Here is a 57,671-nt window from a genome sequence, read left to right on the forward strand (position 1 = left end):
CGGCCGACCGCCAACCAGATCCGCACCTGGCTCGGAACCGGGATCATGAAACGCCCAGCGCCTTCACCATCGCTGCCGCCAGTGTTGGCGGCGTGGTCAGCGGAATCCGCAGCCGCACCTTGCCGGCGACCTCCAGCTCGATCACCGCTGGGGATGCCGCCGGCCGCGAAACGGCGACAGGCTCATCGGGAGCCACGACAACTTCGGCAAAGCCCGTCTCGCGGGCTCTCACCGTGCGGCGCCACTTATAGATCAGGCTGGTCGCGACATCGTACTGACGCGCTACCGCCGCCACTGTGGCCCCGGGCGCGAATGCCGCGGCCAGTATCCGGCACTGATCCTCTTCACGCCAACGACGACGACGCTCAGGCCCGGTCAATAACGTCACATGGCTCATGCTGTGCTGCTAACTTCGCTCGTAAGGGCGACCTTAAGAGCGCAGCCTCGCTACCGTGCCGTCCTCTCGCAAGGCGGCCTTCGCCGGAGGGTATCCCAACAGCTTACGCGAAGCTGCGATTACACGGCGGGTTTCGTCGATGGTCTGCCGAAGGTCTTCGATGTCTGCGCGCGCGCGGCGCTCATTCAATCGAGCAGCTACTATCTCAAACTTGTCCCAGGCGGAAACCATTTTGAAGACGTCTAGCGCTCCCGCAGCTCAAACTTGAGCATTGCCTCTGCGAACCTGTGGCCGCTTTCGTCGCGTACCTTCATCACAAACTCTCGATAGAGACCATCCGGCAGCTTATCTTTGGTGATTTCGACCAAGGCTCTTACCGCCTCTTGTTTTGCAGCTTGGAGGTCGGGCAGATCGGTGCCTTCCATGTCCTGGAAGACTTGGCCGGTGTCGGTGAAATCGAAGAAAAAGCGAGGCATTCCTACAAACACACCATGGCCGGGAATGGTTCACGCTTCCAATGATGTCCGCGACATTTGGTTAAAAACGTACGCGGCCAGACACATCGCCGCGATCCGCCTAGAGTTACTTAAGGAACGCTCTCATGCTGCCATTGCCCCACGCCGTCGATCCAAAGGTAGTTGCTGAGATCAATACTCTGCTAGCCCATCACGCCGGGGCGGTACCGGTCCCCGTTCACAAACTGGCGGCGGTTGTCCGGCTGCGCCTCAAAAGCCATCTTTCCATCGCGACTATCGAGGAGCTGATCGTGGACGAAGCCGAGTGTCGCCACCTGCCCATGCTGTTCGAACTGCCGGGAACGGAAGCGGCTGTAGTTTCATCTGCTCTGAGTCGCGCGACTTGAAGGTTAAGAGGCTCGGGCATTCGGCTCTGGCACGAGAGCCCACCGCGCGTCCGCCCCAATGGTGACAGCCTATGACCAGCAGCAGCTCAACTAGTGGTACTGCCTATCCTGGCGATCTGGTTCTGTTGAAGCAGGTCTTTGATCGTGTATGCGCCGAGCAAGGCATTCCAGTAGGAAGCGAACAGGCGGAGCGCCTGAGCGTGAGCGCAATGGCACTCTTCTCGGACGGCGAGTTCGACGAGGCCGTTCTCTATGAACGCCTTCGGTTTGTTGCCCGCTCCTGCCGAGAAGGGACCGAGCATGACCCACCATGATTCGGATGGTCGGCGGGTTCGTGCCGCCCTACTTACCCCCCATGGCAACCCATTGGTTCGTCCCTCCGGTGTTCGTGAAGACTGAAACCGGCGACAGGCATGGCTGCGACAATGCGAGGGCAGCCCTTGAGCAGCTCAAGACGTGGACCCGCAGAGGACCTCGCTGGCACAAGGCGGTGACCCTCTGCTTGTCAGACCTGGAGGGCGATCCGATTGACCCTCAGGTGGTACGAAGGGCCTTTGAGGCTGCCGCCAAGGAAGCCAAGATGTATCTTTCCCCGTAGGACGAGGGGAAAATTTCTCCCAAAGATTCAGTCCTTTATTCAGTACGATTCGAACATTGATTTTTCCGTGGAGTGATCCATAAATTCCCACTTGGGTTCTCGCTGAGGTGGGAGGCCTCGTATGAACGTTTGCGCGGACTGTCGACCCGACAAGGTGACGGCCAAACACCTTGTTCACGAGCTGATTCTACAAGCCCGTCGCGGCCAAATCATCTCCATAAAAGACACTATCGCAGCAGTGCGCCGAGATGGGCCACATCTGGCGGAAACTGACTGCGAGCTGGTGGAGCTTATTGTCAATGTTGCCCCAGCCTTTGGCCTGTTTGTGGCGTTCGACGTTCGCGAATAGCCGCTGGCTCTCCACTGGTTCAACCCATTATAGTATCGAGAGCGCCTAGTCTTCGCGCGAGCCAGTTATCCGATCATCCGGCCGAATTTTCCACCAAACATTCCGCCCATCTTTCAAAGGAACAAATCCGCTCGCGGTGCAGTTCGGTCCTTTCAAACATGCAGGCCCGAACATGGCTGAAATCGATGAAGCCAAACGGAAGGCTATTGCCGAACTTGTGCGGCGGTGGATCACCTCAGAGGTAATCCGCAATTACCTTCGCAACCTGCTAAATCTGCCTGTAGAAGGGGAATTGCCGGCCGAGCAAAGGTATTTGCTGGAGGAACTTGATAGGGCCGACAAAGAGTGACTGTATGGCACTCCATTGGTTCTCTCCTCCGGTCCTCGTCCAGACCGAGCGGCCCGGGATCATCCGCAACGTCAACAACGCCGAGACAGCCGGCGAGGAGCTGATGAAGTGGACTAAGCTCGGCCCTTGCTGGGACCTCGCGGTGCGCGTTTGCATGGCCGTGATATTCGACGAGATGGAACCTGAGGAGGCTCGCAAGGCGTTTCTGGCTGCCGCCAAGGAGGAGGGGATGTTACGGTCCTCTGATTAGGGCTGGTGGTTGACGCCCGGAAATTTCAACCCAATACTCCCGACCGGAAGCTGGCGCAGAGTAACTCCTTCTGTAAATTCCGCAAATGGTAATCCTTTGGTTCGCACCTCCAGTGTACGTCAGGACGGAGCATGACGGCTTCCGCTACGGGTCCACCACGTCCAGGCTGCGGCCGAGGAACTCGTCTTGTGGACCAAGCGTGGCCCTAAGTGGCAAAAGGCGGAGCGCGCCTGATGGATGCGATGAGCGGCAAGGTGTCCCCCCAGCAGGCCCGTGACGCGTTCGAGGAGGCAGCCAAGGAGGAGGGTATGCTCTTTGCTGATTAGGAGTTCTATGTCTCGCCATTGGTTCTCCCCTCCGGTCTACGTCAGGACCGACCACCCAGGTGTCCGCGTCGCGATCAGCCACGTCGAGGGTGCGGCCGAGGAACTCATGAAGTGGACTAACCGGGAACATCGGTGGGACCTCGCGGTACGTATCTGCACGGCCGCACTGGCCGATAAGGTGTCACCTCAAGTGGCTGGTAAGGCATTCCTGGCTGCTGCCAAAAGAGGAGGGGAGTTACTCCCCCCCAATCGCAACTGGCGCTCACGAACCAGGAGGCCCGCCGCCCTGTGAGAGAAAGGCGGCAGAGCCCCCACAGCGGCTGCACATCCAAGAGAAGAACCGACCGCTGCGAGTTCTAAACCCGCGAGGGCCTACATCGTTCCCTATAACCTACGTTGGTCGGCAGGCCTGTGCCGCTCTAAGTTCCCCCCATGGCAACCCATTGGTTCTCCCCTCCGGTCCCTGTGAGGACCGAGCGCGCTGGTCTGACCCGGAACGTGAACAACGTCGAGGCAGCCGGCCAGGAGCTGATGAAGTGGACCAAGCGTGGCCCCAAATGGAACCAAGCGGTGCGCGTCTGCATCGCCTGCATTGCCGACCAGATGGAACCTGAGGAGGCTCGTAAGGCATTCCTGGCCGCTGCCGAGGAGGAGGGGATGCTAGGTTCCGCTGATTAGGTCTGCATTCCGCTTGCCACCACGTCCCGCGTCTGATTACTACCTTTGATTGTTTTCAAACACTGGGAGGGGAAGACATGGCGCCTGAAGAAGTCGCCTACAAATTGCTGACTCACATTGGGGCCGTGGAAGGCTACTGGTTGCGCGGGGGGCCTACGAACGATGCAAAGTCGCCAAACAGGGAATGGATCCTCAGGACGTTTGGTGAGTGCATGAGTACAGTTAGAGACGGTAAATACAGGCCGGCGTCCTGACATGCTGCCAGAAATGAAGATTCCAAAGGACCCGTCGGTCAAGACAAATGACCTGCTGCGGGAGATACTGGAAGAGCTCAAAGAGATCAGTGCCACCCTCAAGACCAGAAGAAGTAGGTAGGGGGTCTTCTGTGTCCCTGTGCCCCCCTCGGCTACACCCCGAGGAGAACGTCAGGGGAGCCTAAGGGTACCGCGGCCCGTCATTCCATGTCGGGCACGTCGCCCCTAAGAAGAGCGTCGTTGGCTCACCGTATTCGCCCAGCGCCGGGTTAGCATCACGGGACCACGCAATGACACCGGCATGTTTCGTCGCCAGGGCTTTGGCGGTCCTTATCGCCCGCTCTTCGGTCTGCTGCTCGTGGCCCGAAGACGGGCTGAAGGTCGCCGGTCTCATCGCGGTCGAAGGCGGTGACGACGATAAGCTTGGGGGCCTTCTGCTGAGGAAGGATGCTGTCCGGCATGCGGGCTGCCTTTCTGTAGCGCGAACTTATTCGGTGTCGCTGGCGTACCATCTTCGGCGGTGCCATCCCCTGCTAAACCCATGGCTCAGAGCAGGGGCCGCTAGGGCCAGCTCACGCTCGAGGGCAGCGTTGGCGATAAGTAGCACCTTGACTGCTTCTCTGGCACTACCATGGGCAGCTATGGCTTCGTCGGTCACAAGCTCCCAGTCGGCAGGATCAAGTTGCTGTTCCTGCGATCTCTCGGTTTGTTCTCCCATGGCTATTAGTCTCTCTGCCGGCTGTCTAGGGACCCATGTCATCCCACATGAGCGTCTCCTAATGGCTCGTCCCCAGTAGTGAACAAAATGGGAACGAAATTGTCAATGGCGAATTGACCGAGAGAGGAATGTGTTCCTAGTTTGGGTCATGCCTGACACTGGTGGAAGACGAAAGCGCGGAGGCGAATGGAAGCTCAGCAACGCCCATGACGCAGGGCAGCTCGTGCTGGTCCGCTGCGGGCTATGCAACGTCAAGCGATGGTACCTACCGAGTGACCTCAAGGAAATCTTCGGGGACATCGAGGCTGAGTTGGTCGGGAGCAAAATGAGTTGCAAACGGTGCGGCAAGAACGAGTACATGCATGCGGAGACGGAAAACCCGTCTGCAAGGGAACGGCAGGGCATCCAGGTGAGGCGGCTTGCCGGGATCAGGACGGTGCGGCGGGTTATCTGGAGCGATGAGAAGTGAGATCGGCTGAAGGCGGAACTTTGCGAGGTGGGAACCGTCGCGTTTGATCCGAAGCGAAATGGCTTGGAAACTTGGACTCTGCTATAGCGTCGGGACTCGGAACATGCACTGAGTGCCGCCAGTCTTCCTTGAACATCGATTGCGGAGGAGCGCTGATGTCGACAAAGCAATTCATTGCACTTCTCAGCTCACACGTGGCTGGCGATGAAGATCAATTCATGTCTATTGCCCTTCAGGTGGCTGCTCAAGAAGCGCGGGGTGGCAACACAGCCGACGCAGAGAAGCTGAAGAGATTGGTCCAACGGATGCGTGAGCGGGGAACTACCCCGCCTAAGGGGCAATCTGTGATCCCCCTTGCGCGCCCTCGGGGAGAACTCCAAGATCTTGTTCAAAGCTCTTATCCGAAGGCGAGCCTCGATAGCATGGTACTGGCCGACAGCGTTCGGGCTAGGCTTGATCGTGTCGTGAGGGAGCAGTCGGAACGCGCCCTGTTGCGCAACCACGGACAGGTGCCTGCAACCCATCTCTTACTTGTTGGCCCGCCTGGCACTGGCAAAACGATGACGGCTTCCGCGCTTGCTGGCGACCTGCGCCTCCCCCTTTTCACGGTTCGGCTCGACTCACTCTTCAGCCGCTTTTTCGGCGAAACAGCCGGCAAGCTTCGGCTCCTCTTCGACCAAGTTGCAAAGACGCGGGGGGTGTATTTGCTTGATGAATTTGACGCTATGGGCTCCAGTCGAGGCGATACCAATGACGTCGGCGAAATTCGACGAGTGCTCAATTCGGTTCTAACCTTCATGGAGGAGCCGAATGCGACAGACAGCCTTGTTGTGGCCGCAACCAATCACCCGGAAATCCTCGACAAGGCGCTGGCGAGGCGATTCGATGAGATCGTCGAGTATGACGTGCCCGACAGACTAGCGGCGCGGGCAATTCTGACTCGCCGACTTGGACGGCTTAAAATGACAGGGAAGGCTTGGACGGAAGTGGCAAGCGCAACTGAGGGCCTCAGCCAAGGCGAATTGGTCCGTGCAGCTGATACCGTTGTTAAGGATGCGATCCTGGGAGGCGTCGGAACTCTTTCATTGTCCGCTCTTCGTGCGGCACTTGCTGACCGTGTTGCATTTAAAGGGCGACTAAACGCACATCGCTAGCGGTTCTGGGGGAGCAGTTTCAATGGCCGGAGAAGGTGATAATTTCTCGGCGCACGAGTTGCCGCACGTACGAGTTGACCCTTTCCGAGTGCTTGCACAATACGAGTTTCCCAATCGGCCTCAAAATCGCGACCCACGCCGCGAGGACTACCACGCTCACGCGCAATTCTTAATTCAGCACCTTACTGCCGCGCTTGGCCCTATTCCTGCTCCCGGTGAGGACACACGATTGGCCATCGTCGGGCAGAGGCGGGGTGCGATTGTCGAACTCGATACGATGGTTCCCGCTAGCGGTCTCCGTGGGCCATCCAAAACACCTGCGCTCGACTACCCAGCTCAAGACATTGTGGTGTTGCGCTCCACACGTCGGGAGGACAGGACTGAAAGGGCTGTCCTTTTTGTCCCCGACGATGCGCGCAACTTTCTTCTTGGTCGCATAAATGCCTATGGCGCGGAGAACTTGGGTAACAAAAAACGCCCTGATGTACCGAAGTTCGAGCCGATCGACGTTGTGCGGGCTGCCGACCCACGAACGCTCTTTGGCGGCGAAGTCGATTTCCAAGCGCCGGAGGCGGGCTGGTGGGAGTTGTGGGTAAGGGAGCCGTCGACGGCGAAGCCCGGCCCTCGCACTATTAGCGTAATTGTCGCTGCTCAAAATGCTGGCCTTGTGGTTCATAACGAAAGGCTGAAGTTCCCTGACTCCGAGGTCGTATTCGTTCACGGTTCGGCCGCAACTCTGGCGCCGTTTGTCGCGCGCATTCCCGGTGCTGTTTGGGAGGTGCGTAGGGCCGAGGGGAGTATCGAGCCGTTTCTAGAACTGAGCGGTGATGGCTTCGGGCAGCACGATTGGGTCGACGAGCTTCTGGGCCGCATCCAAGCTCCCCCTGACGATGCTCCCGCCGTGTGCGTCATTGACACAGGTGTCGCTGCTGCCCATCCGCTCATCGCCCCCGGCGTTGTTGGAGCTTGGACTATCGACGACCGATGGGGCACGGATGACCATCACCCACATGGGGGACACGGAACGCCAATGGCCGGCATGGTTCTCTATGGGGACCTAGTTTGGCGTTTAAATGACAATCAACCAGTAATCCTGAGCCACAATGTCGAGTCGGTAAAATTTCTGCCGCCACACGGCTTTCCAGCCAACCGACCGTCGGCCTATGGAATCGTAACTCAATCCGCGATTGCTATTGCAGAACTCGAGCGCCCGAATGTACCGCGAAGCTTCTGCATCGCATCGTCCACCGGTCTATTCGCTCCCGACGCCCCTTCATCATGGAGCGGAGCGCTAGATCAAATCAGTGCGGGCTCGATGCCAGTCGAAGTCGACAATGACATTGCTGCCAAGGATCGTTCGAAGCGCCTCTTGTTGGTGGCAGGCGGCAACGTAATCGGGGGACCTCGGCTTCAAGTCGAGGAACACCACACCATCGAAGACCCAGCGCAGAGTTGGAATGCGCTAACAGTCGGGGGATTCACAACGAAAGGCGAACTGCTGGCGAATCTAAGACCCCTTGCGGCGGTAAACGACAAAAGTCCGTTTAGCACCGGCTCTCAGAACCTCGTGGGAGACCTCACACCGATCAAGCCTGAGGTACTCTTTGAAGCCGGGAACATGATGGTCAACGAAGCCGATGACTGTGATTGGCATCCGGCGGTTTCTCTTCTCGCAACAGGTTCCAACGTAGGCGAAGAACCTTTGGTGCCCTTCTGGGCTACCAGTGCCGCAACCGCAATGGCCGGCAATTTCGTTGGGCAACTCAAGGCCGCGGTGCCCGGCTTGTGGCCCGAAACATACCGCGCCTTGGTCGTCCAATCGGCTGAGTGGCCAACCCCGATTCGGCGAAAGCTCATCGGAAGTGGCTCCCATTGGAAGGGCATTAGCAAAGGGGCAGTGCAACTCCTTCTCCGAGACGTGGGGTTCGGCGTGCCCAACCTTGGACGTGCTATCGCCTCAGCGCGGAACGACGTCACTCTGCTCGCTCAGGCGGAAATCCAGCCGTTCAAGATTGGGAACGCCGGCAGCGCGGTGTTCAACGAGATGCATTTCTATGGGTTGCCGTGGCCACGTAAAGCGTTGCAAGCGCTTGAGAACGCTATCGTTGTGATGAAGGTCACGCTCTCTTACTTCGTAGAGCCGAACCTGTCAGGACGAGCCGCAACTCGGCCAGAGACCTATCGGTCCTACGGGCTTCGGTTCGAATTGAAAAAGCGGCTTGAGACTCACGAAGAGTTCCGGGAGCGGCTTAGCCGCCCTGAGGAGGAGCCGGGCGATGGTGCTAAGGAGAAGCTAATCGGTGCCGATAAAACCCCCCTCGAGCCAAGTCGTTGGCTGCTAGGACCAAAGGCCGTTCAAGCCGGTTCGCTGCATTGCGACCTGTGGCGCGGCTATGCAGTCGATCTAGCCAGCCATGATCAAATCGCAATCACACCAGTTGGCGGATGGTGGAAATCCCACCTTGGGCAGAAGCGAGGCGCAGAGAAGGCTCGATACTCCCTCGCGGTTTCCATCACTACAGAGGGGAAGGAGATTGACCTCTATGCGGAGATTGACGCCGAAGTGCAGGCGCACGTCGACGCGGGTCAAATTGCCGTCGCAGCGATGGCATAGTTAGACCTCAGCTGCAGCGCGTTGCCGCACCTACAGCAGAGCTAGTTGGTCGCCCATTCTTCTCGATCAGTTTGGCGATGCGCTGGGCTGCAGGTCAAGGGGCTTCAGCATGGCCTCAGTCGTCACCTTAAGCCGAGCCTCTTCGCCCCCGTAGTTGTCCCCAGCGCCGCAATGACCAGCAAGTCCTCTATGCGGTGGCGCAATGAGTGAGTGGTGCCGGGGGCGGCAGGGGGTGAGATCGTCCGCTACTTTGCCTCGGCCAGCGCCTTCTCAAGTGCACGTCTCGCCACCTCAAGTCGCACCTCGTCGCCCCCGTAGTCCTCCCCAACGCTGCCCGAGGAGTGTCCCAGAACAATGTCTTGGTCCGACTTTATGACGTCGGCCAAGCGCAGGCGGTCTTTCATAAGGTGACGAAGCGAGTGAGTGGTGGCCTTCGGGTCGACCACACAGGCTCGCACATGCTTCCCGAGGGCGGCAGACGCTGAGGCCGGACCCCGGGGCCGACCATAAGCCGGGAACAACATCGTTGCGTTGCCGGCGGCTTTGACGGCTTCCTTTGCCGCCTCCAGAGCGGCCCCTAACAGCGGGACGTCGCGCCGGGACACCTTGTTTTTAATGCGCCGGTCGTCGTGCCATTCGACAGTGATGTGGGGAATGATGTGGTCGAGGTGTACATCCGCGGCACGGAGGCCCGAGACCTCAGCGAGGCGGCACCCGGTTCCATTTAGGATTGCCCAGATGTGCTGAAGGTCTGACTTTGCATGGTACGCGATGCGGGCGGTTATGGCGGTGACCTCGGCCTGAGTGAAGGGACGGCGCTTGTCTTTATCGGGCTCGGCCTTGTCCTTCGGCGCCGCTTCCAAATACATGAATGGGTTGATGACGCCGGCTAGGTCAAACTCTCGGATGGCATGGTTGATCACGGCGCGGACCACGTTCAGGTAACGATCCACCGATGATGCTTTGCGTCCATCGAGCATGTGGTCGCGGACTTCCTTGGCGTCCTCTCTCTTGAGGCTGCCTAGTCTGCGGTCCTTGCCCAAGGCGTCTCTGACGAGCTTGAAGACCCTGTCAAGCTCCATCCGCTTCGTTTCGTCTTCTCCGACGCGCTCCTTGAGATAGAGCCGCTTGGCATCCTCAAGGGTCGGGTCCGGTCGCTGCTGGCGCTCACCGAGAACCAGCGCGTGAATAAGAGCTCGGTCTTCAGTCCCAATGCCGACAGGGTGGCCGCGCTCATCTACCGGGTATTTATTTGCGATGTGTTCCGCGATCAGCTCTCTAGCCAGCGCCTCGGGGTCTTCGGCGTCCTCTGCGCCGCTCCATTCAGGATCGAGGCTAAGCGCCTTGAGGCGAGCGCGGCTCTGCCTGAACTGCTCAAACTCGGTCGGGGAGGGAGTGCTGGAGCTGCCGTGGCTTTGGACTGCATTCTTGGGCCGCGACCATAGGCGCAACTGCTGCTCCGCCTGGGCATGCGCCTTTGGGTACGCCCTTAGGGCTTCCTGTTCGGTGCTCCCAAGAGGGATTAAGATTTCCAACTTGCCCGCAGCGGCGCGCATTTCCTTCGGGATTTTGCGCCGATAACGCCAGCCAGCAATGCCACGTTTCTGTATATGCTTCACGTCAATCTTCATGCTCAGGGTACCCCGCAGTGTATCGCGCGGTGTATCTCTGGGGAAGCAGAAACCCTTGCAATCCTTGGGTTTCAAGACTTTTCTGGATTAAGTGGCTCCCCGGGCGGATTCGAACCAGCGACCAACCGGTTAACAGAGGTTTTCCCTCGATACCTCACGCGTCGGCATAAGACGCCAGGCGACTGACAACGCGCTGATATCTCCACTTAATTTGGTTTCAAGCTCATTCAGCTTGTCGCATACCGTATCGACACAGCGCGGGTATTAGCGTACATCATTCCGTACATCACCGAAGCCGGTTGGTCGGAGGACGCCTTGCCAAAGCTCGAATTGACAGATCGTTTTTGTCAGACGGCCAAGCCGAGGACAGGTCGGCAGACAGACTATTTCGACGCAATTGTGAAGGGTCTTTGTGTCACCGCGTCTTCGGGCGGAACGCGCACCTTTTATCTGCACTACACCAGGCCATCCGACGGCAAGCGTCAGCGAATGAAGCTCGGAACGTTTCCGGAATTGAAGCTCGGGGCGGCGCGAGAGAAAGCACGCGCCAGCCGCGGCGATGTCGGGAAAGGGATGGACCCCATCGCCGAGGAAAAAGCGGCGGCTGCCTCACAGACCGTGACTGATCTCGTTGAGAACTACGTCAAGCGTCACGCGTCGACGAAGCGCTCGGGTGAAGAGATTGCTAGGCGGTTGCGAAAGAATGTTTCCGGCCGCGATGGGGAGGGCAAGAAGCTCGAAGAGGCTTCGCCGGGTTGCATTGGTGACGTCAGGCTTGCCGACCTTCATCGACGTGACATTACCAAAAGCATCGACGCGATCAAGGATCGAGGCAAGCACACCGAAGCCAATCGCGTTTTCGAGGATCTGCGCAGCATGGTCCGCTGGGCTCGCGCCCGTGGCGATCTCGACGAGAACCTAACGGAAGGCATGAAAAAACCATCGGAGACCGTCGAGCGAGACCGCGTTCTTAATGCCGATGAAATCAAGACAATGTGGTATGCCCTGGCGGAAGCTGACATGCGAGAGTCGACGCGCCGCGTCATAAGGTTGTGCCTTGTGACCGGCCAACGAGTGGGCGAAGTTTCGGGTATGTCGCGCGCCGAAATCGATCTGGAAAAAGGCTTGTGGACGATTCCGGCCGCGCGTTCGAAGAACAAACGCGAGCACCTCGTGCCGCTGTCGGAGATGGCCCTCGCCATCATTCGAAACCAAATCGCCGAAGTCGATGCATTGTCAAAGCGGAAGAATAGGGAGGTTCCGACCTTTGCGTTTCCAGGTCCAGGCGCTCGCGGCGCTGTCACCGGTGCGGCGATAGCGAAGGCGATCAAGCGGGAGGAGGTCACAAAGGCCGCAGTAACGTCTATCATCGGCGTTGCGCCTTGGACCGCACACGACCTTCGTCGCACGGCCGCGACCCATATGGAGGAAATGGGAATATCGCCCTTTGTCGTGGGACACGTGTTGAATCACGTGAGCGCAACAAAAAGCACGATCACCAGCCGCGTTTATGCCAGGTACGATTATCTGAAAGAAAAGACCGAAGCTCTGAACCGTTGGGCAGAACGTCTCGCCGGTATCACCAACGGTGGCGCTGAGATAGTGCCAATTGCGGGGAGGGCGGCTTGACCGGCATATCTCGGCAGGGGAAATCCGATCGGGACCACTTTCAGTACTCAACTGGGGAAATTGAAGAAATCGCCAGTGCGGCGGCGGCTGCAACGTCGCGACCGTCACGAGATAATGTGGACCGATATATTGCGCCTTTGCAATATGAGGCGAACTGCTATCTCGGAATGATACGGTTTTCCCTGAAGCTACCAGATCGCAAGTTCACAGCCGTGAACCGCATCGAACTTCGAAAGAAAGCTCAGGCTGTATATGAGAGCATGGACATCGGCGAGCTACCGCCGGCTCCAGATGGTTCGTTCCCAGTACATCCTTCTGAGGCCGGGTCTCTCCAACGTTTGATTGGGCTGTTGCTTCAGGGGCAAGTTTCCGAATCCGATTTCCTTCGCGAGTGCGCAAGACGCGCGTTGCGCTCGGAACTCGAGCGGTTGGGCGTCGAATCTTTTGAAGAGGGATCAAAACGGAGCAAACGTGACACGGATTATCGGGACAATTTCCTTCACGAAATTTCGCTGATATGGGCAGAATTGGAAGGCAAGTGCCTGCGTGATTGCTCGGTATCTCCGGCACCGGGCAGTCCGATGATGAATTTCATTGCTGCTGTAGCTGGTCCGGTATTGGAAAGGGCCGGTCAATCTGTCGATAGGGAAAGGATGGTCGGCATCATTCGACGTCTTAAAAAGGCAAAGATACAAACGAACTGACCGAGAATTTTTGCGTTCGTTTGCTATGAGAAATGCCGATCAAATTTGATGCTTCTCGCGTCAACTGGAAACGCGAGGCATCAATATGCATGAATCCTTCTCCACAGATCTTGTCGACGAAGCGGGAGCCTGCCGCTTGATCGGTGGCGAGAACGCCCCGATCCATCGGTCGTCGCTCTGGCGCGGCATCAATTCGGGACGCTTTCCCGAGCCGCTCAAAATCGGTCCCGCAACTAATCGCTGGCGTGTCTCCGAATTGATCGCCGTCCTTGAAAAAGCGTCTGCTGAACGAGCCGGTCCGGCAAGGCAGGGGACCTGATGGCTCGGCGAAAACGTGTTCCGATACCGGCAAAGTTGGGCATCGCCTTAGGCTACTGCTGGCACGAGGATTTAGCAGCGCCGCCGTGGTCAAGTGACCGTTTCCGGGCGACAGAGCGCATCATCGAATTCTGCGCCCGCGAAGCCGCGCTCGAGCACCCGGCGGGTAAACGGCCCGAAGTGCGACAGGTAATCTCCCATTGGGCGCGGCGGTCGTTCCTGGAATACATCGCCACCGGCGGAGCCTGCTGATGGCTGAAGTCTTTCGCCTGCCGTGCCTTCGCGCGAGCAATGCGGCGGCGGCTCGTACCGTTCCGGCGCCAGTTATCAACATCGGTCGACGCGACAGTTTCGATCTAGCCGCCGTTCGCGACCAGGCGACTGTCTATGCCGCGCTGCCCAACGTCCGGGATGTTGAGGCGGCAGTGAGGTTCTTCATGCGCGACTATCGCAAATGGGTCCGTCGGCTCCATGACATCGCCGGCGAGGAATTGAAAGGCGCTGAGATCGCGGTTGAAGCGACGCTGCGCAAAGAGATCAATCGAATTCGAAAGGACCGAAAATGGCCGCGGCTATGAAAGCTGCCCGACCGAAAAAAGAGATGCCCGACACAGGGCGCCGGGCACCAGAAAACAAATCACAACTGATAAAAGATAAGTTCGCAGGCGCGGAAAAGGAAGTCCTCGCCATCATCGGTGTTCCGATTGCGTTTGCGGATGAGGATCGAAAGTCAAGGACTGCACTCAAAGCTCGCTGGTTCTCCAGAACGAAGCGCGCGTTGGTAGGCCGCGCATTGAAGGCCGCCTGCATCATTGATGATCAGTTCATGGTGAAGACGCTTTCCATGCACCGTACCGACGAGTGGTTAGCGAGCCACTACGGGTGCAGCGAGCGCACGATCCAGAGATGTTTCGCCGATTTGCGTGATGCCGGCTTCTGCACTATCGATGCCGTGGTTGTGAAGTTCGGACCTGTCTTTCGTGTAGTCGGGCGCCGTATCGCTTTGTGCCTTCCTCCGGGTCTAGTTGAGGCTGACGCTCCCACAAATGCGGTCCATGCTGCGACAAATGCGGGCCACGCTCCGACAAAAACAGTCAACGCTCCGACAGACGTTGGCGCTCCTAACCTTGGAAAAGAGACCTTGGAAAGGAGACCATTTGAAAGAAAACAACAAGGACCCATGCCCGCTCTCTCTGAGAATGAGATTCTACAAATAGAGGATAGCCCGATCACGGAAGGCGCAATCGACGAACTAATGGAATCTGGAAAAACAGAGAAGCATGCATTCAACATCCTTCGCAGTGGTCTCGCAAAAGAGCTGGGCATTGAAAAGGATTCGCCGAAATGGGAGCCGCTCTGCAAGGCAGTGGAAATCCGCCGCGCCCGTGCGAGTCAAGAGCATGCCGATTACCGCGGTCGGATCGAAGAAGAACGGAAGACAGTCCCTCCAGGTGCCGCGGAGATATTCGCCGAGATCAAGGCTGACATCAGCACCAATCCCGATTTTGACCAAAGCCGCAGGTCGATGGCCATTAGTGTTGCTGGAACCTTGGAGGAGCTTGCCTTATCAGCCCGGATGACGATCCGGCGTAGGTTCGACGCCATCATCGACCGATGGGGTCGTGACAATCCTCGAGCCCGCAGGCCCGAACCTTATAGAGAGCGCTATGCTGAATTCATCGAGCCGATCGTCACAGTCTATCTGGAGCGGAACAAACACGATCTACCGCGTGTGGCCAAATGGCGCGATACGCATCCTAATTGGCAGCATATGAAACCGGAGGATACCATGATCCCAGTTGATCCTCCCGAGTCCCTAAAAGACGACGGTTGGGGCCACTGAACAGAGAAGGATATAATCGATGGGCGGAAAACCGGCGTCATTATAGAGGAGCTTGTAGGCGGACTGGCTAAGCCTCAGGGATGTGCCTCAGAAGCCGGTTATTCCCCGCGGGCCCAGAGCTGAAATCAGCGACGGTCCTCGTCGATCCGATTAATGCGTAGCCCGTGCCGCATGCGCAGAGGATCGCCGCGGCGCAGCTGATGCTTGTGGTCCTCCCCTTCGCGCCAAGGTGCTGGCATGCTCACGCCCCAAGTCTCGGGCACTATCTGGTAAGGGGGCAGCTTCGAACGCGTGCGCCAATCAACGATCGCGGCAACGGCAAAAAGGAGCACGATAGAGACGGCGACCACGGCGCCAACGTACAAAAGGAGCTCGCCTGGTCCTATAGTCAACCAGATGCATACAACCATGAATAAAAATCCACCTAGAAGGATTCCGAAAAAACCCCCTACCGCCGTGCCACCAACCATCAAGATTGCAATGATGACGGGAGCGCGCCATGCTCGCGTGTGCGACGGTTCTTTCCTTCTGATGATGTCCGGTTTGGACGGCCGGTTCTTTCCTCCAGAGATGGCGTCCTATTAGCCTGCTCGCACGATCCTGAGCGCGGCAATCTGGTCTTGCGTGGGCTGGGTAGAATTGGCTGCGGCAGCGACCAGTCGATCCACAGCTCTTGCCTCCGCTGGATATAACAAGTCCCCATAACTGAGCTCGCCAGCCGCCTGCGCAAACCGGACTGCTAGATCAGGGCGCATAGACGCAAGGTCGTCAGACACTCGGCGCCTTGCTACCTGCAGGCTGTGATACCATTCGGCGGGATTAGCCGAGACTCCGTCGCTGGCAGTTCGGCGAAGGCTGGCAAGACACTCACGCAGCAGCAGCTCGTCGTCTCGCTGTTTGTAACTCAGCCCCCTGGCCCTGCCGTCGTCGTGGAATGCAGCCCATCGGCGTGCGTGGCCGCCGTCACCATTGAGCAGATCTGTTGCTGCGTCACAGATGTGAGGCAGGATCAATAGGAACAAACAACCTCCTACCAACACGAGCAGCATATGCGCCACCATCTCAGCCTCCTTACCAAAGTCGGTTTTATCCAACGGATCGCATTATGCTGTCCTGGATGAGCCAGGCACAAATAGCATCTCAATCGGAAATAACCGACAAAGTCAACGGCCAGTATATATGCGTCGGTTTAACCCGATAACACTCGGGAAAGATGAATCGAATGATGCCAAAGAGACGTAAACTCCACTGGCTACACTGCCTTAAAGAATGATTTTGTTGCTGCGGGACCGACCGGTGCCCATTTTTTTAGCGTTATAACGGATTCACGTTATCGGTTATTTCCGACACAAGGAGGCAGGCGCTTTGGTCTGTCCTCATCGGCTGTCTGAACCATCATCAGAAGAGCCGACTTTCGCACCGCAGGCGATGATCGGCTAGATGTCTCCTGGCACGACCCCCAAGGATGACCGGAGCAGTGCGGCCGCGGTTCTCGCCAGATGGATACGGTGATCGCTTTGCTGATGGTGCCGTGATTGAATGGCAGCTTTGCGCCGCATGTCGGCCGCTCACTGAGCTTGCGCGGAATTGCAGAAGCGGTCGTTCGTCCAGGCAAAGCGGGCCGGTGGCTTCCGGATGTTGCATGCGCCTCAACGTCGAATAAAGCGCGCACTCAAGAGTGAAGCGCGGCAAGTGGCCGTTAGAGGTCTTCGTGCAATCTGTTATGGATTCCGGGTCGGAGAAATCCAAGTGCAGCGTGACAGATGGCGAAGAACGGCAACAGAGACGACTTCTCTCACGCGACAAGGAGCCGGCTTGCGAGGCAAGCGCGGTATCATTGCAGCAATCCTAGTTGCAGGCACTTAACGTCAGCGCCGACGAGTGATGGCGCGAAAGACGTGGACATTGGGGTCGCCGCTCATATCTGCGCCGCCGCGTCCGGAACCGGCGCGCGTCGCTATCGCGATGACATGACGACCGAACAGCGGAAATCGCATGAGAACGGCATTTGGCTCTGCCAGGACTGCGCCAAAGCCATCGATTCGGATGATCCCGAATTCTCTGAGACTCTTTTGCACGGCTGGAAGCGCAAGCACGCTGAGGACATGTGGCGTAGCATTGTCCACAAAGTCCCCTTCCGCCCCACCATGCTGCCGACCGTTGGAGAAATTGGTTCGCGTCTGCAGAAGGCGGCGACGGCCGACCTTGAAATTTTCAAGCGCTCGCACAAATGGCCGCCGACGAACGTCAGCCTAATGCTCGAAGTGAAAGGCCAACCGGAGCCTGTTCTTGCGAGCGCACTCGGTCAAACGCTGGGCGCTATGGACGATCTGGTTATCGTTGCGGCTCCGGGCACAGGTAAGACATCGGCGCTGTTTCAGTTGGCGGAAGCCTCTGTCAGCGCCGAGAGCGGCACGCCCCTTGTGGTCTCCCTTTCGGACTGGTCGACCGGAACTCTTACACTCATTGAGGCGATCCTGCGTAGGCCCGCGTTTAGCGGGTTCACGGAGACCGACCTTCGCACCGTTGCCGAGCAGCCGGGCGTCGTATTCATGTTCGATAGCTGGAATGAGCTTGGGAATGAGGCGCGTCGCAGAGCTCGCACCGAAATACAGAGTCTTCGCGCGGAATTGCCTGCAGCGACCTTCGTCGCCACAACTCGTCCCGAAATCTCTGACGTGCCGTTTGACGGCCAACTGCTGACTGTCCTTGAACTCAGCGAACAGCAGCAGGTGGACATTGCGCGCGAGATCAAGGGCGACCACGGCGTTCGTCTTGTCGATGAGGCGTGGCGAACCCCTGGCGTGCGCGAACTCATTACTACGCCGCTCTACCTGACAGCGCTGCTCTCGCTACCGGACGGGCAGCCGTTCCCGAGAACCAAGGAAGAAGTACTGCGCCGCTTCATTGAGGCCCATGAGCGGCAAGCCCAGCATACGGAGCCGCTGAAGGCAGTTACGCATGGCCTCCAAGGCGTGTTTTTGAGCGACTTGGCTGTCACCGCGACGCGCGCTGCCAACACATCGATCACGGACACCAACGCACGACGTTCGATTTCGCAGACGGATGAGTTTTTGGTCGCCGACGGTCAGCTCACGATCAAGCCGCAGCCGAGCGACGTGCTTGATGCGCTTGTGAGCCACCATTTACTGGTGCGGACGGGCGAACCTGTTCGCTATCGCTTCCAGCACCAGCAGTTTCAGGAATGGTACGCGTCAAGGGATGTCGAGCGCGCGATGCTGGAAAGCGTGGTCGATGCGAAAGCGCTTCAAAACCTGAAAGCCCACACTCTGAACTCGACGCCGTGGGAAGAATCGATCCTTTTCGCCGTGGAGCGCATGGCGCGCGGCGACGAGCAACAGCAGAAGGCATGCGGCGTCGCGATCCTCGCCGCCTTCGACGTCGATCCGATCTTGGCAGCGGATATGATTTTCCGCTCGACCGACGCAGTGTGGGCGCAGATTTCCGAGGAAATTCAGAAATGGGTGCGGCGGTGGCACACCCCTGGAAAAATCGATCGTGCCGTGCGATTCATGGTCACGTCGGGCCGCTCCGAATTTCGCGATCTGGTGTGGCCGCTAATCTCGAACGAAAACGACCAGAAAGTCCTTTCAGCCTTACGCGGAGCGCGCCGGTTCCGCCCTTCGGTGCTCGGACCGAATGCGATGAAAGACATCCTCGCCCTGCCTCTGAAGATTCGGACAACGGTTGTTTCCGAGATCGCCTATAGAAGCGGGATGGACGGGCTCGAACTTGCGGCACAAATCGCGAAGAGCGATCCTGACGCCGAACTGAAAGCCGAAGCCATCAGCGGAATGTCCTTCCGTCGCGCGGATCGCCATGTTGCGGAAGTGTTGAGCACGGCCGGAGACGACACCTTCGACCTCGTTTACCGAAGGGGCCATCTCGGAGAGATTGACGACAAGGCTGTACAGGACCGGCTCGCGGCGGCGCGTGCGCGTGCCCAAAATGAAGTTTCCAATTATGAGCGGTTGCACTCGATCGTGTACGCGCGCGATGGCAAAGACCATAGCGCGGAGCTGACCGCGCTCGTCGCGACCATCGAAATTGAACGCAAGCGAGAGGCCGATGTCGGGCTGATCTACGAGGCCCGCGAGCAATATGAGCAAGCTGTCGCGTTGGGATTGCTCAAGCGCCTGCGCGAGGGGCGCGAGCTTTTCTACGGCGCGGACGACATCTTGGCCGCGTCCGGGATCGTGGTCGAAGACGACGCCCTTGTTGATATGGTGCTATCCTCACAAGAGCGTATTGATCGCCGCGCCGAGGGCGCCGCGTCCGTCCTCGGTCCTGTCAACGTCGGTAAACTGATCGACTCCAATCTCTCCGTGCTCGCTGAGATCAGGCAGCTTGGCAAATACGAGAAAGGCTTGAGCGACCGTCACTCCGGCCTTCGGGATCGCATCTCGCACGCGCCCGGCGCGAGCCTTATCGCCGCCGTCCAGGAGCGCGCAGCGACAACCAGCAATGAAGAAATCCGTGAACTTGCCGTACTGCTGTGCCGCCGTGATGAGGAAGGCGAGAGAGGGCGCCCGTTTCCGACGGAAGCGGAGGCAGCTGTGGTGCAGTTGGTTGAGCAATGGGGCGAGCGGCTGATCGCGAGCGGCGATAACACCACTCGGGGCCAACTGTCCACGATGGCCGACCTCATCGGCCATTTCCCATCAGTCGCGCTGCTCCCGATGCTCAAGCGGCTGCTCGACGACGAACTGCGCCGCTACCGCGACTTCCGCGAGCAGGCTGAAGCCGAACGCTGGCAAGGCAAGGCGACGAACCAAGCGCGCATGAGCTATGTGAACAGGTATCAGCAAGCGTTCACGGCGATCAACGCGCCAGAGACGACGGCGCTAATGGTCAGCTATTTGCCCGACGAGCATTTCGGCGAGACCGCCGCGCTCGTGCTCAAGGTGCAATGGATTCTCGCGAACGAACCCAAGGACGATGGCGGTGGAAGCGTGGACTTTTCCCGCGTGGAAGAAATGCGCACGTTGCGCGCCCGTTACACCACGCTGACCTGCAACGAAGCCGAGGCCATATTCGAGGTGATTGCGCCGCTAATCGCCAAGGGTGCAACCGAGGCGCAGAACAAGCACGCGGTTACGCTGGCGATTCAGGCCGTGCGCCTGCCGCACGGCGAGCGTGCTGACACGATAAACGCGCTCTTGTCGATCGCGCCGCAAGCGGCGCGTGCGAAGCTGGTGCTGAATTTGACCCTCTCTGGCGAAACGATACCTTTCGGCGTCGTGCAAGACGGAATCGCTGACGTCTTGGAAGATGCCAAGAAGCACACTTGGATTCTGGATGAAGGTTGGCAGTTGAAGGCGTGGCTCCTTCTGCTGCCATTTACCGACCTTCCAGCGCAGCTGGCTGGCACGATTGTGGCATTGCCGCCCCGGCAGCGCGAGCCGCCCTTCATCGAAGAGATGATCCGCGCCACCGAGTGGGTGCAGACGCCGCAGATCGAGGGAGCACTTTTCAAGCTCGCTGAGAATGATGGCGCCTTCTACACTAATCACGCATGGCGTGATGCTGTGAGGCGTAGAGGCACGACCACATCGGCGCGCCGCTATCTCGATCTGATCATTGAGGGCAAAATCGGCCGGCGCGATAGCCGGGACACGTCGCAGGAAATCGCTGGGTTGCTGAGGACCCATTCAGAACTGCGCGACTACGCATACGGCCTTTTGAAAGACGGCAATTCGCCAAAGGCCGCGCTGCTAGCGAACGCCGTGGCTGAGGGTAATGACCCTGACGGTTTGCTGTTGCTCGTGGAGCTGGAAAACAGGTTTCAACGCCCGTTCATCTCATGGCAAACCCTTCAGGGAGCTCTCACCAAGCACGTTCCCTCTGAACACTGGCGCGGCGCATTCGATGTGCGTCCTATTGCAGCAACTGAGCTACGGCGGAAGCTCTTGGCGATGACGACGGATGGCGGGCCTCATGATTCCGCCGCGCGCGTGCTCCGTGAAATCGAACGCATTCGCGATGAAAACGGTGCACCCGAAGACGAGCCGCGCCATCCTGATCTGGCGTCCGGCAAGCCGTGGCCGATCTTAGTGCCCGATCCCGACGCCGAAGACGGCGGCTGATCCGAACAACTTTGACCTGTTGCGCTGTCGCGGCGGGTTGTCAGGCGCGGAGTCGATCGCCTCGATACCTCGCCTTCAAGGCCGTGCGCGTTTCCGTCGCGAGCAATCCACACTGGCGTCGAATTGCGTCCCTACTGGATCGTCAGTTCGGCTCGCTCGCCGGCCTTGACCGTCACCGTGCCCTCCTTCGAGCTGTTGTCCGACTTCTCCGAGACGACCGCGTAGTCGCCGGCCGGCAGCGCCGCCTTGACGTCAGCGAAGTTTCTAGCCGAAGGGGCGAAACTAGGAATGCCGGCCTAGAAATGTTAAATCCACCTTAACTCGCTATTCACCATTATAGGTAAGCTGCAAATGGACGAGAAATATGTTTGATGCCCGAATTATCGCGAATGAGGTTCTCATTCGAGCATGGGAAGAGAATCTCCAACTGACACAGATTGACGTGCAGAAAATACTGTATTTTTTGCACGGGCACCATCTCGTCGAACACGGGAAACCCTTAATCAAAACAGAGTTTGAGGCATGGGATTTCGGACCAGTTCAGCGGATCGTGTACGACGAGTATAAGAGGTTTGGAGATCACCCCATTGACGAAATAGCACAAAAATTCGATCCGGTGGCGCGGACATCAACGGCCTTCCCGAGACTAACTGACAATGCCGCGGTTTCGACGATCGAACGGCACCTCTACAATTACCTCGAAATCCCAAGCTTTGCTCTGGTAGACCTTACGCATAGGCCTGGAACACCATGGTCTCGAACTGTCGAATCAGCGAAAACCCGTGTTAACGTCGGTATGCGAATCAAGGATGACCTCATTAAGTCGTTTTTTGAAGGTTTGCAGACCGCGTAGGGGCTTTCATTGGGACAGATGAAGCGTAAGGCCATCGGCCTTCTCAATCGAATACAGTTTATCGACCTTGCGCAAGCGGTGACAGTGCCCCCGAGCGCTCGGAAAGATTGGCTGAGAGAATACCTTCGTCGTGCAGTGAAGGGCGGAAAGTTTCCCAGCTACAGGTATTTTCGTGCGGCTATACCCACGATCTATGGTGTTAGAAGAGGCTTGGACCCTTCCCCACCTGTCGGACGATCCGATCTGGAGCGTCATATAAAGACGGCCTGTAAGGGCGTAGACGAGGCGATCAATATCGATGCTGCTTTGCACCTCTTCGATATGGTCCGCTCAAAAGGATATGCGGCTTATGACCATCCTGCAAAGAATCTGCCTTTGGGGCTGAAAAGAACAGCGGCCATTGGTTTGGAGTGCGAACTTGTCAGAGATGGCGAGCTCATATTTCAGTTCCCTTCGCCTAGAAGAACTCGGTTCGAAGATCGCACAATAACAATTCTACTATCGCTCATCCATCACGCCTATGCGACCGGTGACCGTGAGGGCGCTGTTATCGAATTTGCTGATTTAAGCTGCGACTTTGAAACTCCCACCAGTCGTCGGGAGCGATTGCCGAGGGTCCGTGATCCTCGAATAATACGTCTCGAACGCTCTGACCTGCTCTCACTGGACGACTTGACGCCTGAAATTCAAAGTGTCCACGACCTGCTGCTCGATCTCGGAGATGAGCCAGAGCCCGCCTGAATCATTTATAGCAAACAGCCTCGTCGCTTAACGGTTGCACCGCTCACCCCTGAGAGTAACCAGTCATGGCATGCTGCTAGAGGCCGAAAGCTTCCAGTGAGAACTCGCCACTGCCTTCGTCTAGTTGCATGACCTTCACCTGCATCTTTGTCGGCGCGCATTCCTTAATTGATCTCGGTTTGGCATTCTTGTCCTTCGCGACAGCGATGATCACCTTTACCCACCCGTCGCAGTGATCGAGCGCCCACCTGAGGTTTTCCATCAACTCGTAGTGGCCACGACTGGTTTTGCTGTCAGCCCAAATAGGTCCGCGCTCATAAACAAGGCGACCGCCTGGCGATTTTTTGAACTCATCCTGCCAAAGGGTAACGGCAACGGTCTTGGTCCCCTCATTTCGAGCCGACCAACTCCACTGCACGTTAACCGGAGCTGTACCGAAATGCGCAAAGGCCGCAGTGTGCGTGTATTTCTTCGGCATGTGTCTCTCCCACCGTCATCGCGACGTAAGCACCATCGTTCAGGCCCCACAAGCCCCCAGTCCACCGCCCACCAGGCATAGGCGACAGGAAGCATGGCCAACCACCTGCGATCGGTTGTGGCCGAGCAATACCGCGGCATCTAGCGTCGCGACAATCTCTATGGCGGTTCCGGTTGGTCCGATCGCGTTCCGGTGGCCGGTTTCCGAGGTTCGCGTCGAGGTGACGCAATGGGCGGACACGTCGGGGGATAGGGGCCTCTGCGAAACGTCCGCTTCAACCAAATGCCTCCCCACAGCGGTCGGTCGGCTCCCGGCCCGCTTCTCGTCAAGTAGCAGCCGGACAGCAACGCGCCGCATCTTGGTCGTAATGATGACCTTTGCCGGACCTGAAAGCATTCATAATCGGGCTTGCTCTGATGGAGAGGCAAGCTCCCTGACGTGATTGTGGTCTCGACGACCATTCTAAAGCAGGGAGGTTATGATGTCCGGCGACACAAAGGACCGATTCGAGGCCGCGTTCAAGCACCTGAATGGGTTGCTGAAGCAGGGGCGATGTTGGCGATCAGCGCGGTTCAACCCGCGGTCGATTGCTCGCGCACCTTCACGGCAACGGCAACCGCCCATGCCACTAAAGGCTAAAACGCGCAGATAGCTAACCCAATCTATTCTGGGCGATGAACGGAGCCGACCATGCGCCCCGCCGTCATGGAGCCATGTACAGCTAGACGACGCTCGAAGTTCAACACCTTCTCCGTTTCAGAAATTTCGTGCATAATCTCGTCCGGCTCGACCATTGACTCAATGATCACTGGTACCCGCGACAGCCGAGCGGCAAAGGGTTCGTAAGCGCGCTTGGCGGCGAACGACATCGCAAAGTGACGTCCCTTGCTGTTGACCTCACTGATATGCACCTGAGCCAGGCGGTCGTCGAAGCGCTGCAGAATACGAACCGCCTCCGTCATGGAGGAGTCGACCTGTCGAGCATGTGCGACGTCGAAGCATAATCTCGCTTCTGGTAGTTGGTCGAAGTAGTGCTGAAGTTCGTCGGCCGTGCGGCCCGTTGGTTTGCGCGAGTCCATGTTTTCGATACAAAGGCGCGCGCCAAGCGACCTCCAAGCAGAGAAGTCGTGGATCGTATCGGGATGCACGACGATGTTCAGCCCCATGTCCGCAATGATCTTCAGCTGAACGACCAGGTCGTCTTCTTGTTCGAAGTTCGTCGGCGCATGAAAACTAATGTACTCGTAGCGGTGTCGCAGCTCTACGAGGCGGACTGGAAGCGCCGCCAAGAGCGCTGGTAGTTCGGCTGCGCGCAATGCCGACAATTCCACTGCCTTAGCCCGCGTAGGAGCCAGCAGCTGCAAAGCGGTCGCGAAATCATTCAACGCGATCGCGCCAGTCGAAAACCCGATTACAGCCATCAGAACACTCCATACTTTTTAACCAACTGCGTAACGCTATCATCGGTATCGAACATGAGTTTGGTCAGAGCTGCGTCAAATTTGAGGGCCACGTTTCGCGCTTCAAGGAATACAGCATCTTCATAGGCCTCGTCCGGAGATAATTTTTCGAGCCCCTTTCGCTTCTCATCGTTGTTGAGCAGGGCGAGAAAGGCATCGTAGTTGTCGAATATGTCGGGAGCGAGAGACGGCGCATATCGAGAGACCACCGTCGCCAAAGACTCAAGTGGCGTCTTTTCCGTCCAATCCTTCAAGTGATCAACTAGGTTCTGCGTGACGAAGGATTCATCCTCACCCACTTGCCCCCTGAGTGCCCAAGAGATGCACATGAAGAAACCGGACACGAACAGAAGCTTGCGCGACATGCGGAGCTTGATGTTCCGGAGGGCCCATTTATCACCAGCCCTGGCACGATATTTGTTGGCGTAATCGACTGCCATAGTGCGCCAGAACCGCACAACATCGTTTAGTAGGAAACGAGGTATCCTGTCGGCACGCGTATTAGACCCGATGAAGCTGGCGTCTTCCTCGACGTAGCGGCTCAAGATGGCGTTTACGATCCGGCTGCGCACTTCGTGGCTACCCGGGGTGTCCACTGCGGCCGACTCCAGCAGGAGGAGGAGCCGTCGTGTCATGTTCTTGTTTGTATCCTCGTCCCCGCCGACCGCGTGAACCAGATCGTGGCTGAAGACCAGGCCCCCAAAGACTTCTGTGGGGCCAGGCACTTTGAACTTAGCCTCATCCAGCCTTTTCCGCAGTTGGTGAACCAACTGAAGGTGCAGGGAGTCTGCGCGCCCATCGACAAGGATTGTCCAGTCGAGATCGCTGTCGACTGTGAACTCCCGTCGGGCCATCGACCCGAACACGACGAAACTGCCTTCGTCAGTCGGAAGCAAATCTCCGACCATGTTAGCCAACTCTTGCAGCTTCCCAGCGGAGCTCAATTCGGCGGCGGCGATGTTGGTCCAGCGAGTGTCGTCGCCATTTCTGAGTTTGCCAAGCGCTGAGTCCCGCATTGCGATCTGCCTTACCCGAATGAATCGTTGCCAAGGTCAACTGTAGCCCGTCGCACGAAGTTTGTCTTTGAAATGGTCGCTTTCGACCCACCTGAAAGCGTACGTCTTCGATAACAAAAGACGCATCGCGCGCCGCGATGCCGGCAACCGAAACTGTCTAGATGAACTTTGAACGATGCCTCTCCTCCGGGGCTACCCAGCTTTCTATGAAATCCAGCGGATCCAAGCTTTCCATCATTGCCCTCGCGAGCCTCAGTCGCTCCTCCAGGCGCTGCCGACGCTCGTCCTTCGTGCATTTCAGGCGCTCTTCCGCATCCGTGAAAAAGCGCTCTACCGTCAGAGCCTTTCCCCACCTCTCGATAATTTCCGCAGAGCTGCTGCCGGCTATCAGCAAGAGCTTGAGCTGTCTTGCGGGCATCCTCCTGTCTTTCATAGCGCTCCCACCATTCCTCTCGCTCTTTTTTCCTTTTCGCCTCAGCCACATCCTCGGCGCCCATAAGGCGCTGCAGATTGTCCTTGGTCGCTTTCAAGGTCTCGACGATTTTTGGGATCAGCGTGCCAAGCGCCTCCTGCTCGGTCTCCTGCCAACTGACAGACCAATCGACGCCCTTTTTCGGGGAATAGGCAACCACCCGAAAACGCCCGCAGGGCATGTCCTGCTCTGTTGTCCACGAGTGCGTCAGTTGCCAAGACTTGGCTGACCGTATGAATCTGCTGTCCTCGCGATGATAATCACCATTGAGGTAACGCATCGTCACTCTTTCCGTCATCTCGGTGACGGCGAGCCCTATTGGCACTGTATCGATGTAGAAGACAGTCGGTCGATCTGGAGCCCAGATGCTTCCTGAGTGATAGCGCCCGTATTTGCGATCCTTTCGCTCCACCTCCTGTTCCTTGACGTGGGTGCGATGAAGGCCATCGGCGACCTGAGCGATCTGTACGTGGTATCCATGTTTGTCCAGCGCGAGATAGAGGTCATTGGCGATCGAGAGGGCGCGCAGCAGCGCAGTTTCTGATGAAATCAGATCTGGTAGGATCCGCTTGTAAGGTCTCAGGAACTCACTGTCTTTCACATCCCGCGTTTTTCGCAAATGTTCTTCGACACCGAACAATAGCGGATGATGGGCCGGACGATTGGGTTTCGCTGCGCGCCTGGTCTTTCGCGCGGAGCCTTCTTGCGGCGTTCTTTTTGGTCTTGGTTTCGGGGCCGACGGCGTGATCTCAATGGTCTCATCAGATGGCTCTGGCAGCGCTGGTAGCTCCGCCGGGAGTCCGAGAGACATGCGGGTCCAGTACCCCGATCCGGGGTACGGTACCTGATATCGTTTGCAGATGGCGGCCAGCGCCGTGCCGGAAATTCCGAGTTCCGGGGCGATTTTACTAAGCGGCCTGTCGCAGACCCTTTTATAGAGCTCAAGACGTGTCAGTTGCATAGCGAATGGTCTCAATTCAAACACGACCGATATCGCACTGCCGGGATATCTGACGAACCTACTGAGCCGAAAGGACTTGAGTCGCGTCCAATTTTCCACGAACTACATGGTGAGGGAACATTATGCAAAGGCGGCTCTACCTCACGAGTGGGGTGACAAGAACCGGAAATCGGTCCGCGATGCCTGTGTGCCAGACCTGAGGAAGTTGGACATACAGGCGTTCCGTTGCGCGTCAAATAACGCGGACGGATGCCTACTGACAGAGGAGATTGCGTGACGAATGTGGACGAGATCGCCTGTGGGCCCTTGGCCTGAACGTCATAACCGCCATGGCTGTCGCGGAAGAAAAACTGAACGAAGCCTTCGAGGTTGCCCGCGCGCAGGAGGAACGCAAGGTCGACATCTGGTGCAGAGGAAGAAAGAACATCCCAGCTAGGGTCAGGACTCATTGATCCAGAAGATGAAGGCTGCAGCGAAGGCGATCGCCGACAGGAAGGTGTGAGCACATCGGTCGTATCTGGTGTGGATGCGTCGCCAGTCTTTGAGGCGTGCGAACATGTTCTCGATCCTGTGGCGTTGTCGGTATAGGACAGGATCGTAGCTGTGCTGAACACGATGCTTGGCATGGGGTGGGATGCATGGCGTGATACCGCGCTCGACGAGCGCCTGGCGGAAGGCCGTTGAACTGTAGGCCCGATCGGCGAGCAGGGATTTGGCGGCGGGCAAATCCTCGATCACTGCCGCAGCAGTCTTGTGATCATTGGCCTGCCCTTCGCTCAGATGCAGCAGCCGCGGACGTCCCTTGCCGTCACAGACCACTTGCAGCTTGGTGGTCAGTCCGCCTCGGCTGCGTCCGATACATCGGGATAGAGCCCCTTTTTAAGGAGGCTGGCGGCAGTGCGATGCGCTTTGAGATGGGTGGCATCAATCATCAGATTGTCCGTTTCGCCGCCCTGCGCGGCCAGTTCCGCCAGGATGCGGTTGAACACACCCAGCCGACTCCAGCGGATGAAGCGGTTGTAGATGGTCTTGTGCGGACCGTAGTCGGAAGGGACATCTCGCCAGCGAAGACCATTGCGGATCACGAACAGGATGCCGCTCAGCACCCGGCGGTCATCTACACGCGGCACACCATGCGACAAAGGAAAATAGGGCTCGATCCGGCGCATCTGCTCCGGCGTCAACATCAGCAAATCACTCAAGGCGGCACCTCCTGCCACCTTGAATCACCCAACAGAGATCAATTCAACAAATTAATGGGTCCTGACCCTAGCCTGACTGCGGATGGGACTACGATCCTGCAAGCGTATATCTTGCATTCGATGGTGATGTTCCCGGCGACCACGCATGGGCGGATTTCGTCCTCATCGACGCCGATGTCGCTGACGTCGCCGGCAGGCTTACATACGCCTCCAGTAGGGACCGGGATCCGTGGCGCCAACAGTATAAGAGCAAGAGCTGTGGGATTGCTTACAGATGGCTGCATGGCCGCGGTGTCACACCGCCTTTGCTCGGCGAGTTCCAAGGCCAAGTTCACATTGCAGGAGGCATGCACCGCTTCCATCTTGCCAAGCACTATGCCGTTCCTCGTCTGGAGGACCGAACTAGCCGCAGTGATGGCGTTGATCCCCTCGGCGGCCGAAACCGCCAACTCGTTATGGCGCGGGGATCCTGCAAAGACGTGAATGAGGTGCGACAGCTTATCGGTGCAAATTCCCGAAAGCTGACTGACCCTTTCCGGCCCAAATTAGAAGGTAGCTCCTCGACAGTTCATGGCACGAACGAATTAGGCGACGCATCTCGGCCTTCGCAACACGGTCGATTTTTAGATAATGGATTTCTCGCGTCGACCGATGCGAACGTCCGCAATGTGCCGCATGTCAGGCATTCCGCCTCCCACACGGACCATGAGCAGATACCATGGTTTGGTTCGGCAATACGGCCACCCGACAGCCCCGGCCAGATCCGTTTTTCGACGCCGCGGTCCATGGACAGCTTTGGTATAAGTGTACAGAACTTGCGGCGATCAGGCTTTCGGTGACTGGGAACAATCATCCTCCCAACTGCACATGCGGGTGGTGCGTGAATTACGGGCGGCGGCGCATCGACCGCTCGCAGGTGGTTACCTACCTACGCCGCCGAGACGCGGTCGCCCTGCTCGAGCGCAATGTGGTGCGGTCCTATAGCGCCTGCTACGTGAATCCCAACTCGCGCTGTCCGGTATGCGGAGCCGCCGTGTTCTTTTAGCAAACCAGCATCCGATGGTTTACGGCTGCGGGAACGGATGCTGCGCAGCCCCACACCCGTACCGCCTACGAGGACAGCAGCCCGCAGCCACCGGCCACGCCTGCCGATCTCGCGGCACGCTTGTCAGCCTTGGGCCGCGTCATTGTGAAAAGAAAATAGAGGCGGCTGCATCTATCGGAGGTTAGGGCCAACCGTTCAGCGGTCCTGAGCCGCGAGACTAGGCCTCTCATGGGACGGATCCAGAAGGTCTGGCGCCACTTCACGAGCCCCTGCACGCAGCAAGCGTTGGCCGAGGGCGCGGCCGGCGGTTCCCATTGCGCGGTTCCGGCCAGGTCACATCTACGTCCGCCCTCAAGCTATCGACAGCACCAGTTCCTTTAGCGCCGCTACCGTGTCGACTTTCTCCGCCGCTATGTCGATAGACGCGATGTCGAGGCGTTCGTCGGCACCGTCAACGTTAATGCGATGCCTTGCCAGACTGCCACGCCGCTCGAGATCGGGATGAAATGGGTACAGCAGCATTAGACGCGTGCAACCGTAGAGCCGCGCATAAGCCATCATCTGGTAGACATCCGATTGCGAAACACCGCGTTTGGCGTCCTGCTCGCGCGTCGAGAGGCGCTTCCATTTTGTGTCGAGCACCAGAACGGTCTGCCCATCCTTGCGGACCAGGCAGTCCGGCTTGGTTCGAAACAGGGGCCTGGCCGGCGCCCCATCTGCGGCAAGCTCAAGCACGCAGTGGCGGAATCCACCCTGGGACACCACCTCGTAGCTAAGCGGCGCTAAAGCGGCGCGCAAGAGCGCCGACACGTAAGCTTCGAAAAGACCGTTCATCGGAAACAGCAATGTCAAACCCGTCCGCGCGTCGGCACTGGAGCCTCTGTGCGTCGCCTGCCAGTTTCGGCGCAGCAAAAGCTCTGCCAGATTGAGCAATGAGCGCCATCTTAAGTTCGATCGGTTGATGGCGACAGCGTCCCACGGCAATTCTCGCGGGCGCACATCCGAAACGTCGACCAGAGCCAGCCGCAGCTCTGACAGACGACGGCTTGTCTCCTCCCGCCGCGCGTAGCGTGACAGCACGACAACGCAGGTTTTCATGATCTGCAGCAGCGGCGTGTCCGCGGACAGGACATCGAACCGGCACGACAGCCTGTCGGCCCGCGCTGCCAGCGCCGTAAACTGTCGGGCGATATCGAGCCGTCCACGCAGCACGGGCAATTCGTCCTCATGGTTGAGGTACTGGCGCGGCAGTCCCCGTCGCACCTCGTTGGTCAGCCGATCAGCGAAAGAGCGGATCAGGATGTCGAGCAGCGTTTCATCCTGCCTCGCTAGCGCCGTCTCACGCCCTAGGCCGATTTCCAGCCCAAGCGCCACGTCGAGCATCTGAACCAGCCGATGTCGGAGCCTCGCCTTGCCTTGCAAGGATTGGGCATCTCCGAGTTGATCAATTTTGGGCAGGATCTCCAGGCTGCAGTCATCGCCGGCAATGACACCCACCATCTGCTGGCTGCGCAGCCAACGATGATGATCGGTAAGGATCTGCGCCCCATCGACACCGCCAAGAGAATGCACCCGTGCCGAGGCAAGCAGTTGATCGGCCTCACACCGGGTAAGACCACCGTCCCCAACCGCGACCCGGTCCCACTCGAGCACCGACAGGTGCGTCATTCCGCGGCCGAACTTTCCTCAGGATCGGCCAACCTGTCGTTTGCAGGCTGGACGCGGCCGATAAGACGCTGATAGGCGTCGGGCGCGAATTTGCCGCGTACCGACCAGCGCCAGCGATCGTCGCCGTTGAAGCCCGGCGGCGGCGCGATCTTCTCACAGCGCAGGAAGGCGCCATCCTTGACGCCCTCGTACTCGCCAAGGACCATAGCGAGGCGCGACCAATCCTCGAAGAAATACTCCTGCAACAGTGGCAGCACGCGATCGCGCATGACGTCGTCTACGTCGTCGCGGGTCTGGCAGCCCATGAAAAACGCATGACCGATCTGATGCTCGCGGTCGAACAGATATTCGATCCGAGCATTGATCACAGTAAGAACCGCCACCAGGTCAACCTGCGTCTTCCGGGCAGCCTCCGCCAGCAGAACGGGATCCGGCATCAGCTCCCGGAATGTGAAGCGGCGACGCAGCGCCGTGTCGAGGAGCGCGATCGACCTGTCGGCCGTGTTCATGGTGGCGACAATGTGAAGATTGAGTGGGACACCAAACGGGTCGCCCGAATAGGGCAGCTTAACGGTGATCTCGTTCTCCATCCCGAGCCGCTTGTCGGGCTCGAGCAGCGTAATCAGCTCGCCAAACACTTTCGAGATGTTGGCGCGGTTGATCTCGTCGATGATGAGCACGAATGGCTGCGGTGCTTGGCTGCGGCTGATCGCATTTCCGTCGCCTCCGAGCAGGCGTGAGAGCGCCTCGATCTTTATCCGCCGTCGGTTGATCGGATATAGGGTCCGCATCGTAAATGTGCCCTCGATGATGCTGTCTAGTGGAAGCGGCTTATCGAGTATCAGCAGCCAATTGACCGCTCGGCGGTGGTTATAACCTCCCTCATCGCTCGGCTCGTAGCTGTAGTCGCCGATGACCTCGCCGACGGCCCGAAACGCACTGTTTCCATAAGGAACGATGATGATGTCCCCTTTCTTCATCTCGGTGCGGAATGGCCAGAGCTGGGAAATATTGCTCGGCTTGCTATCGGCGGGCGCCACCTCGGCCCACTTCGCACGCACGGCGGCCAGGTCGTTGTATGCGGCATCGCTCCAGTCGACGTCGCCCCCCCAGCCCAGTACGATGTAGTCGCCGGCAATCGCTTGTTCATAGATGTGGTCTTCAGCGCCGATGGTGCCGAGTCCCATCTTCCAGAATCGGCGGTCCGCAAGGTCGTATCCGCCGGCCTGTTGCGATCCGCCGGCGGCGGTTCGCGCCTGATCGGCCAAGGCCGCTATTTTGCAGAACGCACCTTTATTGACTTCAAGGCGGAATCCGGACGAAGCGCTGCCCGCCGACGGGTTTGTTTCGGGCCGAAGCCCTTCGACGAAATCCTCATAGGAGAAGCTCTGGTGAAAGGTAACGAAGCCGATCCGCTGCTGGCGCTCAAGCTCCCGGTAACGCTCCTTCAGCGCGGCGCGATCCGCGGGCGCAGAGCCGTCACAAAGACGGACGGCTTCATGTGTCGTGCGATAGGTCTTTCCCGTCCCAGGCGGGCCGAAAAAAATCAGGTTGGTCGGATTGGTTTCGACCGGCACAGCGTTGGCTTGATGCGTGGAAAGTGGTTGCGAGAGCTGATAATGAAAAGTTGTCGTGCTGCTTTGGGGCGGCCCTTCCGCGGTCGGCGGGGGCACCTGCGCAAGTCGTTGAAATTTTGCGCCGCCAAGTGCCTGGCAGACGTTGGCGTGTGCCTGCTCCAAACCGAGCCTGTTGTGAAGATCGCCAGCGCGAATTGAAACCCGCTCGTCGCCACGTTTACGCGCAGGCTCGATGTAATACGTCAGCGCTGCTGCCCGAATCGTATCGGCGTTTGTCCCCACATCATCGCTTTCGTCACCAATGTCGGCGTCTGCTAGGTCGTGCGCATTTGGATCTTCGCCCGAGGCGAACTTTCCGTAGAGCCGAGTGACGGCGAGCAGGTTGTTCAATTGGCCGTCGGGATTTTCGGCTTCGGGGACCAACTTTTCGGGCGGTTTCTCGGATGATCCTATGGCATCGGCCAACTTCTTGAGAAGCGCCGGAAAATTTCCGCGTTCGAAAATCGCATCAACGTTGTCGGTGTCGAAGCCGAGATCTTTCAGCGAGCGCTCAACGCGCCTAAGCCGCGCGATACGAACATTAATGGCTTTCTCCGTTAGCGGATTGCCACGCCAACGTCGGGCATGCAGCCAGTTGCGATACTCGGCTTCCTTCATCGATGCCTCCCAATTTTGTCGGTCAGCATATCAGGTCAAAGAACGCTTACTACAGGGGCTTGCCCACAATGCTGAGACCATCGATCGTCAGGCCAATTCGACAAAATCGCTTTGATCGCCTTGGCGTTGAATTTTCAGACCATGGCGATTTCTGAGTGTTTCGACGTTCAGCTTAATGTTGAATGGAAAAAGCGCTGGGTGGCTGACCAACTGCGCAATTGAAATGCCGTGTCCTTGGCTCAACAAGACACCACGCACAAGTAACCCGGCGATCTCGTTTGAGACCTGGATGGGCTTTCGTCCGCCCGCGAGCGATCCCTTTTCCAAGCCGGGATGCAGCACCCCCCACTGAGCCATGGACTTGATCACATGCTGGATCGTGCGTTCCAGCGTGGAGCGATCTCCCCACGCCTCCGTCATGCGGCGCTTTACCTGCGATCGATTGCCTTGGCCATGCAGCGCCAGAAGCTTTCCGAGATCGGCGGCCACATCGAAAAAGAACGGATGAGTAGCAATCACCATAGCCCAGTGTATCGCGAGACGATCTTCGGTGCTCGCCTTCGCGAGGGACTTGAGAGCATGGTCTCGCAACGGCTCGACCTGGTCCGGCACCGTAAGCCAGATACGGGTCAGGACAGTAAGGGTCTTTCCACGGCCACTGTTATTGGTATTGCCCGGAACGAGATCCTCCAGAAAGTCCCACAGGACCTTCCGTATCTCTATGGGACTCTCGCCTCTGGAGGCCCGCGCCGCGGCAATATCGAGCCATTCGATGTGGATCGTTCGATCGAAGCCGATCGTGGTTTTTCTTCCAGTGCTCATACCGATCTCGCCACCGTTATGAAAGGCACGATGACTTCCTCGATGCATATTCCGCCATGCGCCACCGTTCTTTTTCCTTCACCAATGAAGGCGCGCAGCGGTGGGGCTATCAATGCGAGATAGTCATCGGGTAACCCGATGCTCGGCCATTCGAGAGCACCCGGATACTTCGCTGAAACATTGGATCGTAGGAGAGCGTTTGAAAACACATGCACCCTTTCGCCCCGCTCGTCGGCAGTTGCGCCAACATTAGGCTTTCCCACGCCGACGCCTTCCACGTTTCCATGATCAGCCGTGACAACAACTTCAAAGCCGCGATCCACCAGAGCGTCAAGAAGGCGCCAAAGCGAGCCCCTCTTGGCCCAGTGGCGGACGCCTGCATGCATGCCATCGGTGCCCGTGACAATGCCATGCAACATCTGATCTATTGTTCCGACCACGATGCCTGCGATCCTGCAGCGCGGCTCGTCGAGCTTCCCGCAAATTCGAGCAATGAAGTTGTCGTCGTCTTCCAGGGTGCCCTGTCAGGCATACACGGCGTCGCCCCTACGGAGACCGCGATCTTCCCAGAAGCGAGACCAGTGCTGCTCTTCCTTCCGCGTTGTATCGAGACTTTGTCCAAAAAAGAAGGGAGGATCGCCCCCAAAGATCGATTGGCGCGACACCGATGTCAGAGTTGGCACCCATGCGAAGGCGGCGAATTCTTCTGTTATCCATTTCCGACGCGGCATTTCCTGGCGGACCACCGCCCACTGATCCATCGCCAGACCGTCAATGACAACGACGGCCAACTTCGCCGTGGTTCCCTTTGCGGAAACCCGATGGGCCATGTACTTTGGGATCTGATGAACCATGACCGGCCGCGGCAGGTACGAAAGGCTATGCAGTGAAGCGTAGTGCCCGTCCATCCACGCATAAAAACTCTGCTCGATCAGTCTATGTGCGGAGTCGAAGCGATCCTTGTCTTCGGACGCCACATCTCCGGGCAGGGACCAACGCAACGCAACAATCTCGGCCCACCGAGCCGCTGCCTGAACCCACTCGTGATGATCGCTGCTCGGCGATGGACCGTTGGAGTGCAATAGCTCCATTAGCCTCCGGAAGCGCGATGTGTCGTCGGCGGACTGGGATCCCGCCACACCGACAGCCATCCAAGTTCCCTCGACGAGCGATCGAGAGACTCTGTTCGTCGGAGTTAGCAAGCCCTCTGTGAACAGATTATCGACGTAGACCCGCACATCGTCGTGGTCGAAGGAGAGATGCTTGGGACCTGTGAACTGCAGATCGTAGGGTTCGGGCTTCTCGCGAAGTCCACCCTCTAGCAAGACCAAACGATCCTGCAAGAAGATCGGCCATCTCTCTTGCAGGAACCTCAGAAAGCTCGCGCGGCTAGGTAGAATCTGTTCGAGTGGCCAATCCTCCCATCGCCCGGTGGATCGCAGTAGATGGATCAACCGCTCGTCCAGTGACTTGGGAACCACCTTGCCGCTGTAGTGGCGCTGCAGAAGGGCGCGGAGGAGGTCTGTATCGCTTTGAATTTGTGCGGGACCGAGTCGAAACACGTTTCGCAGAAGAAAATCCCGCGTCGCGTTCTCGCCCATAGGCTCCGGCTTGAAAAGCTGCTGGGCGGCAGACACGGCATCGAGCTCGCCCCGATCGAGCTCGGAAAGGACGTGAGGGGCGAGCGAAGGGAACAGCTCCCCGAGACTGAATGAAAGCAACCGCCGGTTACGCTCCGCCTGCTGAAGCAGGTCAAAAGGAAGGCTACTGATGTCCGAACGCGCCGCTCGCAGAACGACGACCAGATTTGTGTCGTTGCCGTTGTCCCAAACCTCCCGGAAACGCCGCTCATAGGCGTATCGAAATGCGACGTGGTCCTCGAATGGCACGATTTCGAATCCGCGCTGGCGGATACCGTCAACGATACCCTGTTCCGTCAGCAGCTCGTCTGGGTCCGCCACGACCGTCAGACGCGCGACACTGGCGATGTCGCGGCTGAACTGCGCCAGAATGGGCTCGCGCCATGTGCCGTTGAGCGACGAGGGGCTCATGCGCTGGCTCCAATCGGCGCCACGCGAACCATGAGGACAGCGGCGAGATCAGGCAGCGCGGCTTCCCGCGCTGCAAGCTCTCGGATCCATGCCTGTTCTTCGTCCCCCAAAATCCGAAGGCGATGAGCCCGGACCTGGGGTAACCCGAGCCGCTCGATGGCACGGCGACGCGATGAGAATGCGTGTGTGCCCTTTTTGCGCTCACGCATAATGCTCATCTGATGAGTAGCGGCCAGTTCCTCAAACACCGCGGCACCCTGCGCTTCGGCAGCCTTGCGGCTGGCATCGAATGCATTTACCGCAGTGGAACCTGAGATCTCCTCACCCGCTTGGCTCAGGCCGTTGGGCAGGTCGATCAACAGTTCCCAGATTGTGCGAGCTGTCGGCCCAAATACGCGGCCGTCCTCCGCCAGGAAAAGAGCAAGGAACCGCTGCTCTCGCCCACCAACCGTGTGCAGGCTGATCCGCCACAATGACCAGAGCCCGCTTGTCTTGTCGGAAACGTCGGGGACCTGGATATTGGCTATGGGCTGGCCAGGCGCGAAGACGGGCAAGCTATTTGTGAGTCCCCGGACCCTCTCGTTTTCAAGCGAAATCAGCGTGGCGCCTGGCCGATCCGCGTCATTACGGCTGAACACGGCCCCGAGGCATGTTTCGCCATCCGGCCAGCGAAGGTCGTGGCCGATGGCGGCAGGCTTGATGAATGCGCCCGCTGACTCCTGGCTGCGCAGATAGCCGATGGTCATCCGCTCGGTCCAATACGGCATCTGATGGTTTGCAATCTTCTTCGCCGCGGAGGGGTCCAATCGCTGGGTTGCGCTGAGTAGTCTGGATCCGGCTCGGGCTTCCTCCGCTCGCCGGCGTATCTCGTCCGCGACACCGGCGGCTCGTTGTTCTGCATCCTCGGGCGCAATCATCGCTTGCGCAAACAGAGCCTCGAAAGGCACGCCGCCGTCCTCGGAATCGAGCACATCGGCCAGCTTATCGACGCCAAACTCCTCAAGAATTCTTGCAAGCTTCTCTTCCAGCACCTCGCGGACGCGAAGCTCAACCGTATCCGCGAGTGCGAAGTTCATCGCCCGTACGATGTGCTGCTGCCCAATACGATCCACACGGCCGATCCGCTGCTCGATCTTCATCGGGTTCCACGGAAGGTCGTAGTTCACGATCACGTGGCAGAATTGAAGGTTCAGACCCTCGCCACCTGCATCAGTGGAGATGAGGATCTGTGCGTCGGTCGCAAAGTGGCGCTGCGCTTGCCGCCGTTCCTCCAAATCCATCGCGCCATTGAGCGACACGACAGTGAAACCGCGACGCTCAAGAAAATTCGCAAGCATCACCTGGGTCGGAACGAACTCCGTGAAGATCAGCACCTTCAGGGTCGGGTCATTCTCCTCGCGCTGTTGCTGCTGAATGCGTTCGAGCAGCGCTTCAGCCTTGACGTCCGGCCCACTGGCTTCGCAGCGGCGCGCTGCCGACAACAGGAGTTCGACTTCCTTGCGCTCGTCCTTGAGGCCCTTCAGTTGCGCCCTCAGGATGGTATCGAGCTGTTGCTGACCATCCAGCGCGAACCAGTCCTCCCCCACATCCTCGGGGAACAGCGAAAGCTGTCCCTGGGGCAGATCGAGCACCGCCAGTCTTCGTTCCAGGGATGTGCGGATCGCTGCGGTGCTGGAGGTGATAAGGCGCTGCATGAGGATCATCAGGAAGCCGACGGCGGTCTGCTTTTCCTTCATCGCGCGGTTGTAGCCATCGCGAACGTACTCGGTCACAGCGTCATAGAGTGCGCGCTGTTCCGCGTGAGCCGCCCCCCATTTTATCGGCACCAACTGAGTGAAACGCGGCTTGAAGAGTGGGTTCCCTTCGGCGTCGATAGCGCGGCGTTTCTCGGTACGGATGACGAAGGGGGCGATGGCTTCGCGCGAAATCGCGTCGTCGCCGGGAAGCGCGTCAGCGTCCAGAAACCCGATCAGCCTTCGAAAGGCGTCCGACTTCCCTTGGTGCGGCGTTGCCGAAAGCAGCAGCAGGTAGGGCGCCGCCTGCGAAAGGGCATCACCCAGCTTGAAGCGGGCAACCTGCTCGGTACTGCCGCCAATGCGATGTGCCTCGTCGATGATGATCAGGTCCCATCCGGCCGAAGCCAAGTCTTCGAACCGTTCGCGATTGTAGCGGGCAAGCTGTTCCTGGCTCCAGCCGCGGCGGGAGTCGATCGGCTTCACCGAGTCGAGCGGACAGATGACCTGTTGGTGCATGCGCCAAAGGTTCTCGTTTTCGTCGATGGCGCCCGCCTGGCGGAGTGCGCTCAGGCTGCCGGGAAGGATAAGCCGGAAGTCCTCGTTGAAGTGGCTCTTCATTTCAGACTGCCACTGCAGCACTAATCCCGCAGGAGCGACGACAAGGATTCTCCGCACGAGCCCGCGAATCTTCAGCTCGCGCAGGATCAGGCCGGCCTCGATCGTCTTGCCGAGGCCCACCTCGTCCGCCAGCAGATAGCGGATGCGGTCGCCCGAGATGGCGCGCTGCAGAGCAAGCAACTGGTGAGGCAGCGGGATTACCGTGCCTTCCAGCGGGGCGATCAATGCGTCCCGCTCCAGAGAGTCGGCGATGCGTGTGGCGGCGCTGACATAGGAAAGGCGGTCGAGGAGATGAGACTCGCCAGATTTCAGTGGAGCAAGACGCTTCTGCAGCACCCGGACGGCCGTCCCGCGGCGCGGCAGCCAGACTAGGCAGGTCGCTTGTCCCCACAGCGTGTCGCTATCGACGACGCGGCAGGGTTCATCATGGTCGATGCTGTGCCACCACTCGCCCGCCTGCATGCGTCACCTCACTCATCACTAAGACGCATGCTAGCGACGTCATAGTACATCAACAGCTTCTCGTCCTCCTGCAGGACGTTCTCCGGCAGCTTCGCCGCGACGCTTACGATGGTCTTGTAGTCCTGACCGTCGTAGGCAGCCTTGAAGCCGGTACGCACCGCTTCGGTGCGGAACAGCTTCAGCTTGCGTTCCTTTGCGTGCTTATAGGTTTCGAACTCCGTCAGCAGCGCCCTTTCGCGCAGCTTCTCAAGATCACCCTGCTTGCCCGGATCGGGCACATACCAGCGATCCGCCGCCTTGGCTGCCAGTGACGGATCATCCTTGGCGAGATTGCGAAGTTCTCTGAAGTTCGTGGAGAGGTATGAATGGATTTGGCTCGGGACCGGTCCATTACCGTCATAGTTGATACAGTTCTGTCGCAGGATTTCCTTGAGCTCGACCGTCTGCTCGTGATTTGCCCAGTTCTGAATTTCGCGCATGAAGGCGGGCTGGAGATCCTGGAAGCTTCGAGGCTTGTCCTGAAGCTCGCGACGGACCCACTGAATTGCGCTCGCTTCGTCGATCACAAAAAGGCTCAACTGGCGCAACTCAGCGGCCGTGTTACGCTTGCGATCATATTCGACAACCTGCGTCGGCAGGAAATACATGCCGTCGCGCTCTGGATAGCGCTGGTTCAAACCTCCTAGAAACTCAGCGGTTGAAAGCGGCACCGAGAGTTGGCGTTGCACGTGAAAGGCGACCATACGGTCGTGCAGAACCTGAGCAGTGCGTTCGGCGATCACATCGGCGACGCCCTCAGCACTTGAGAATATGGGGACGTGGCCGAGATGCTCGGTCACGAAGGCCCAAGCGTTGTCTGGCGACGACGTACCGAGTGCAAATCGCTCAGCCAAGGCCTCGGTCGGCTTGTAGGCTGAGATGACAAGATCCTGCTTGACCGCAGTGCTAGTCACTTGCCGATAGGAGCCTTGCTGCTTGTCCAGCGTCCTAACGTCCGCGACAACGAACCCGGCGGTCCCAAGCGCCTCTTGTATAGCGCGCCAAACGGCATTTGCCGAATTGCTGAAAACAACCGTCATCCAGCGGCCCGGCTTCAGGACGCGAGCATACTCATCAAAGCATGCTCGCATGAGCGCCTGATAGTCGAGAATGCTCTTCTCTTTGCCGCTATCGACGATGGCCTCCGGATCGGAGTCCGTTATCACGCGATGCCAAGACTCTACAAGATAGTTGAGGTCAGCGTAGTAGATGTTTTCACCGAAAGGCGGATCAGTGAATATGTAGTCTATTGAGGCGTCGTGAACTGACAGACTTGCGCATGTTCCAGTCGAAACCATCGTCGCGCGCCCCCTAGGGGGCGAGGTGTTAAATGCACTAAGCAGCCTTTTTAGTTTTCCGTCTAGTATATACCAAGGGCTGACTTCAGATGACTGCGACGCCACATAGTAAACGCCGCTTAAGGCGCGGTTCACTTGGGAGAAATGCGACGGGCTGTATCGATTCAGAAGCGACATTCCCCAGATCGATTGTTCGACGAAGAATAGCAGCATATTCCGTAAGCGAACGTCGCGTTCGGCGATTGCGCACCGCCAAAGGGCCGCTAATGCATGCAAGGCGCGCGGCAGAAAGAGATGGTGCACGTGAGTAAACCCTTTCGGGGCTAAGCGCGTACCGTGTGACATTCTGTCAGTAGGGAATGCATTGGTTGGGATCTCTCCAGGCAGAGTTAGTTGTGCAATCCGCTCCAGAGTCCGCAGGTCGCTTTGATTCGGTGTCTTTTCGTGCGTTGCTTTTCCAACATTGTAGTTAATCAATGCGGGGCGAAAACGAACCCTTTTCCAGGGCTGCTTAGAAGCCGGGTCGATGAGCGTTTCGAAGTCTCTTTCGAGGTCATCTTTCGTCAGTTCCGCTGAACAGTGCGGACAGGGAAAGCGGTCAAGGACACGTTTCGTTGATGGATCGAGCGCCTCCTCAACGAAGTTCACTTCCCCGGCGCATTCCGGGCAGGTGAAGACCTCGCTCCAGACCGTGAAGTTAATTCTGCCCTTGGACGTTCCATCCGTGTGAAGCGTCTCGTACATCCAGCCGAGGTCCTTCTCGACTTCGGTGAGGACGCGCAGGGCGGCTCTGCCAAAAGCTGCCACGTCGAACGGCAACGTATAGTTCGCGGCGATGAAGGTGGCTGCGGGCCCGAGGTCGTTCAAGATCGACCGACGTGCGCCCCATTGCGGCTTCGGCAGCCCCTGTTTCGACCACTCCGCTTCGAGTTGCTTGCGATACTCCGCCGGCGCCGAACCACACCACTGCGCGGCGACGCCCGTCATGCCCGAGCCAGCGAAACCATCGAGCACGATATCGCCCGGCTCCGTATAATGGAGGATCGACGGAACGATCGCGAGATGCGGCACCTTCGTATGATAGCCGTGCGCCCTGTAGAGGGCGTCGGTCTTACCGACGCTTGTGTCGACAGCGAAGGGGTCGCGTTCATAGCGCTCCTTCGGATCGTAGGGCTTGCCGTAGGCGCGCGCGAAGTCGGCGAGGAAGGGATTGGGACATGCGGTGTACCAAGGAGCGTCGGACATGCGGATGATGTCTTCGTCGGTTCCTTTGGGGAACCCCGCCGTCTTGCGGAACTCGGGATCCGCAAGCCTCTCCCGCAGCCGACCGGTGAAGTAGATCCGGCGAGCGTCCTCACTGTCGAACGTCATTCCGAGGCATTCGACCCTGCTCCTTTCTAGGGCTTGCTGCTCCAGCGACTTGTCCAGAAGGCGGAGCTGTCCGGTGGCATCCGCGAATAGATCATCGCTAAGCGCCGATTTACCTCTCTTGGCCATCGGCTTTTTCCTCGTCTTTGATTTGCTTGGCGACAATCTTTGCTCCCACCTCTGTAATCGAGTATCGCTGCCGCGGGTGGTTGGGATTGTCGGGATATTGAGGCTGAAGAAGTCCGCCATCTAGGAGTGGCTTGAGATGCAATCGGGTGAAGTTTGCTCTATGTGTGACCCCTAACAGCTCCATTAGCTCTGCCAGGCGGCGTGGCGTGTCGCAGGCGGCCAAAAGAACACGCTGTGCCTCGCTGAGCGTGTCAACCGCGCGTAGAACTCTTTTGCTGCCATCAGCTGAATCTGCAACTTGGTCAGTGACCAGGTTACTCGGACCGACCGGAGGTTGGTCAGTGACCAAGCTCGTCTGGGCGGCTTTCGGAGCGCCATCTAGGGGCCATCGCTCGCGAAGCTGCTCAGCAAGCTCATATCTCACCCCCTCCTGCCGCTCTATCTTTTTGGCGAGCACTTGGGTTTGCAGCCGCTCTAGAACCGCCATGACTTCTGCGCTTCCGATGCCAAGCGATGCACGAAACTCCGAAAGCGAGACTTGGGGCTGACCACAGAGGATGGCGAGCGCGTTGGCTTCCGCGTCAGAAAGGCGTGCGCCTAGAGATGCTTGAAAAAGAAGCTGCCGCTCCGACATCAGTTCCTTGGCTAGCAGTGATAGCCGGAAGCTATAAGAGCCTAAATCATTGACGATTTCCGGGGGGACCCGGCCACGATTCCGCCAGTCGCGGAAGATTGCACCGATACCCGTCCCGGCCTGTTCGCTCAAACCGACGCGGCGAAACATTGAAACGATCAGGGGATTGCGAACATCTTTCGCGCCGGGCTCAAGAAGTTCAGCCTTGTTGGCGAGCGCCACGCCAGGATTTTCGAACACGACACGATCTGGATGGAACGCTAACATCGCGGACCGTGTTGTCTCTTCAAAATCCTGGTGCATGAGAAGGTTGATAGCAGCCTCTCGGAAGGAGACAAAATCCTCGGGGCGATCTTGGCGCTCCATGGTCTTCATTTCGATCGCGAAGGGTTTTGTGGCATTTTGGACATAGCGAGTGGCTAGTTGTTCCCAGCAGATCCATAGGTTTTCCTCGCATAGCAATCGGTCAACCCACCTTTGCTCGGGACTTGGAGAACCCCATTCATGAGTGGCCCAGCGACAATCGACTATCGGACGAGGCATCATAGTACGCAGCGCAGGACCCGTGCCGAAAAGAAGTATCGCGGCTCGCGTTGGGCGCAGCCGCCCCTCGACATGGGCCGCTAAGGCCCAATGCTCCAAAAAATGCGCGTCGTCGAAGTTATTGCAAGAATTAGCAGGGTCTCGCGTTTGGAAGCGATGGCGATAGCGAGATAACGTTGGAGTATCGATTGCAGTCGTCAGATCGAAATCGACAATCTCCGATTCGTACCGTTGACCATCGGCAGCACGAAGGAAACGTCTAACATCTTCCTCGCTGCAGCGTTGATCGCCACCTCCGCGACGAATAAAGCTTTTTCTAATATCCCGGTCAAGGTGGACCGGTTTCCGCTGCCTCTCCGCTTCTCCAATAAAAAAAACGAGTACGTGCTTGTCATCAATTTTAAGGAGATCTTCTTTGATCGCAAGCTGACAGCTTATCTTGTCGCGGCTGTTGAGCTGCGACAGCAAATCTCCTTGTACTTTATCGACATCAATGACGCCTATCACCTCATAAGCTCTATTTTCCTCCTTTACGCCGAACACAAGGTGCCCTCCGGAGGAATTTGCAAATGCCGACACCGTCTCCAGAGCGCTACGAGGGACCGCCCACGACGCCTCCTTAACCTCGAGGTCGGTCCACTCAGCGCTAAGCAGTCGTTCGATCAGTTGATCGCGAGAGAGCGTCATTCTATCACCACTCGGACCTTAGACGAGTCCTTGCCCTTGGCCAGGTTGGCGACATAGCGGTCGAAGCGTTCGTGTAGGTCGCTGACTGTGCAGGGAAGTCCGCCATCGGAGAGAGCAGCCCGTAGATCAGCACTGCCGAGCGTCACCTTTTGCAATCCGCTCAACACTTCCTGCAGGGCTCTCACAAAGGCCGGGTTTACAGGATCCGGCAACTGCTTACTGCCCAGGAATGCCTGTAGTTCGCTCTTTCCACTGTTGTCGCTGACCAACTCGATGTTTGCAGATACGGTCGGGTCTTCGAGATTGGTACGCAGTGTGTCCGTCCAACCACGCACGATACCGTCCAACACCTCATCAAGGTCGGACAGGGCTTTCTTTGCAGCTGCGCCGCCTGCAGGTTCTTCCGCGGGCCGGAAGCCGCAATGTGGGCACAATGGATCGCTTTCAAGGTCTGGACGACCGAGCTGGAAGCAGGTCTTCAGTGCAAACAGTCTGTTCTCGAAATCCCGCAGTTGCGGCGTTGGCATCATCTCCACGTTGGCGATCTTCTGAATCTGAGCGAGGCGGGGATCTTTGGCGAGGTTTGCCTTGCGTTTGTCATCGTTAGCCCCGAGGCGAGAGCGCTCGTGCGCGGCCAGGTAGGCATCTTGGTATTTGGTCTTCAGATCGCTCAGGGTCTGGGTCAAAAAGCGCTTGAAATCAGCTTCCGGGCGCTGTTTTGGATTTGCAATCCGCCCCATGAGATCGGCGCGCGCTGTTCGTACCTTGTCCTGCCAAGGATGTGTCGGGTCGAGCAGCGCCTCTGCCTTGCCGAGGTAGGACGTCAGTGGATTGGACTGCTGGAGCACCGTGCCAAGCTCATCGACTTCGCGGGAGAGCCCAATCGCTGGCTTCTGCCCCAGGACCGCTGCAGAGTCATGTGCGAAGTTCTTGAGCTTGCCGGTTGTGTTGAACGGCTGGAGCGATTCAAGGAATCCCTTCAAACTGCCTAGCCGGTCTCTCCAGTCTTTCTGCTCCTGGTCGGACAGAACGGGACGGCCCCAGAAGATCAGGTCGGGAATGCGCGCCTGGGCGGCGGCGACCTTGCCGAGAATTTCGCCGGCGCGCTGCTGAATCTTGGCCACACCTTCATCCCGGTTCGCAGGATTGACGATAAGCCCTTTTGGCACATCCAACAGGTCACATAGATCCTGGAGCGGACCGAGCGGCAAATCGCGAGGCCTATCGATGTGCTTAAACTCAGTGAAGTCGGCAATTCCGACCTTGGCGAACTGATCGATCTCGGCAGCGTCAACTTTCTTGCCGGCGAGACTGAGGACGACGTCGCCGCTGTGAACCAGCGCAGCCAGAACCACGCTTAAAAATTCAGGCTCGATGCGAAATTTCGTCCAATAGTCGACACCCGCCTCCGAGGCTACCAGTTCAGATCGATTAAGAACTTGGCCCTGGCCCTTCTGACTCAAGGCGTCGAGCACGTACTTTGCATAGCGTGAGTTGCGCGGCTTGAGCATCTCGCCGTCGAGCAATTCCAACGCATCGAGAATTGCTGTGCCTTGCTTACTCTTCACGCTGCCGGCGATCCACCGTAGCGCCTCTTGCGCGGCCTGATCGCGGTTCTGTCGCGTGACCAGAACACTAAAAATCGGGTATTCAGGGCTTCGGTCCGCAAAGTGGGGCGCTAGGAGAGCAGAACCAGCGGTGTTGACATAGTCCTTGACCGTCGCATTGGGGGGGAGCTTGCCGCGAACCACTTCCAGCAGCGCCTTAGACCGCCCTTGATGAACAACTTCGACCGCCGTCGGCATATGTTCACGGAGCCAAGACGTAAGCGTCCGGAGGTGATCAGCGGCCTTATTTTCGTAGATATTCTTGTTGCTGCCGGAGGCGGCAGCCGCCTGCTCGCGAGCGCCAGCATAGAGGCGCAACGTGCGGTCGAACGTATCGTCGCGCTCCTTCAGCTTGAAAAAGACCTCGTCGGCCGTCTTCTCGTCTTTGAAATAGGGAGTATCGAACGGCTGCAGGAAATAGAGATAGAAATCGCGAACGGGCTGCGCGGTCGAGCGCTCGTTCGGAGCTCCGAAGAATAGATACCCGCTTCTTCCAGCGCGTCGTTCTCGCCACTCGATCTCATGTTCCCAGATACGATAGCCGCTTACGTAGGGCGCCGCATCGGGGTCTTCGAGGACAACCCGACGCAGCGCGTCGAAATAGTATCGATCGAGTTGCGTGTCGCTGAGTGTCTCCGCTCGCTTCTCAATGAGAGAGTCGAAATCGACATCTTTTTTCAGGTCGAGGAAATATTGGCCGTTCTCCTTGTTGAAACTGAGAAACTGTCCGCTCACCGTTCGCAGCAGTTCCTTGAGCACTGTCTCGACAAGTGTACGGAGGAAGCCCGCGTCCTTTTCTGGAACAGGTAGCATCAGGCAGAGATCGTCCCTCAACTCCTCCGCGGTTGCTCCGATAGGCGCATATATATCTGATGTCGTCAGGCGGTGGACGGACAGTGCGTTCACAATGCGAATGGCAGCAGGCTTATATTGTGGACGGGTAAAAGCTTGCTCTACCCGAGCGCTGAGAACACCGCTGCGGTCGATGACTTCCTTGATAGCGGGATCGGATCGGAACGACGGATTATCTCGCAACACGCCCCAGTAAGAGTCGTAGGCAATCAGACCGGTATCATTGGGCGGAACATCCAGATCTATAATGCGGCGAATTGCGGCGCTAAGTGTCTTCAAAATCTCGCGCTTTTCGGCAACGTACACGCGTTCGAAAGTGTCGAGATATGCCGGGTGTACCGGAAAAAGACGAACAAACTCCTCCATTCGTTCATTCAGGGAGCCGTAGAGAGGTGCAAACTGCTTTAGGTGCTCCCGTATCAACGCCTGCTGGTTGGCATCCTTCTTGAGGATTCGCTCGGCCACCACGAAGGCAACGTCATCGCGAGCGATGCGGACCTGTTCGAAGCGATCCTTCACGCGCCGGAGCGTATCAGCGACGAACTGAAAGCGTGGATTGTCGAACAGGCTCTCTTGCACGCCGGCAATGAAGCGGAAGCGAGAGCCCTTGCAGACCTCACCTAGCTCGCGAAGAAAAGAAAGGTCGAGGCTAAGCGCTTGGTCAGCGCGAGAGCGCAGATAATCGAGGAGCTCGTCGAGGACGAGGATCAGGCCACGATCGGGGTGCTTGGCCTGAAACGTGGCCATCATTTCCTGGAAGGCGGATTTGTTTTCATGCCGATCGTCGGTTGACGGAAATTCGTAGGTGACTCCAAGGCGCGACAGGCCATCTTCCAAGACAGAGCATACAATGTCCCGCAGGGACATCGTCGTGGAACCGATCTCTGCGCGGACTACGCAGAACCGGCCGGCAACATCGGCTGCCTTTTCAGCGACCTTCGGATTGGTCATCCGGGAAACAAGATCACCATGTTCGGCGATCGCCGAGATAACCGCCATAAGGTGCGATTTACCTGTGCCATAGTTGCCGACGACGAGAATGCCCTTATTGTCCGCTGGCTTGGTGAATTGAAGCTGCGGAAATACAAGATCACCCAGCAGGTCGGCCATTCGGTCGGAAATGACGAATGTTTCGACCAGGCGACGGGCGTCTGCGGCCGTGTCTGCTTCGCGGAGCTGGACGACCGTTTCAATCGGCCCGAACTGAATCAAATCTGAGTATTTCATTTTGTCTCCTCCCGAGGCAATCCATTGTCTGGCCGATCGGCTTCGCCGGCCTTTACGATCACCGCTTGGGGCGTCAGATATCGCCGTGCTTCCGGGTGGCCGGGAGCCGCATATGTCAGATTGGCACCTTCGAAGTCTCCCGGCCAAGCCGCAACAATCGTGCGGTTTCGGGAGAGTGATTGAAGAAGCTTAAGCGGGTCCTGCGCTAGCTCTGTCGCGAAGAGCAGCTCGATATTGTCAAGCAGGACAACGCTGGAATTCTTGGCGCTAACGATGTCGTCAAGAATGCCCGCGGCTCGAACGGCCCGCTGCCGATGCGTAAGCGCGAGGAGCCGCTCCGCCAAAGAGAGATTGACATTAACCCGAGGCCACTTGTGCGTGGCGGCTAGCTCACTGATGGCAGCGGTCTTGCCGGCGCGTGCCGGCCCTACCGTCAAAATCAGTTTGTAATAGGTGTCTGACGTCTTGGGCAGTACATCCTGGATCTGAGAAGCAAGTGATCTGGACACGTCAGGTCTGACCTTCACCGCGCACGGCTTCTTTCTGCTGCTCGATCAAGCTGTCGAGATCTACACGCTTGAATCGCCATTGGCCGCGCACTTTGAAAGCCGGTAGCATGTCCTTGCGAGCCATAGCGCAAACACTCGTTTCGGCGGCTTTGAACATTTTCGTCATCAGAATTCGGCTAACATGCACAAGCGCCTAGTGGGAATCGGTAACAAGAGATGACAGAGAACGCACACTGGCGCCAGCGTACGCAACTTCAGGACGCCAGCATCGAGACATCTGGGCTGGTCTCCGGTGGAGTCAGTTGCTGACAGGCCAATTCGTTACGTTGGCGAATGAGAAACTTAGGCCGCCGGATCGGAGCCCTGCGAAACGGCTTTCGTGTGAAACTTAATCGTTTTGCGGTACCGCCATCGCGACTTCGCAGGCTAAAATGATCGATTGCAGAAGAGCAAGAGCACTTGTGTTGCCATCGATCGTAGAGGCGACTAGCGCAGGGAAATCGTGGGTGTACCGCGCGTCAATTTCGGTCAGGTGATGCTGCCGAGCCAGGCGAAGGAGCATGTCGCCGGTCCGTACTTATAGCGTACATCATCACAAATGTTCTTCAGCGCGGTATGGGCTAAATACTTGGAAATGTTGGCTCCCCGGGCCGGATTCGAACCAGCGACCAACCGGTTAACAGCCGGTTGCTCTACCACTGAGCTACCGGGGAACAGAGGCTCTTGCGTGAGTGGGGCAGCCTATAGCAAACCCGTTTCGGCTTTGCAAAGAAGCATTTCGCATTTTTTCGATGCTTTTTGGCGCGAGGCTTGCTGGCAATGGCCGGCGAGCGCCCTCATATGAGCTGTCTCTCGCCTGTCAAGGAACAGAAAAGGCCGTTGCGGCTTTCTCCGGCTGATGGTGCTACTGATGCAAACGGATCGACATTTCACATGACGGCAATGAGCGACGAACAGCCACCGGCCCGGAAAATCTCGGTCTTCGGCCGCCAGTTCACCATGCCGCGCTCGCGCGGCCTCAGGATTGCGATCGGCGTCGTGCTGATCATCGGCGGCATTCTCGGCTTCCTGCCGATCCTGGGTTTCTGGATGGTGCCGATCGGATTGCTGGTGCTCTCCTACGAATTCGCATTGGTGCGCCGTCACCGGCGCCGCTTCGTCGTCTGGTGGGAGCGACGGCGCCGGCCGGATTGAGACTGCCCTGCTGACAGGCCGGTATCCGGCAATTGTTTGAGAGCGGCGTGGTCGTCCAGGCCTCACCGAGGCTGGTCGAAACAGCTTTCCAGGCGTTCGCAAAGCTCCTTGAGAACGGCGGTAGCCGATGCCAGCCGCGCCCGGTCGCGCGGCGGCAGGCTGTTTGCGCCTTCTATGCTGAGGCGGTCGATGGCATAGCGCACAAGCTCTGCAGACTGCGACAATCCGCGCGACGTGCCGTCCTTCGTAGCTGCTCGACGCATGGCGGAGCCTCCTCTTTGCCCAACGTGGCCGCCGGTTTCGGGTTCCCGTCGCCCAGAATCATGCTTAACGATAAGCTAATATGTTATTGCTAAGATGGGCATTGCGTTGATAAGGCAGGGCATGGAATGTCGAGGAACCGTTGGGAATGCATGGTGGCCGCTTGACGGCATTTTCGCCGCAACCTATTGGAGCCGGGTGGAACGCCGGGAGCAATGAGGCCTCGTGGCGGAGTGGTTACGCAGAGGACTGCAAATCCTTGCACCCCGGTTCGATTCCGGGCGAGGCCTCCAATGCCCGAGCTCCCGCGCGTCAGCGCCAGGGGGCTTCAGTTCCGGTCGAAACAGCCGCGGCCTTTGCGCGGCAAGCGGATGGTTGGAACATGAGCGCTGATTTTGCCGAACGCCGGGTGAAGATGGTCGACGGCCAGATCCGCACCACCGACGTGACCAGCGCGCCGTTGCTCGAGGCGATGCTTGTGGTGCCGCGCGAGGCCTTTGTTGCCCCCGGCCAGCGCGATCTTGCCTATATCGACGAGGACATCCGCATTGCCGATACGGCCGATGGCCCGCGCTATCTGATGGAACCGTCGCCATTGGCCAAGCTGATGCAGCTGGCCGATATCGGCCCAAGCGATTCGGCACTCGATGTCGGCTGCGGCACCGGCTATGCGGCGGCGATCCTGTCGCGGCTGGCAAGGTCCGTGGTCGCGCTGGAAAGCGATGCGGCGCTGGCCGAGACCGCCACTTCGACGCTTGCGGCACTCGGTTGCGGCAATGTCACCGTGGTCCAGGGGCCGCTGCCGCAAGGCCACGCAGATAAGGCGCCTTACGACGTCATCCTGATCGGCGGCAGCGTCGGCGAGGTGCCGGCGGCGCTGTTCGACCAGCTTGCCGAAGGCGGCCGACTCGTCGCCGTGGAGGGGCAGGGCAATTCGGGCGTAGCCCGGCTTTTTTTTAAGACTGGAGGGGTTGTAACGGGAAGACGCGCATTTAATGCGGCAATTAAGCCACTACCGGGATTCGAACGCATTCCCGCCTTCGAATTCTGAGTGATTTTGCCTTGCAGCGAAGGCGCTGTCATGATCGCTTGCGTTTGAACAATCGTTGCTGATCTGCATAACCGGGTGTTTCTTGGGGGCTTTCAGCGGGGGAACGATAAAAAACGCGGCGCCGGCTGATCAGAAGGAGAAGCCAGCGTGGCGCAGTTCCCGTGCAAAACGAATGAGGGAATATAACGTGCCGTCTGTACGCAAGTTGCTTTTTACCGCTGTCCTCGTTTCGGCGACCGCGCTTTCTCCAATGGCCGCCTCGGCCGAAACCATTCTCGGGGCCCTTTCAAAAGCCTATCAGAACAATTCCTCGCTTAATTCGACACGCGCCGGCGTTCGCGTCACCGACGAGGGCGTTGCAATCGCAAAGTCCGGCTGGCGCCCGACCATCACCGGTTCCGCGGACATCGACTACACCAGCACCCATATCAATGGTACTAGTCGAACCGCGCGCATAACTACCGGCAACTTTGGCGTCCAGATCAATCAAACCCTGTTCGACGGCTTTCAGACCAGGAACAACGTCGCGGCCGCCGAAGCGCGGGTCAGCGCCTCGGTCGAGAGCCTGCGCAACACCGAAGAAAACACCCTTTTCAACGCGGCAAGTGCCTATATGGACGTCATCCGCGACCGCCAGATCGCGGTGCTGACCGAACAGAACCTGCAATTCCTGACCGAGCAGGCGCGTGCGGCGCGTTCGCGCTTCGAGGTCGGCGAAGGTACCCGCACCGACGTCGCGCAAGCCGACGCGCAGCGTGCCTCCGCGGTGGCGCAGTTGAGCGCCGCCCGCGCCACGGCGCTGGCAAGTGCCGCGACCTATCGCCAGATCGTCGGCGATGAGCCCGGCCGTCTCAGGCCGGCTTCGCCGCTGTCGAAGCTGTTGCCGTCGAGCCTCGATGCAGCGATCGCGATCGCATCGGCCGAACATCCGGCCATCCTCGCCACCGAGCACCTGGTCGACGCGGCGGCGTTTTCGGTTAAATCGGCCGAAGGCGCGCTGCTGCCGCAGCTTTCGGCTAGCGCCGGCGTTTCCGGCGACTATCGCAACACGGTTCCGGGCGTTCTTGGGGCATCGCAGGATGGCACAAGGACGTCGGCGAACATCGGCGCGACACTGACCGTGCCGATCTATTCCGGCGGACGGACCTCGGCGACCGTGCGCCAGAACAAGGAATCGCTCAGCCAGGCGCGGATCGAAGTCGACGTGAGTCGCGACCAGGTGCGCCAGGCCGTTACCTCGGCATGGTCGCAATACACCGCCGCGCAGCAAAGCGTCACGGCCAACCGGCAGGTGGTCGCCGCCGCGCAGCTTGCCCTGAACGGCGTCATCGAAGAGCGCAATGTCGGCCAGCGCACCACGCTCGACGTGCTCAACGCGCAGGCGACCCTCATCACCGCCAAGATCAATCTTGTCAGCGCCGAACGCGACGTGGTGGTGGCGAGCTATGCCATCCTCTCGGCGGTTGGCCATTTGTCGGCAGACCGCCTTGCGCTCAACGTGACGAAGTACAGGCCCGAAGAGCATTACAACGCCGTCAAGGACAAGTGGATCGGTCTGCGCACGCCGGACGGCCGCTGATCGCCAGGCCGTGTTTTCAGCCCGCGCTCGAACGACGCGCGGGCTTTCAACTCCCGACCCTAATCTGTTGAAATCCGAGATGTCGCCAGATTGGGGATTCTCGCAAGCCGTTCCGTCGGTTACGCTGTTGCCATGATTCGAATCCGGCATTGCCGGACAGGAAATCTGAGAACGAGTCACAAGGGCGGCGGATGTGACGATGGCGACGGCAAGCAGCGTACAGCGCGAACCTTCCATGGAAGAAATACTAGCTTCCATCAGAAGGATCATCGAGGACAGCGATACCGGCCGCAAGCAGCCGGGCGACGCCGACGAGCTGCGCCAGGATCTGCAACCGGCGCCGGCAGCCGGACTGGCAGCGGAGGGGGATGCGTTCCGCTCCGAACTGCGCGGCGGACTGGAGATCGCCAAGCCGGCCACGCGCGCCGAGGTGCAGCCAACGGCCGCGCCGGTCATTGAGCCCCTGGAAACGCCGCTGCGCGCCGGCCCGGAAAAGGCAGCGGTGACGCTGGCTGAGGTGAACACCGCTCCCGCAAAGCCGGATCGGCCTGCGACAGCCAAGGCTGCCGAGACGACCGACACCATCATCGCCGATTGGCGGCGCGAGATCGCGGCGGTCGGCGACGCGATGGCCAAGCCGGAGCGCGCCGAGCCACGCCGGACGCCGGACGCCGAGCCGAAAGCCGAGGTTTTCGAGAACGAGGCGACTGCTGAACCTGTGCCGGAGCCTTCGGAAATTGGGCCGGAGCCTTCGGAAAGCGGCCCGGAACGTTCTAAAATCGGCCCGGAATCTTCTAGAATCGGATTGGCGCGTCCGGCGGCCAGCGAGGCGCCGTCCCTTCGGCCGGCGATCCTTTCGGAGCATACGGGCCGGCAGGTTGCCGCCGCCTTCGGTGAGCTTTCAGACGCGTTTGCCAGCCGCAGCAAGAAGACCTTCGACGAGATGGCCGAGGAGATGCTGCGGCCGATGCTGCAGGACTGGCTGGACAACAACCTGCCGACGCTGGTCGAGCGGCTGGTGCGCGAGGAAATCGAGCGCGTCGCGCGCGGCGCGCAGTAGCAATTCGGAGAGCCGCCAATGGGCGGCGCTGGACCGGCGAATTGTCGAAGTCGGCGCTGCCCCTCATCCGCCTGCCGGCACCTTCTCCCCGTATAGTGACGGGGAGAAGGGGTTGACCGCAATTTAGGCGCCTTTTCCGCAACGTTCGTGACTGGCGAAAGCTTCAGTGCAGGCGTTTTTCTCCCCGTCACTATACGGGGAGAAATGCCCGGCAGCGGCATTCGCACAGTCAGCGCAAACCTGAAGCGATTGCCTTGCAACATTCAGTCCCGCGAGTTGCACCGAACCATCCCGGCGCTATCTATTGGCCATGCCGCCCTTGCGGTTGACTTGGCAACAACCTTCCGATTTACACCGGACCACAAATTCCGGACAGCGCGGACCGTTTTCCCATGCTCGAAAAGACCTACGACGCCAAAGCCGTCGAGCCGAAGATTGCCAGGATCTGGGAAGAGGCCGACGCGTTTCGGGCCGGTGCCGGGGCCGAGGAGGGGGCTGAAGCCTTCACCATCGTCATCCCGCCGCCGAACGTCACCGGCTCGCTGCATATGGGTCATGCGCTCAACAACACGCTGCAGGACATTCTGGTGCGCTTCGAGCGCATGCGCGGCAAGAACGTGCTGTGGCAGCCGGGGATGGACCATGCCGGCATCGCCACGCAGATGGTGGTCGAGCGCCAGCTTATAGAAAAGCAGATTCACCGCCGCGACCTGACGCGCGATGAGTTCATCGACAAGGTGTGGGAATGGAAGGCAGAATCCGGCGGCGCCATCCTCAACCAGCTGAAGCGGCTCGGGGCCTCGGCCGACTGGAGCCGGGAGCGCTTCACCATGGACGAGGGCCTGTCCAAGGCCGTGCTCGAAGTGTTCGTGACGCTCTACAAGGAAGGGCTGATCTACAAGGACAAGCGCCTTGTGAATTGGGACCCGAAGCTGTTGACCGCCATCTCGGATCTCGAGGTCGAGCAGCAGGAAGTCAACGGCAACCTCTGGCACTTCCGCTATCCGGTCGAAGGCATGACCTTCGATCCGGAAAATCCGAAGACCTTCATCACCGTTGCGACGACCCGCCCGGAGACGATGCTGGGTGATACGGCTGTCGCCGTCCACCCCGACGACGAACGTTTCCGGCATCTCGTCGGCAAGAACCTCATCCTGCCGATCGTCGGCCGCAGGATCCCGGTGGTGGCGGACGAGTATTCCGATCCCGAAAAAGGCAGTGGTGCGGTCAAGATCACGCCGGCGCATGACTTCAATGATTTCGAGGTCGGCAAGCGCCACCGGCTGCCGGCGGTCAACATCCTCACCGTCAATGCGGCGGTGAGCCTCAAGGACAATGAGGACTTTCTCGCCGGACTGGAAGTGACGCCGGAGCGCCAGGCCGTCTGGGACAGCCTCGACGGCCTCGACCGTTTCGATGCGCGCAAGAAGATCGTCGAGCTGATGCAGGCGGGCGGCTTTCTCGAGAAGGTCGAGCCGCATCGCCACACGGTGCCGCACGGCGACCGCGGCGGCGTGCCGATCGAGCCGTTTCTGACCGACCAGTGGTATGTCAATACGGCGGAACTGGCCAAGCCGGCGATCGCCTCGGTGCGCGAGGGCCGTACCAATTTCGTGCCCAAAAACTGGGAAAAGACCTATTTCGACTGGATGGAAAACATCCAGCCCTGGTGCATTTCGCGCCAGCTCTGGTGGGGCCACCAGATCCCGGCCTGGTACGGGCCGGACGGGCATGTCTTTGTCGAAAAGACCGAGGAAGAGGCGCTCGGTGCCGCCGTCGAATACTATCTGGCGCTGGAAGGGCCGTGGAAGGCCTGGGTCGAGGACAAGCTTGAGAATTTCCAGCCTGGCGAGATCCTGACCCGCGACGAGGACGTGCTCGATACATGGTTCTCGTCGGCGCTGTGGCCGTTCTCGACGCTTGGCTGGCCGGACCAGACGCCGGAGCTGAAGACCTATTACCCGACCGACGTGCTGGTGACCGGTTTCGACATCATCTTCTTCTGGGTCGCCCGCATGATGATGATGGGCCTGCATTTTATGGACCAGGAGCCGTTCCATACGGTCTACGTCCACGCGCTGGTTCGTGACAAGAACGGGCAGAAGATGTCGAAGTCGAAAGGCAACGTCATCGATCCGCTCGAGCTCATCGACGAATACGGCGCCGATGCGCTGCGCTTCACCTTGACTGTGATGGCAGCGCAAGGCCGCGATGTTAAGCTCGATCCGGCCCGCATTGCCGGTTATCGCAATTTCGGCACCAAGCTGTGGAACGCGACGCGCTTCGCCGAGATGAACGAAGTGGCGCGCGACGACGATTTCTGGCTGCAGGACGCCAAGCTGGCGGTCAACCGCTGGATCCTGACGGAGCTGACGCGAGCCGCGCGCGACATAACGGACGGCATCACCTCATACCGCTTCAACGAGGCGGCGGGTGCCGCCTACCGCTTCGTCTGGAACCAGTTCTGCGACTGGTACCTGGAACTGCTGAAGCCGGTGTTCATGGGCACCGACGAGGCCGCCAAGGCCGAGAGCAGGGCCTGCGTCGCCTTCGTGCTCGACGAGATCTACAAGCTGCTGCATCCGATGATGCCGTTCATGACCGAGGAACTGTGGGCCGAAACCGCCGGCGAGGGCAGGCAACGGCAATCGCTGCTTTGTCATGCGGCATGGCCGTCGCCCGACTTCGAGGACGAGGCGGCCGCCGCCGATATCAACTGGCTGATCGACCTTGTCTCCGGCATCCGCTCGGTGCGTTCGGAGATGAACGTGCCGCCGGCGGCTATCGCACCGCTCGTGGTGATCGGCGCCAACGACGCGACACACGAAAGGCTCGAGCGTCAGAGCTCGGCTATCAAGCGTCTGGCGCGGGTCGGCGACATCTCGCTCGCCGAGGCGCCACCCAGGGGATCCGCCCAGATCGTCGTCAACGAGGCGACGATCTGCCTGCCGCTCGGCAGCCTGATCGACCTTGCCGCCGAGGCAGCGCGCCTGCACAAGGAGCTTGCGAAGGTGACCGAGGAAATAGCGCGGCTCTACAAGAAGCTGTCCAACGAGAAATTCGTCGCCAACGCGCCGGAAGAGGTGGTGGAGGCCGAGCGTGAAAAACTCGCCGAATATCGCGAGGCGCAAGAGAAGCTTTCGGTGGCATTGGCGCGGGTGCGCGATGCCGGTTGATCGAATAGATTGGGCCGGTTGATCGAACAGATTGGGCCGGCTGATCAAACAAGTTGATCGAACAGATTGGGCCGGCTGATCAAACAAATTGGGCCTGCTGGCCGCAATAGATTCGCCGGTCACGAATCTGCCTTCCAGACAGGCCGCCTGCCACGAAAACGGGCATTCCGCAGCGTAAATCTTGAGGCAAACTGAATGTTTTTGCCCCATTGTTGCCGTAATGTAACAATGGCTAATTGGGCACGCAAAATGCCCTGTTTTGTAGTGATTTAGGGGTTTTTCCCGAGTTTTCTCGTCGATCTGTATTGTGGCGGCCATTTTCCCGCCTCGGTAAGAAGGCCGACACCTTGTCGGAAATGCGTTCAGCCAAGCTGTACATGTACGCACGGCGAATTCGTTGTTGCGCCGTTAACCTGAATTGGTTCTAGCTTGATGCAAGGATATTTCGGGGAGGAGATTCATGTGTTATTCGCGTCTGAAAGTGCTGCTGGGCGCGGGGGCTTTTTCGCTGGCTTTGGCTGGGACGGTGCAGGCCGGGGGCTTTGACCGGGGCGGCGTCAACATCGACCAGCTGTTCGACGCGGCGCCATATTCGTTCGACGCAGGCGTCACCTATGTTTCGCCACAGCGCAAACTCAAGAATGTGCAGCGTCTCGATGGCTCGGGTTTGTCGACATCGGCGGTGGACGTTGGTGGCGATTATGCGGTGCCGCATGTCGGCATCAAGGCCAACATCTTTGAGCCCGTAGACTGTCTTGCCACCTATACGAGACCGTATGGTGCGGACGCGAATTTCGGCATGAACAACGCCTATTCGCCGACAGCGGTCAAATACGCCGTCGACACAGACGATTTCGGTCTCACCTGCTCCTATAAGGTGAACGTCGGCAAGGGCTCCGTACGATTCATCGGCGGTGTCTCCTACCAGCAGGTAGACGCGTTTCTTTCCCGTCAGACACTGCTCGCCTTCGGCAATACCGGCCTCGGTGTCTTCAAGCTATCCGACGAGGCATGGGGTTGGCGTGCGGGCGCAGCCTATGAGATCCCCGAGATCGCTCTGCGCGCCAGCCTGATGTACTCTTCGAGCTACAAATATGACGGGCTGTCGGGAACCGTCGACACGACCGGCTTCAGGGGCGCCTTTCCAGCGGATCTGATTCCCGGCTCTACCGGCGTGTACCCAGTCTCGGCGTCGGCTGAGATACCTCAGGCTCTGGAATTCAAGCTGCAGAGCGGCATAGCTCCTGGCTGGCTGGCCTTTGGTTCCATCCGCTGGCAGGAGTGGAGCAAGCTTGGCGTCATTGCCATCAATGGCGTGCGCAGTCCGGTAACCGGTTTGCCCTCGCCCGTTTCATTCGACCTGCTTTATCGCGACGGCTGGACGGTCA

General features: G+C 58.7%; 44 protein-coding genes, 2 tRNA genes and 2 pseudogenes (1 of these 48 running past the window's edge). 27 read left to right on the forward strand and 21 right to left on the reverse strand.

Features of this window, described 5'->3' with window-relative positions:
• Nucleotides 1-43 precede the first annotated feature (43 nt).
• Together tnpA and NKI39_RS08980 are read right to left on the reverse strand one after the other, a co-directional pair.
• Nucleotides 44-397: an IS66-like element accessory protein TnpA gene (gene tnpA / locus NKI39_RS08975; protein WP_031239744.1), complete on the reverse strand. Its 354-nt coding sequence runs from the start codon at nt 395-397 to the stop codon at nt 44-46.
• A 242-nt stretch (nt 398-639) separates the two neighbouring features.
• The gene (locus tag NKI39_RS08980; RefSeq protein WP_352831462.1) at nt 640-873 is read right to left on the reverse strand and encodes a DUF6894 family protein; all 234 of its coding nucleotides are present in this window, start codon (nt 871-873) and stop codon (nt 640-642) included.
• 125 nt (nt 874-998) lie between these two features.
• Here NKI39_RS08980 and NKI39_RS08985 point away from each other — a divergent pair, with 125 nt between their 5' ends.
• The 9 genes from NKI39_RS08985 (at nt 999) to NKI39_RS09025 (ending at nt 3,809) form a co-directional block, all read left to right on the forward strand.
• Entirely contained in the window at nt 999-1,259 is a 261-nt protein-coding gene (locus NKI39_RS08985) for a hypothetical protein (protein ID WP_352831463.1), read from the forward strand.
• A 71-nt stretch (nt 1,260-1,330) separates the two neighbouring features.
• Entirely contained in the window at nt 1,331-1,573 is a 243-nt protein-coding gene (locus NKI39_RS08990; RefSeq protein WP_352831465.1) for a hypothetical protein, read from the forward strand.
• 41 nt (nt 1,574-1,614) lie between these two features.
• On the forward strand, nt 1,615-1,857 hold the full coding sequence (locus NKI39_RS08995) for a DUF982 domain-containing protein (protein WP_352831614.1): 243 nt from the start codon (nt 1,615-1,617) through the stop codon (nt 1,855-1,857).
• A gap of 121 nt (nt 1,858-1,978) precedes the next feature.
• Entirely contained in the window at nt 1,979-2,206 is a 228-nt protein-coding gene (locus NKI39_RS09000; protein WP_352831467.1) for a hypothetical protein, read from the forward strand.
• Between the two features lie 172 nt (nt 2,207-2,378).
• Nucleotides 2,379-2,555, forward strand: a complete 177-nt coding sequence (locus NKI39_RS09005; RefSeq protein WP_352831468.1) for a hypothetical protein — start codon at nt 2,379-2,381, stop codon at nt 2,553-2,555.
• A 4-nt stretch (nt 2,556-2,559) separates the two neighbouring features.
• A complete protein-coding gene (locus tag NKI39_RS09010) occupies nt 2,560-2,805 on the forward strand; it encodes a DUF982 domain-containing protein (RefSeq protein ID WP_352831470.1) in 246 nt (81 codons plus the stop codon).
• A gap of 233 nt (nt 2,806-3,038) precedes the next feature.
• Nucleotides 3,039-3,131: a DUF982 domain-containing protein gene (locus NKI39_RS09015; protein WP_352831472.1), complete on the forward strand. Its 93-nt coding sequence runs from the start codon at nt 3,039-3,041 to the stop codon at nt 3,129-3,131.
• A gap of 7 nt (nt 3,132-3,138) precedes the next feature.
• Nucleotides 3,139-3,423, forward strand: coding sequence for a DUF982 domain-containing protein (locus tag NKI39_RS09020; RefSeq protein ID WP_352831473.1), 285 nt, complete (start codon nt 3,139-3,141; stop codon nt 3,421-3,423).
• A 140-nt stretch (nt 3,424-3,563) separates the two neighbouring features.
• Nucleotides 3,564-3,809, forward strand: coding sequence for a DUF982 domain-containing protein (locus NKI39_RS09025; protein ID WP_352831475.1), 246 nt, complete (start codon nt 3,564-3,566; stop codon nt 3,807-3,809).
• A 454-nt stretch (nt 3,810-4,263) separates the two neighbouring features.
• Here NKI39_RS09025 and NKI39_RS34275 read toward each other — a convergent pair.
• A pseudogene (locus tag NKI39_RS34275) lies at nt 4,264-4,524 on the reverse strand (hypothetical protein).
• A gap of 582 nt (nt 4,525-5,106) precedes the next feature.
• On the opposite strand from NKI39_RS34275, the gene NKI39_RS09030 reads away from it, so the two are divergent.
• The 3 genes from NKI39_RS09030 to NKI39_RS09040 all read left to right on the forward strand — a co-directional run bounded on the left by NKI39_RS09030 (nt 5,107) and on the right by NKI39_RS09040 (nt 9,018).
• Complete coding sequence (locus NKI39_RS09030) at nt 5,107-5,250, forward strand: hypothetical protein (RefSeq protein ID WP_352831476.1); 144 nt, start codon at nt 5,107-5,109, stop codon at nt 5,248-5,250.
• Between the two features lie 155 nt (nt 5,251-5,405).
• Complete coding sequence (locus tag NKI39_RS09035) at nt 5,406-6,404, forward strand: AAA family ATPase (RefSeq protein ID WP_352831478.1); 999 nt, start codon at nt 5,406-5,408, stop codon at nt 6,402-6,404.
• 229 nt (nt 6,405-6,633) lie between these two features.
• Entirely contained in the window at nt 6,634-9,018 is a 2,385-nt protein-coding gene (locus NKI39_RS09040) for a S8 family peptidase (RefSeq protein ID WP_352831479.1), read from the forward strand.
• 245 nt (nt 9,019-9,263) lie between these two features.
• On the opposite strand, the gene NKI39_RS09045 is transcribed toward NKI39_RS09040, so the two are convergent.
• Entirely contained in the window at nt 9,264-10,649 is a 1,386-nt protein-coding gene (locus tag NKI39_RS09045; protein ID WP_352831481.1) for a tyrosine-type recombinase/integrase, read from the reverse strand.
• Between the two features lie 315 nt (nt 10,650-10,964).
• On the opposite strand from NKI39_RS09045, the gene NKI39_RS09050 reads away from it, so the two are divergent.
• The 8 genes from NKI39_RS09050 to NKI39_RS09085 all read left to right on the forward strand — a co-directional run bounded on the left by NKI39_RS09050 (nt 10,965) and on the right by NKI39_RS09085 (nt 22,844).
• Nucleotides 10,965-12,278, forward strand: a complete 1,314-nt coding sequence (locus NKI39_RS09050; RefSeq protein WP_352831483.1) for a tyrosine-type recombinase/integrase — start codon at nt 10,965-10,967, stop codon at nt 12,276-12,278.
• Complete coding sequence (locus NKI39_RS09055; protein WP_352831485.1) at nt 12,275-12,982, forward strand: hypothetical protein; 708 nt, start codon at nt 12,275-12,277, stop codon at nt 12,980-12,982. The genes NKI39_RS09050 and NKI39_RS09055 overlap by 4 nt, the downstream gene beginning before the upstream one ends.
• Nucleotides 12,983-13,067: 85 nt before the next feature.
• On the forward strand, nt 13,068-13,301 hold the full coding sequence (locus tag NKI39_RS09060; RefSeq protein WP_352831487.1) for a helix-turn-helix transcriptional regulator: 234 nt from the start codon (nt 13,068-13,070) through the stop codon (nt 13,299-13,301).
• 250 nt (nt 13,302-13,551) lie between these two features.
• On the forward strand, nt 13,552-13,878 hold the full coding sequence (locus NKI39_RS09065; RefSeq protein WP_352831489.1) for a hypothetical protein: 327 nt from the start codon (nt 13,552-13,554) through the stop codon (nt 13,876-13,878).
• Nucleotides 13,863-15,143 carry a hypothetical protein gene (locus tag NKI39_RS09070; protein ID WP_352831491.1) on the forward strand — a complete coding sequence of 427 codons (1,281 nt, stop codon included), beginning with the start codon at nt 13,863-13,865 and terminating at the stop codon, nt 15,141-15,143. Before NKI39_RS09065 ends, NKI39_RS09070 begins: the two co-directional genes overlap by 16 nt.
• Nucleotides 15,144-17,041: 1,898 nt before the next feature.
• Nucleotides 17,042-21,250, forward strand: a complete 4,209-nt coding sequence (locus tag NKI39_RS09075) for an NACHT domain-containing protein (protein WP_352831492.1) — start codon at nt 17,042-17,044, stop codon at nt 21,248-21,250.
• Between the two features lie 364 nt (nt 21,251-21,614).
• A complete protein-coding gene (locus tag NKI39_RS09080; RefSeq protein WP_352831493.1) occupies nt 21,615-22,103 on the forward strand; it encodes a Panacea domain-containing protein in 489 nt (162 codons plus the stop codon).
• A gap of 18 nt (nt 22,104-22,121) precedes the next feature.
• On the forward strand, nt 22,122-22,844 hold the full coding sequence (locus NKI39_RS09085; protein ID WP_502898555.1) for a hypothetical protein: 723 nt from the start codon (nt 22,122-22,124) through the stop codon (nt 22,842-22,844).
• 76 nt (nt 22,845-22,920) lie between these two features.
• Here NKI39_RS09085 and NKI39_RS09090 read toward each other — a convergent pair whose 3' ends face one another.
• The 16 genes and pseudogenes from NKI39_RS09090 to NKI39_RS09165 form a co-directional block, all read right to left on the reverse strand.
• Nucleotides 22,921-23,322, reverse strand: coding sequence for a hypothetical protein (locus NKI39_RS09090; protein WP_352831496.1), 402 nt, complete (start codon nt 23,320-23,322; stop codon nt 22,921-22,923).
• Nucleotides 23,323-23,984: 662 nt separating this feature from the next.
• The gene (locus NKI39_RS09095) at nt 23,985-24,743 is read right to left on the reverse strand and encodes an IolE/MocC family protein (RefSeq protein WP_352831498.1); all 759 of its coding nucleotides are present in this window, start codon (nt 24,741-24,743) and stop codon (nt 23,985-23,987) included.
• The gene (locus tag NKI39_RS09100) at nt 24,743-25,798 is read right to left on the reverse strand and encodes a DUF294 nucleotidyltransferase-like domain-containing protein (RefSeq protein WP_352831500.1); all 1,056 of its coding nucleotides are present in this window, start codon (nt 25,796-25,798) and stop codon (nt 24,743-24,745) included. The genes NKI39_RS09095 and NKI39_RS09100 overlap by 1 nt, the downstream gene beginning before the upstream one ends.
• An 11-nt stretch (nt 25,799-25,809) precedes the next feature.
• Nucleotides 25,810-27,231, reverse strand: coding sequence for a hypothetical protein (locus NKI39_RS09105; protein ID WP_352831502.1), 1,422 nt, complete (start codon nt 27,229-27,231; stop codon nt 25,810-25,812).
• A gap of 438 nt (nt 27,232-27,669) precedes the next feature.
• A protein-coding gene (locus tag NKI39_RS09110) for an IS5 family transposase (protein ID WP_352480276.1) occupies nt 27,670-28,433 on the reverse strand; the annotation gives its coding sequence in 2 pieces (ribosomal slippage) (nt 27,670-28,094 and nt 28,094-28,433; 765 coding nt in all).
• Between the two features lie 1,396 nt (nt 28,434-29,829).
• Nucleotides 29,830-31,146, reverse strand: coding sequence for an McrC family protein (locus NKI39_RS09115; RefSeq protein ID WP_352831504.1), 1,317 nt, complete (start codon nt 31,144-31,146; stop codon nt 29,830-29,832).
• Entirely contained in the window at nt 31,143-33,380 is a 2,238-nt protein-coding gene (locus NKI39_RS09120; RefSeq protein WP_352831505.1) for a DUF8426 domain-containing protein, read from the reverse strand. The genes NKI39_RS09115 and NKI39_RS09120 overlap by 4 nt, the downstream gene beginning before the upstream one ends.
• A gap of 87 nt (nt 33,381-33,467) precedes the next feature.
• Nucleotides 33,468-34,202: a hypothetical protein gene (locus NKI39_RS09125; RefSeq protein WP_352831507.1), complete on the reverse strand. Its 735-nt coding sequence runs from the start codon at nt 34,200-34,202 to the stop codon at nt 33,468-33,470.
• A pseudogene (pglZ, locus tag NKI39_RS09130) lies at nt 34,199-36,253 on the reverse strand (BREX-3 system phosphatase PglZ). Before pglZ ends, NKI39_RS09125 begins: the two are co-directional and overlap by 4 nt.
• A complete protein-coding gene (locus NKI39_RS09135; RefSeq protein WP_352831509.1) occupies nt 36,250-39,069 on the reverse strand; it encodes a DEAD/DEAH box helicase in 2,820 nt (939 codons plus the stop codon). Before NKI39_RS09135 ends, pglZ begins: the two are co-directional and overlap by 4 nt.
• An 8-nt stretch (nt 39,070-39,077) precedes the next feature.
• The gene (locus NKI39_RS09140) at nt 39,078-41,903 is read right to left on the reverse strand and encodes a DNA methyltransferase (RefSeq protein ID WP_352831510.1); all 2,826 of its coding nucleotides are present in this window, start codon (nt 41,901-41,903) and stop codon (nt 39,078-39,080) included.
• Entirely contained in the window at nt 41,887-43,767 is a 1,881-nt protein-coding gene (locus NKI39_RS09145) for an RNA/DNA-binding domain-containing protein (protein ID WP_352831512.1), read from the reverse strand. Before NKI39_RS09145 ends, NKI39_RS09140 begins: the two co-directional genes overlap by 17 nt.
• Nucleotides 43,764-47,453, reverse strand: a complete 3,690-nt coding sequence (locus NKI39_RS09150) for a DUF6079 family protein (protein ID WP_352831513.1) — start codon at nt 47,451-47,453, stop codon at nt 43,764-43,766. The genes NKI39_RS09145 and NKI39_RS09150 overlap by 4 nt, the downstream gene beginning before the upstream one ends.
• Nucleotides 47,450-47,962, reverse strand: coding sequence for a BREX-3 system P-loop-containing protein BrxF (gene brxF, locus NKI39_RS09155; protein WP_352831514.1), 513 nt, complete (start codon nt 47,960-47,962; stop codon nt 47,450-47,452). The genes NKI39_RS09150 and brxF overlap by 4 nt, the downstream gene beginning before the upstream one ends.
• Before the next feature lies 1 nt (nt 47,963).
• The gene (locus tag NKI39_RS09160; RefSeq protein ID WP_352831516.1) at nt 47,964-48,119 is read right to left on the reverse strand and encodes a helix-turn-helix domain-containing protein; all 156 of its coding nucleotides are present in this window, start codon (nt 48,117-48,119) and stop codon (nt 47,964-47,966) included.
• A 481-nt stretch (nt 48,120-48,600) separates the two neighbouring features.
• Nucleotides 48,601-48,675: transfer RNA gene (locus tag NKI39_RS09165), tRNA-Asn, on the reverse strand.
• Nucleotides 48,676-48,895: 220 nt separating this feature from the next.
• Here NKI39_RS09165 and NKI39_RS09170 point away from each other — a divergent pair.
• Nucleotides 48,896-49,156: a hypothetical protein gene (locus NKI39_RS09170; protein WP_023676401.1), complete on the forward strand. Its 261-nt coding sequence runs from the start codon at nt 48,896-48,898 to the stop codon at nt 49,154-49,156.
• Nucleotides 49,157-49,218: 62 nt separating this feature from the next.
• Here NKI39_RS09170 and NKI39_RS09175 read toward each other — a convergent pair whose 3' ends face one another.
• Nucleotides 49,219-49,419 (reverse strand): hypothetical protein, encoded by a 201-nt coding sequence (locus NKI39_RS09175; RefSeq protein ID WP_156937330.1) that lies wholly within the window; start codon nt 49,417-49,419, stop codon nt 49,219-49,221.
• Between the two features lie 217 nt (nt 49,420-49,636).
• Here NKI39_RS09175 and NKI39_RS09180 point away from each other — a divergent pair.
• The 6 genes from NKI39_RS09180 to NKI39_RS09205 form a co-directional block, all read left to right on the forward strand.
• Nucleotides 49,637-49,710 (forward strand) — tRNA-Cys (locus NKI39_RS09180).
• Nucleotides 49,711-49,799: 89 nt separating this feature from the next.
• Nucleotides 49,800-50,468, forward strand: coding sequence for a protein-L-isoaspartate O-methyltransferase family protein (locus NKI39_RS09185; RefSeq protein WP_352500882.1), 669 nt, complete (start codon nt 49,800-49,802; stop codon nt 50,466-50,468).
• 187 nt (nt 50,469-50,655) lie between these two features.
• Entirely contained in the window at nt 50,656-52,047 is a 1,392-nt protein-coding gene (locus NKI39_RS09190; protein ID WP_023676398.1) for a TolC family outer membrane protein, read from the forward strand.
• 199 nt (nt 52,048-52,246) lie between these two features.
• A complete protein-coding gene (locus NKI39_RS09195) occupies nt 52,247-53,107 on the forward strand; it encodes a DUF2497 domain-containing protein (RefSeq protein ID WP_352831518.1) in 861 nt (286 codons plus the stop codon).
• Between the two features lie 392 nt (nt 53,108-53,499).
• Nucleotides 53,500-56,283 (forward strand): valine--tRNA ligase, encoded by a 2,784-nt coding sequence (locus NKI39_RS09200; RefSeq protein ID WP_352831520.1) that lies wholly within the window; start codon nt 53,500-53,502, stop codon nt 56,281-56,283.
• Between the two features lie 460 nt (nt 56,284-56,743).
• Nucleotides 56,744-57,671, forward strand: partial view of an OmpP1/FadL family transporter gene (locus tag NKI39_RS09205; RefSeq protein ID WP_352500879.1) — the 5' portion only. It continues 293 nt past the right edge of the window; only the first 928 of its 1,221 coding nucleotides appear in the window; its start codon is at nt 56,744-56,746; its stop codon lies beyond the right edge, outside the window.

The sequence above is a fragment of the Mesorhizobium sp. M0664 genome (assembly GCF_040320565.1).
Classification (GTDB): Bacteria; Pseudomonadota; Alphaproteobacteria; order Rhizobiales; family Rhizobiaceae; genus Mesorhizobium.

Excerpts from the sequence above, each read along its gene's own strand:
- tnpA (WP_031239744.1), bottom strand. The coding sequence starts at position 397 with ATGAGCCATGTGACGTTATTGACCGGGCCTGAGCGTCGTCGTCGTTGG.
- NKI39_RS08980 (WP_352831462.1), bottom strand. The coding sequence starts at position 873 with ATGCCTCGCTTTTTCTTCGATTTCACCGACACCGGCCAAGTCTTCCAG.
- NKI39_RS08985 (WP_352831463.1), top strand. The coding sequence starts at position 999 with ATGCTGCCATTGCCCCACGCCGTCGATCCAAAGGTAGTTGCTGAGATC.
- NKI39_RS08990 (WP_352831465.1), top strand. The coding sequence starts at position 1,331 with ATGACCAGCAGCAGCTCAACTAGTGGTACTGCCTATCCTGGCGATCTG.
- NKI39_RS08995 (WP_352831614.1), top strand. The coding sequence starts at position 1,615 with ATGGCAACCCATTGGTTCGTCCCTCCGGTGTTCGTGAAGACTGAAACC.
- NKI39_RS09000 (WP_352831467.1), top strand. The coding sequence starts at position 1,979 with ATGAACGTTTGCGCGGACTGTCGACCCGACAAGGTGACGGCCAAACAC.
- NKI39_RS09005 (WP_352831468.1), top strand. The coding sequence starts at position 2,379 with ATGGCTGAAATCGATGAAGCCAAACGGAAGGCTATTGCCGAACTTGTG.
- NKI39_RS09010 (WP_352831470.1), top strand. The coding sequence starts at position 2,560 with ATGGCACTCCATTGGTTCTCTCCTCCGGTCCTCGTCCAGACCGAGCGG.
- NKI39_RS09015 (WP_352831472.1), top strand. The coding sequence starts at position 3,039 with ATGGATGCGATGAGCGGCAAGGTGTCCCCCCAGCAGGCCCGTGACGCG.
- NKI39_RS09020 (WP_352831473.1), top strand. The coding sequence starts at position 3,139 with ATGTCTCGCCATTGGTTCTCCCCTCCGGTCTACGTCAGGACCGACCAC.
- NKI39_RS09025 (WP_352831475.1), top strand. The coding sequence starts at position 3,564 with ATGGCAACCCATTGGTTCTCCCCTCCGGTCCCTGTGAGGACCGAGCGC.
- NKI39_RS09030 (WP_352831476.1), top strand. The coding sequence starts at position 5,107 with ATGAGTTGCAAACGGTGCGGCAAGAACGAGTACATGCATGCGGAGACG.
- NKI39_RS09035 (WP_352831478.1), top strand. The coding sequence starts at position 5,406 with ATGTCGACAAAGCAATTCATTGCACTTCTCAGCTCACACGTGGCTGGC.
- NKI39_RS09045 (WP_352831481.1), bottom strand. The coding sequence starts at position 10,649 with ATGAAGATTGACGTGAAGCATATACAGAAACGTGGCATTGCTGGCTGG.
- NKI39_RS09060 (WP_352831487.1), top strand. The coding sequence starts at position 13,068 with ATGCATGAATCCTTCTCCACAGATCTTGTCGACGAAGCGGGAGCCTGC.
- NKI39_RS09065 (WP_352831489.1), top strand. The coding sequence starts at position 13,552 with ATGGCTGAAGTCTTTCGCCTGCCGTGCCTTCGCGCGAGCAATGCGGCG.
- NKI39_RS09070 (WP_352831491.1), top strand. The coding sequence starts at position 13,863 with ATGGCCGCGGCTATGAAAGCTGCCCGACCGAAAAAAGAGATGCCCGAC.
- NKI39_RS09080 (WP_352831493.1), top strand. The coding sequence starts at position 21,615 with ATGTTTGATGCCCGAATTATCGCGAATGAGGTTCTCATTCGAGCATGG.
- NKI39_RS09085 (WP_502898555.1), top strand. The coding sequence starts at position 22,122 with ATGAAGCGTAAGGCCATCGGCCTTCTCAATCGAATACAGTTTATCGAC.
- NKI39_RS09090 (WP_352831496.1), bottom strand. The coding sequence starts at position 23,322 with ATGCCGAAGAAATACACGCACACTGCGGCCTTTGCGCATTTCGGTACA.
- NKI39_RS09095 (WP_352831498.1), bottom strand. The coding sequence starts at position 24,743 with ATGGCTGTAATCGGGTTTTCGACTGGCGCGATCGCGTTGAATGATTTC.
- NKI39_RS09100 (WP_352831500.1), bottom strand. The coding sequence starts at position 25,798 with ATGCGGGACTCAGCGCTTGGCAAACTCAGAAATGGCGACGACACTCGC.
- NKI39_RS09105 (WP_352831502.1), bottom strand. The coding sequence starts at position 27,231 with ATGCAACTGACACGTCTTGAGCTCTATAAAAGGGTCTGCGACAGGCCG.
- NKI39_RS09115 (WP_352831504.1), bottom strand. The coding sequence starts at position 31,146 with ATGACGCACCTGTCGGTGCTCGAGTGGGACCGGGTCGCGGTTGGGGAC.
- NKI39_RS09120 (WP_352831505.1), bottom strand. The coding sequence starts at position 33,380 with ATGAAGGAAGCCGAGTATCGCAACTGGCTGCATGCCCGACGTTGGCGT.
- NKI39_RS09125 (WP_352831507.1), bottom strand. The coding sequence starts at position 34,202 with ATGAGCACTGGAAGAAAAACCACGATCGGCTTCGATCGAACGATCCAC.
- NKI39_RS09135 (WP_352831509.1), bottom strand. The coding sequence starts at position 39,069 with ATGCAGGCGGGCGAGTGGTGGCACAGCATCGACCATGATGAACCCTGC.
- NKI39_RS09140 (WP_352831510.1), bottom strand. The coding sequence starts at position 41,903 with ATGGCCAAGAGAGGTAAATCGGCGCTTAGCGATGATCTATTCGCGGAT.
- NKI39_RS09145 (WP_352831512.1), bottom strand. The coding sequence starts at position 43,767 with ATGACGCTCTCTCGCGATCAACTGATCGAACGACTGCTTAGCGCTGAG.
- NKI39_RS09150 (WP_352831513.1), bottom strand. The coding sequence starts at position 47,453 with ATGAAATACTCAGATTTGATTCAGTTCGGGCCGATTGAAACGGTCGTC.
- NKI39_RS09160 (WP_352831516.1), bottom strand. The coding sequence starts at position 48,119 with ATGTTCAAAGCCGCCGAAACGAGTGTTTGCGCTATGGCTCGCAAGGAC.
- NKI39_RS09170 (WP_023676401.1), top strand. The coding sequence starts at position 48,896 with ATGACGGCAATGAGCGACGAACAGCCACCGGCCCGGAAAATCTCGGTC.
- NKI39_RS09175 (WP_156937330.1), bottom strand. The coding sequence starts at position 49,419 with ATGCGTCGAGCAGCTACGAAGGACGGCACGTCGCGCGGATTGTCGCAG.
- NKI39_RS09185 (WP_352500882.1), top strand. The coding sequence starts at position 49,800 with ATGAGCGCTGATTTTGCCGAACGCCGGGTGAAGATGGTCGACGGCCAG.
- NKI39_RS09195 (WP_352831518.1), top strand. The coding sequence starts at position 52,247 with ATGGCGACGGCAAGCAGCGTACAGCGCGAACCTTCCATGGAAGAAATA.
- NKI39_RS09200 (WP_352831520.1), top strand. The coding sequence starts at position 53,500 with ATGCTCGAAAAGACCTACGACGCCAAAGCCGTCGAGCCGAAGATTGCC.